General features: G+C 33.1%; 51 protein-coding genes (1 of these 51 running past the window's edge). 20 read left to right on the plus strand and 31 right to left on the minus strand.

All coding sequences use genetic code 11. The annotated features are described in order from the left end of the window. Positions 1-354: 354 nt before the first annotated feature. From Q0893_RS10360 to Q0893_RS10375, 4 genes are all read right to left on the minus strand, one after another. The gene (locus Q0893_RS10360) at positions 355-2,334 is read right to left on the minus strand and encodes a putative porin (RefSeq protein WP_299275197.1); all 1,980 of its coding nucleotides are present in this window, start codon (positions 2,332-2,334) and stop codon (positions 355-357) included. Between the two features lie 112 nt (positions 2,335-2,446). After that, positions 2,447-3,214 (minus strand): hypothetical protein, encoded by a 768-nt coding sequence (locus Q0893_RS10365; protein ID WP_298902722.1) that lies wholly within the window; start codon positions 3,212-3,214, stop codon positions 2,447-2,449. Positions 3,215-3,232: 18 nt separating this feature from the next. Beyond that, positions 3,233-4,726 (minus strand): RagB/SusD family nutrient uptake outer membrane protein, encoded by a 1,494-nt coding sequence (locus Q0893_RS10370; RefSeq protein ID WP_298902721.1) that lies wholly within the window; start codon positions 4,724-4,726, stop codon positions 3,233-3,235. A 12-nt stretch (positions 4,727-4,738) separates the two neighbouring features. After that, complete coding sequence (locus Q0893_RS10375) at positions 4,739-7,780, minus strand: SusC/RagA family TonB-linked outer membrane protein (protein WP_298902720.1); 3,042 nt, start codon at positions 7,778-7,780, stop codon at positions 4,739-4,741. 203 nt (positions 7,781-7,983) lie between these two features. Here Q0893_RS10375 and Q0893_RS10380 point away from each other — a divergent pair, with 203 nt between their 5' ends. From Q0893_RS10380 to Q0893_RS10400, 5 genes are all read left to right on the plus strand, one after another. Beyond that, positions 7,984-8,586 (plus strand): ribonuclease HII, encoded by a 603-nt coding sequence (locus Q0893_RS10380; protein ID WP_298902719.1) that lies wholly within the window; start codon positions 7,984-7,986, stop codon positions 8,584-8,586. A 27-nt stretch (positions 8,587-8,613) separates the two neighbouring features. Beyond that, positions 8,614-11,052 (plus strand): ribonuclease HII, encoded by a 2,439-nt coding sequence (locus tag Q0893_RS10385; protein WP_299275203.1) that lies wholly within the window; start codon positions 8,614-8,616, stop codon positions 11,050-11,052. A gap of 125 nt (positions 11,053-11,177) precedes the next feature. Further along, entirely contained in the window at positions 11,178-12,737 is a 1,560-nt protein-coding gene (locus Q0893_RS10390; protein ID WP_299275206.1) for an OmpA family protein, read from the plus strand. Positions 12,738-12,858: 121 nt separating this feature from the next. Continuing rightward, on the plus strand, positions 12,859-13,908 hold the full coding sequence (locus Q0893_RS10395; protein ID WP_299275209.1) for a nucleoid-associated protein: 1,050 nt from the start codon (positions 12,859-12,861) through the stop codon (positions 13,906-13,908). Between the two features lie 27 nt (positions 13,909-13,935). Continuing rightward, entirely contained in the window at positions 13,936-14,406 is a 471-nt protein-coding gene (locus Q0893_RS10400; RefSeq protein WP_299275213.1) for a DUF1572 domain-containing protein, read from the plus strand. Positions 14,407-14,413: 7 nt separating this feature from the next. Here the strand turns inward: Q0893_RS10400 and Q0893_RS10405 are convergent, their stop codons facing one another. Both Q0893_RS10405 and Q0893_RS10410 read right to left on the minus strand, forming a co-directional pair. Continuing rightward, positions 14,414-15,394, minus strand: a complete 981-nt coding sequence (locus Q0893_RS10405) for a PLP-dependent cysteine synthase family protein (protein ID WP_298902711.1) — start codon at positions 15,392-15,394, stop codon at positions 14,414-14,416. A gap of 271 nt (positions 15,395-15,665) precedes the next feature. Continuing rightward, positions 15,666-16,904: an FtsX-like permease family protein gene (locus tag Q0893_RS10410; protein WP_298902710.1), complete on the minus strand. Its 1,239-nt coding sequence runs from the start codon at positions 16,902-16,904 to the stop codon at positions 15,666-15,668. 54 nt (positions 16,905-16,958) lie between these two features. Here Q0893_RS10410 and Q0893_RS10415 point away from each other — a divergent pair, with 54 nt between their 5' ends. Next, entirely contained in the window at positions 16,959-18,206 is a 1,248-nt protein-coding gene (locus tag Q0893_RS10415; RefSeq protein WP_298902709.1) for a DUF1343 domain-containing protein, read from the plus strand. Between the two features lie 12 nt (positions 18,207-18,218). Here Q0893_RS10415 and Q0893_RS10420 read toward each other — a convergent pair whose 3' ends face one another. The 4 genes from Q0893_RS10420 to Q0893_RS10435 form a co-directional block, all read right to left on the minus strand. Then, positions 18,219-18,617: a hypothetical protein gene (locus Q0893_RS10420; RefSeq protein ID WP_299275218.1), complete on the minus strand. Its 399-nt coding sequence runs from the start codon at positions 18,615-18,617 to the stop codon at positions 18,219-18,221. A gap of 178 nt (positions 18,618-18,795) precedes the next feature. After that, entirely contained in the window at positions 18,796-19,635 is an 840-nt protein-coding gene (locus Q0893_RS10425) for a sterol desaturase family protein (protein ID WP_298902705.1), read from the minus strand. Positions 19,636-19,640: 5 nt separating this feature from the next. Further along, complete coding sequence (locus Q0893_RS10430; protein WP_299275223.1) at positions 19,641-20,540, minus strand: hypothetical protein; 900 nt, start codon at positions 20,538-20,540, stop codon at positions 19,641-19,643. A gap of 6 nt (positions 20,541-20,546) precedes the next feature. Next, positions 20,547-21,041: a YkgJ family cysteine cluster protein gene (locus tag Q0893_RS10435; RefSeq protein ID WP_299275226.1), complete on the minus strand. Its 495-nt coding sequence runs from the start codon at positions 21,039-21,041 to the stop codon at positions 20,547-20,549. 20 nt (positions 21,042-21,061) lie between these two features. On the opposite strand from Q0893_RS10435, the gene Q0893_RS10440 reads away from it, so the two are divergent. Beyond that, positions 21,062-21,757 carry a methyltransferase domain-containing protein gene (locus tag Q0893_RS10440; protein ID WP_298902701.1) on the plus strand — a complete coding sequence of 232 codons (696 nt, stop codon included), beginning with the start codon at positions 21,062-21,064 and terminating at the stop codon, positions 21,755-21,757. Here Q0893_RS10440 and Q0893_RS10445 read toward each other — a convergent pair. From Q0893_RS10445 to Q0893_RS10460, 4 genes are all read right to left on the minus strand, one after another. Continuing rightward, on the minus strand, positions 21,754-22,476 hold the full coding sequence (locus Q0893_RS10445; protein ID WP_298902700.1) for a hypothetical protein: 723 nt from the start codon (positions 22,474-22,476) through the stop codon (positions 21,754-21,756). The genes Q0893_RS10440 and Q0893_RS10445 overlap by 4 nt on opposite strands. 58 nt (positions 22,477-22,534) lie before the next feature. Next, positions 22,535-24,151: an amidohydrolase gene (locus tag Q0893_RS10450; RefSeq protein ID WP_299275231.1), complete on the minus strand. Its 1,617-nt coding sequence runs from the start codon at positions 24,149-24,151 to the stop codon at positions 22,535-22,537. 125 nt (positions 24,152-24,276) lie between these two features. Next, complete coding sequence (locus Q0893_RS10455) at positions 24,277-25,995, minus strand: TonB-dependent receptor (protein WP_299275234.1); 1,719 nt, start codon at positions 25,993-25,995, stop codon at positions 24,277-24,279. A gap of 4 nt (positions 25,996-25,999) precedes the next feature. Next, positions 26,000-29,023, minus strand: a complete 3,024-nt coding sequence (locus Q0893_RS10460) for a tetratricopeptide repeat protein (protein WP_299275237.1) — start codon at positions 29,021-29,023, stop codon at positions 26,000-26,002. A gap of 219 nt (positions 29,024-29,242) precedes the next feature. Here Q0893_RS10460 and Q0893_RS10465 point away from each other — a divergent pair, with 219 nt between their 5' ends. Next, positions 29,243-29,926, plus strand: coding sequence for a cell division ATP-binding protein FtsE (locus tag Q0893_RS10465; protein WP_298902694.1), 684 nt, complete (start codon positions 29,243-29,245; stop codon positions 29,924-29,926). On the opposite strand, the gene Q0893_RS10470 is transcribed toward Q0893_RS10465, so the two are convergent. Next, positions 29,923-31,602 (minus strand): right-handed parallel beta-helix repeat-containing protein, encoded by a 1,680-nt coding sequence (locus Q0893_RS10470; protein WP_299275241.1) that lies wholly within the window; start codon positions 31,600-31,602, stop codon positions 29,923-29,925. The two genes, Q0893_RS10465 and Q0893_RS10470, sit on opposite strands and share 4 nt — an antisense overlap. 33 nt (positions 31,603-31,635) lie before the next feature. Here Q0893_RS10470 and Q0893_RS10475 point away from each other — a divergent pair, with 33 nt between their 5' ends. Then, on the plus strand, positions 31,636-32,538 hold the full coding sequence (locus Q0893_RS10475) for a glycosyltransferase family 2 protein (protein WP_299275244.1): 903 nt from the start codon (positions 31,636-31,638) through the stop codon (positions 32,536-32,538). A 33-nt stretch (positions 32,539-32,571) separates the two neighbouring features. Here Q0893_RS10475 and Q0893_RS10480 read toward each other — a convergent pair whose 3' ends face one another. Next, positions 32,572-34,428 carry a 3-coathanger stack domain-containing protein gene (locus tag Q0893_RS10480; RefSeq protein WP_299275247.1) on the minus strand — a complete coding sequence of 619 codons (1,857 nt, stop codon included), beginning with the start codon at positions 34,426-34,428 and terminating at the stop codon, positions 32,572-32,574. Between the two features lies 1 nt (position 34,429). Then, the gene (locus tag Q0893_RS10485; protein WP_299275250.1) at positions 34,430-35,236 is read right to left on the minus strand and encodes a hypothetical protein; all 807 of its coding nucleotides are present in this window, start codon (positions 35,234-35,236) and stop codon (positions 34,430-34,432) included. Between the two features lie 206 nt (positions 35,237-35,442). On the opposite strand from Q0893_RS10485, the gene Q0893_RS10490 reads away from it, so the two are divergent. Next, positions 35,443-36,366, plus strand: a complete 924-nt coding sequence (locus Q0893_RS10490; protein WP_299275253.1) for a glycosyltransferase family 2 protein — start codon at positions 35,443-35,445, stop codon at positions 36,364-36,366. Here the strand turns inward: Q0893_RS10490 and Q0893_RS10495 are convergent. Then, complete coding sequence (locus tag Q0893_RS10495; RefSeq protein WP_298902686.1) at positions 36,351-36,746, minus strand: FdtA/QdtA family cupin domain-containing protein; 396 nt, start codon at positions 36,744-36,746, stop codon at positions 36,351-36,353. The genes Q0893_RS10490 and Q0893_RS10495 overlap by 16 nt on opposite strands. Continuing rightward, complete coding sequence (locus Q0893_RS10500) at positions 36,736-37,569, minus strand: glycosyltransferase family A protein (protein ID WP_299275257.1); 834 nt, start codon at positions 37,567-37,569, stop codon at positions 36,736-36,738. The genes Q0893_RS10495 and Q0893_RS10500 overlap by 11 nt, the downstream gene beginning before the upstream one ends. 59 nt (positions 37,570-37,628) lie before the next feature. Between Q0893_RS10500 and Q0893_RS10505 the strand changes: the two genes are divergently transcribed. Continuing rightward, a complete protein-coding gene (locus Q0893_RS10505) occupies positions 37,629-38,768 on the plus strand; it encodes a glycosyltransferase (protein WP_299275261.1) in 1,140 nt (379 codons plus the stop codon). Here the strand turns inward: Q0893_RS10505 and Q0893_RS10510 are convergent. The 5 genes from Q0893_RS10510 to Q0893_RS10530 are packed head-to-tail and all read right to left on the minus strand — an operon-like array spanning position 38,765 to position 44,029. Beyond that, complete coding sequence (locus Q0893_RS10510) at positions 38,765-39,331, minus strand: acyltransferase (protein WP_299275265.1); 567 nt, start codon at positions 39,329-39,331, stop codon at positions 38,765-38,767. The two genes, Q0893_RS10505 and Q0893_RS10510, sit on opposite strands and share 4 nt — an antisense overlap. After that, positions 39,324-40,637, minus strand: a complete 1,314-nt coding sequence (locus Q0893_RS10515) for an O-antigen translocase (protein ID WP_299275268.1) — start codon at positions 40,635-40,637, stop codon at positions 39,324-39,326. Before Q0893_RS10515 ends, Q0893_RS10510 begins: the two co-directional genes overlap by 8 nt. A gap of 40 nt (positions 40,638-40,677) precedes the next feature. Then, positions 40,678-41,979, minus strand: coding sequence for an O-antigen translocase (locus tag Q0893_RS10520; RefSeq protein ID WP_299275272.1), 1,302 nt, complete (start codon positions 41,977-41,979; stop codon positions 40,678-40,680). Then, positions 41,980-43,083 (minus strand): DegT/DnrJ/EryC1/StrS aminotransferase family protein, encoded by a 1,104-nt coding sequence (locus Q0893_RS10525; protein WP_299275275.1) that lies wholly within the window; start codon positions 43,081-43,083, stop codon positions 41,980-41,982. Beyond that, a complete protein-coding gene (locus Q0893_RS10530; protein WP_299275278.1) occupies positions 43,076-44,029 on the minus strand; it encodes a GNAT family N-acetyltransferase in 954 nt (317 codons plus the stop codon). The genes Q0893_RS10525 and Q0893_RS10530 overlap by 8 nt, the downstream gene beginning before the upstream one ends. 172 nt (positions 44,030-44,201) lie before the next feature. On the opposite strand from Q0893_RS10530, the gene Q0893_RS10535 reads away from it, so the two are divergent. Continuing rightward, on the plus strand, positions 44,202-45,515 hold the full coding sequence (locus Q0893_RS10535; RefSeq protein ID WP_298902673.1) for a hypothetical protein: 1,314 nt from the start codon (positions 44,202-44,204) through the stop codon (positions 45,513-45,515). Continuing rightward, entirely contained in the window at positions 45,499-46,659 is a 1,161-nt protein-coding gene (locus Q0893_RS10540; protein WP_298902671.1) for a glycosyltransferase family 2 protein, read from the plus strand. The genes Q0893_RS10535 and Q0893_RS10540 overlap by 17 nt, the downstream gene beginning before the upstream one ends. Before the next feature lie 15 nt (positions 46,660-46,674). On the opposite strand, the gene Q0893_RS10545 is transcribed toward Q0893_RS10540, so the two are convergent. The 5 genes from Q0893_RS10545 to typA form a co-directional block, all read right to left on the minus strand. Continuing rightward, positions 46,675-47,229, minus strand: a complete 555-nt coding sequence (locus Q0893_RS10545; RefSeq protein ID WP_298902670.1) for a methyltransferase domain-containing protein — start codon at positions 47,227-47,229, stop codon at positions 46,675-46,677. Between the two features lie 66 nt (positions 47,230-47,295). After that, positions 47,296-48,603 carry a hypothetical protein gene (locus Q0893_RS10550; RefSeq protein ID WP_299275284.1) on the minus strand — a complete coding sequence of 436 codons (1,308 nt, stop codon included), beginning with the start codon at positions 48,601-48,603 and terminating at the stop codon, positions 47,296-47,298. A gap of 166 nt (positions 48,604-48,769) precedes the next feature. Further along, positions 48,770-50,164, minus strand: coding sequence for a class I SAM-dependent methyltransferase (locus Q0893_RS10555; RefSeq protein ID WP_299275286.1), 1,395 nt, complete (start codon positions 50,162-50,164; stop codon positions 48,770-48,772). Continuing rightward, on the minus strand, positions 50,148-50,372 hold the full coding sequence (locus tag Q0893_RS10560; RefSeq protein ID WP_299275289.1) for a hypothetical protein: 225 nt from the start codon (positions 50,370-50,372) through the stop codon (positions 50,148-50,150). Before Q0893_RS10560 ends, Q0893_RS10555 begins: the two co-directional genes overlap by 17 nt. Positions 50,373-50,442: 70 nt before the next feature. Further along, positions 50,443-52,242: a translational GTPase TypA gene (gene typA / locus Q0893_RS10565; RefSeq protein WP_298902664.1), complete on the minus strand. Its 1,800-nt coding sequence runs from the start codon at positions 52,240-52,242 to the stop codon at positions 50,443-50,445. 324 nt (positions 52,243-52,566) lie between these two features. Between typA and Q0893_RS10570 the strand changes: the two genes are divergently transcribed. Genes Q0893_RS10570 through Q0893_RS10580 form a run of 3 tightly spaced genes read left to right on the plus strand, consistent with a single transcriptional unit; the run spans position 52,567 to position 54,270 of the window. After that, positions 52,567-52,926 carry a hypothetical protein gene (locus tag Q0893_RS10570; RefSeq protein WP_298902663.1) on the plus strand — a complete coding sequence of 120 codons (360 nt, stop codon included), beginning with the start codon at positions 52,567-52,569 and terminating at the stop codon, positions 52,924-52,926. Between the two features lie 48 nt (positions 52,927-52,974). Next, positions 52,975-53,793 (plus strand): 3-deoxy-8-phosphooctulonate synthase, encoded by an 819-nt coding sequence (gene kdsA, locus Q0893_RS10575; protein ID WP_298902662.1) that lies wholly within the window; start codon positions 52,975-52,977, stop codon positions 53,791-53,793. A gap of 3 nt (positions 53,794-53,796) precedes the next feature. After that, a complete protein-coding gene (locus tag Q0893_RS10580) occupies positions 53,797-54,270 on the plus strand; it encodes a GNAT family N-acetyltransferase (RefSeq protein WP_298902661.1) in 474 nt (157 codons plus the stop codon). A 49-nt stretch (positions 54,271-54,319) separates the two neighbouring features. Here Q0893_RS10580 and Q0893_RS10585 read toward each other — a convergent pair whose 3' ends face one another. Further along, on the minus strand, positions 54,320-54,679 hold the full coding sequence (locus tag Q0893_RS10585) for a DUF1801 domain-containing protein (RefSeq protein ID WP_298902660.1): 360 nt from the start codon (positions 54,677-54,679) through the stop codon (positions 54,320-54,322). A gap of 6 nt (positions 54,680-54,685) precedes the next feature. After that, positions 54,686-55,042 carry a hypothetical protein gene (locus Q0893_RS10590; RefSeq protein ID WP_298902659.1) on the minus strand — a complete coding sequence of 119 codons (357 nt, stop codon included), beginning with the start codon at positions 55,040-55,042 and terminating at the stop codon, positions 54,686-54,688. A gap of 49 nt (positions 55,043-55,091) precedes the next feature. Here Q0893_RS10590 and Q0893_RS10595 point away from each other — a divergent pair, with 49 nt between their 5' ends. The 4 genes in view from Q0893_RS10595 to Q0893_RS10610 are tightly spaced (at most 51 nt apart) and all read left to right on the plus strand, a layout consistent with a single transcriptional unit that may run on beyond the window. After that, positions 55,092-56,072 carry a transglutaminase domain-containing protein gene (locus Q0893_RS10595; RefSeq protein WP_298902658.1) on the plus strand — a complete coding sequence of 327 codons (981 nt, stop codon included), beginning with the start codon at positions 55,092-55,094 and terminating at the stop codon, positions 56,070-56,072. 50 nt (positions 56,073-56,122) lie between these two features. Then, entirely contained in the window at positions 56,123-56,752 is a 630-nt protein-coding gene (locus Q0893_RS10600) for a hypothetical protein (RefSeq protein WP_298902657.1), read from the plus strand. A gap of 45 nt (positions 56,753-56,797) precedes the next feature. Further along, the gene (locus tag Q0893_RS10605) at positions 56,798-57,091 is read left to right on the plus strand and encodes a transcriptional regulator (RefSeq protein WP_298902655.1); all 294 of its coding nucleotides are present in this window, start codon (positions 56,798-56,800) and stop codon (positions 57,089-57,091) included. 51 nt (positions 57,092-57,142) lie between these two features. Next, a protein-coding gene (locus Q0893_RS10610) for an oxygenase MpaB family protein (RefSeq protein WP_299275299.1) crosses the window boundary here: on the plus strand, positions 57,143-57,671 show its 5' portion. Its footprint extends 236 nt past the window's final position; the window shows 529 of its 765 coding nt (coding positions 1-529); it begins with the start codon at positions 57,143-57,145; its stop codon lies off the right edge, out of view.

A 57,671-nucleotide genomic window follows, 5' to 3' on the forward strand; every position in this document is an offset into this window, starting at 1 on the left:
CTATTCTTTTGTTCGAAAATTATCGTTTCCAATAACTTCCTTACGCTGTCAATTCAATATGTTAATGAACTTTTTTATTATCTTTTCTTAAGCACTTTATTACCTAAGCGGGTGCAAATATAAAACCCTTTTTTTATTCCCACAATAACTATTTGATTTTTTTTTGAATTATTTTTTCTAACTCCCTATTTAACCAAAATATTACCCCAGAACTTTACTAACTTATCTCGTTAGCGGGTGCAAATATACAACCCCTTTTTTCTTTCCACCAAAACTTTTTCAAGCTTTTTTTAAACTATTTTTTTTCAAACCCCACAACCCCTTATAATGAACGCTTTACAAACCTTTTTTTTTTTATAAAAAGAAATCCCAAACCAGTCCAAATCGAACATTAAAATCACGATAAGGATTGTTTGGTGCAGAAAAATAGTCGTAACCTGTAAAGGAAGCATTGAAATGTTCTAACTTAAAAAAGAACCTAGTTTGCCTTATTTTAGCATTAAGAAAGAAATCTAGTCTTGGAAATCCACCGATCTTACTTTGGGTTTGAGTATAAAATTCTGACAATAGAGGGTCATAACCATCCATGTAGTAATCCGTAAAATAATTAAAGGTTATTCCTGTCTGAAGAAATAATGCATTTTTCTTAAAAAAGTGATTTGAATAATATAAACTATTTCTAACAACAAGTTCTGGCAAGTTAAGCGACTTACTGTCATCTTTCACATTTTGATATAATATAGAGTTGTCTAATGCAAATTTGCCATATCTAAATTCTTTATCAAGTCTAATTTTATATAAATTAATGGATTGGTCTAATTGTTTAGGTTTAATTACATTAGATTCTCCTTCTGTTGAAAAGAAAGATAAATTATCAATTGTAGTAAACTGTGCAGAAACATTGAAAAACTTATCAGAAACAACTTTAACTGAAATATTGTTATTTATTTGATTACTAAAGGTGTTAATATTATTCCAATTATAATTGATATAATCGCTTTGATTAAGTAAAAGATTATAATTTGGAGCATTAGAATTTCTTCCAACCACTCCTTCGAGCTTTATGTCTTTATTCAAATTATATTGTAATTGACCTAAAAAATAACTGCCCTCAAAGTCGCCAATCACATTAAAACCAAAGTCAAAGTTCAATAGGACGTTACCAAACTGATTAGAATAGCTTCCGTTTAGATTAACAATTTGATCTTTTATTCTATTGGGAATTTGTTCATTATTCAGAATAGTCACCTTATCGTAGCCATAATTAATATCGTTATAGCCAATACCAAAATCAATATTACCAAGAACAGGTTGAATATAATTTACTGCCAACTCAGTGTGAAAGTTCTCTAATGTTGCTCTATCTTTGATATTACTCTGATTAAAGGAGTCGCCAAAAAAGTTGACGCTACTAGTTGTTTGGTCATATTGAAAATATTTATCTTCAAAATTTATTATATTCTTTATCGCTAATGTGCTACCTAAAGAATCTTTAGCTCTTATCAGATTATACTGATGATTCAAATAGAATCTCTTTCCAACTAAAATATTTTCGGCATTTTCAAAATTAGGGTCGAAAACTGCCCTATCGATGAAATCCGGATTACCAGATTCGAAATTAGGTAAATCCTCAGTTCTTAATCCTCCGTTTTCTTCATTCATCAAATCTTGAGTCGTGATGTGAGCCTTTGCAGCATATTTACCATTTTTAGTTTTAAAATTCGTGGTAAATCTTAAATTACCAGTGCTAGTAAGGGTGTGTTGGTAGTTTCCAAGAGATCTAAGACCTTTATATGCAATTGAAAAGTTAAACTCTCTTGATGTATTCACCGTAAAAAAAGCATCAAGGAGTTGCCCCTGTTTAAACGCAGTTTTAAAAAATAATTCGGTTAGAGGTGTCGGTACTTCATAATATCTAATGTCTTCAACTTCCATATAATTAAAGTGCCTTGCCCGAGCCCCAAACTCTGGAAGTAATCTATGCCCTTTAAAATCCCTTGTAAGCTGATTATACGTTTGTCCTAGATTAGCAAATGCTATCAATCCAAAATTGTCTTTTCGTAAGTAATTAAATTTATATTCCTTTTGTATGGTTAATGATGTATCAACTAATTCAATATTACCATCAAGGTCATACATTTTATACTGCTCAATTTTAGCAACACTACTATTTACCTTATTGGTTTTACCTCTGGTTCTTACACTATCATTTAAAGTATTTGGTTGCAAGATTTTTTTGTTAGCTTTTACATTCTTATTAGGCTCCAAAGTTTGGGCATAAAATGTGCTTATAGAAAAGAAGATAAAGACATAAACAATATATGATCTAAGCATATTATTAAAATTCAATTAAGGCGCAAATTAATAATTCTAGAATAAGGAAATCATAAAAAAAATAAAAAAGCGACCAATTTGGTCGCTTTTTATATCTATATGTAATATATGATTAGTTTCCTACTGAGAAAGATCTAACAATATTAGCTCCGAAAGCATCAATTTGATCAAATAGCGCAGTGTTTCCATCACAAGCTATAAGGTTACCATTGATAGACCCGTTACCATATGCACAGCAGATACCATCTTGGAACTGATCGAAAACTACGAAATCATAGTTTCCATCAGGAATACATAATGTTACAGAGAATGTCTCTAAATCATCATAGTTTCCAAATCCAGTATCTCCATCGATAAAGTCACCAGAATCAGCATCAAATAATTGCCAAGCAGTTTCTTCAGGATAGTTATCGAAGATAAAGTCAAATTTAACTTCGTTTAATGTACATGCACTCGAGAATGACAATTGAGTTGTTCCTCTAGTATTAATAACACTTCCATCTGCAGCAACTACATCTAAGGCTAACACTCTAGACGATCCTTCTGGGATAGCCGCAAAGTTAACATCTACAACAGTCGTCCCAACAAACTCACCTGCCGGAATTGTTACAGAGTTTGCAACAGTATATTCTGCCGCCATAGCTGTTGTTAACTCAGAATTTACATTGATTGAAATCGTTCTATCTGAGCTAGACCTAGTCGTAGACTCAACAGTTACAGTACCACTTCCAGCACAGAACTCAACAGTTTGAGAAGCTCTTGCAAAAGACAGTCCTGTTTGACCTCCATCTGCATCATAGATTATAAGGTCTTCCTCACAACTAGTGTACGAAAACGCAACTAATAAAGCAAGGGTTAATTTTAATATATTATTTTTCATAATTATAAGAATTTTTGATTAGTAACCAGGATTTTGTTGCGATCCAATTCCAGCATTAGCGTTAATCTCGATAATTGGAATAGGTAAAGTAAATCTAAAATCAGAAGCAGCTAATGTACAAGCACCACTTTGTGTCGTACAATCAGTCTGATCTCTATCAATTCCTCTGTTAGCAGCAACTCCAATACGCTTTAAATCTTTGTAACGGAATCCTTCAAAACAAAGCTCTACTCTTCTTTCATCTAAGATAGCCGCGTAAGCTTCTTGAGCAGAAGCATAAGATGGTAATGGTTGCGCAGAACCTAATCTTGCATCTCTAATTTGCTTAATCAATGTAGCCGCACCAGTTAAATCGTTACTAATTGCAACTCTAGATTCAGCAAGGATTAATAACATTTCAGAAGATCTAAATACTTTTAAATCATTCATTAATGGTCTACCTTCAGAACCTGGGTACTTTTGAATCACTAAGATATCAGTATTTACTGGATCTGGATCTGTAGCATAATCTGGATTGATTACAGATGTAGGAGCGATATTCACATCAAATCTCACATCGTCAGTATCAATTAAATTAAATAAACCTCTGTCCATTTCAAAATAAGGAGAACCTGCTAAAGTTGCATCAACGAATGCAAAACGAGCACCAGCCCATCCTCCAGCTGTAACAGAACCAGTAGTTCCTTGTCCATCATAAGGACCGTTTACAACTCTTTCTAATTTGAAAATAATCTCAGTATTATCATTATCTAAGAACATTGCTTGGTATTGCGCTTGATTAGCCAATGGGTAAGCAGATAATAATTGACTAGATAATGTTTGAGCAGTACCATAATCTTTTCTAGTTAATGCTGCTCTCGCTCTCATTGCGTTAATAGCATCAGTAGAAATAAATGTTGCATTAGACTGTACATTACTTAAACTTAATGCCGTATTTAAATCAGCATTAACATAATCCCACATCTCACCAGTTGTATTTCTTAATGGCTGGTAATCTAAAGGTGCTACAAAATCAACCACAGGAGCAGCTAAAGTTGTGTCATCTGTAGGGTCTGGACTAAAGTAAGTTAATAACTCTAAGTTAGCATATGCTCTAATTGCATATACTTGAGCTAAAATGTTATTGTACTGATCTTGTTCATCAGCTTCAGGAGTAATATTAGCAGCAGCTTCAATAAGAAGCGTTGCTCTGTTATTTACTCTATAGTTACGTACCCAAAAATTTGAAGCCGCAACACTTCCTGCGTTTAATACAAAGTCATATAATGCAAAACCTTGTCCACCACTATCAAATCCGACAGATAACTCATCAGTAAAGTTAGAAGCGAAAGCGATCTCAGGAGTTAAATCCCACTGGTTATATACAGAAAGTAAACCTTGCTGTAAATCATCAACCGAACGGAATGCATTTTGTGCATCAAGTCTACCTGGTTGTCTGATATCAATTGCGTCGTTACAACCCATAACTATAGTTAAGAGTCCGACAAATAATATTTTACTAAATTTTTTCATGTGTGTTTTTTTTTAAAATCCTAATTCAAATCCTACAGAGATTGTTCTTGGAGTTGGATATGATCTTTGTCCACCGTTAGATTCAGCATCAAAACCTCTCCATTCAGACCATGTGATTAAGTTTTCTCCGTTTACATATACTCTTGCATTAGAGATACCTGTGTTCTCTAAAAATTTAGCAGGAACATTGTATCCAAAACTTGCAAAACGTAATCTTAAGTAGTCAGCGCTTCTTAAGAAACGGTCAGATCCAAAAGAGTTTCTGTTTGTTGCAGTTGGAGAAGGAATATCAGTGATATCACCTGGCTGAGTCCACTCTCTTAAGATATCTCTAGAGAAGTTAAACTGTCCAACGTTATCTGCGTTAATAAATCCAGCGTAATCATTGTCAAAACGATCTACACCAAGAACATAGTTAAACTGAGTTTGTAAGAAGAAGTTTTTGTAATCAAAATTAACTTTGAAACTACCATTCCACTCAGGAGTTAAGTTTTTATCTAACCATACACGGTCAGTATCGGCATCAGGACTTTCAGTAACATCACCATTAGCAGTTAAGTAAAGTAAGTTACCATTTGCTGGGTTAACACCTGCATATCGTAAAGAAAAGATTTCAAATAAGATACCTCCATTACGACCTAAACCGATTATTTCACCTTCAGTATTTGGAATATCTTGTAATTCTGTTTGATTGTAGTTACCTACGATTCCAACAGACATTCCGAAACCACCTTCAGTTTTTGGTTTAAATACATCATAGTCAACAGTAAAGTCAATACCTCTGTTATATAATAAACCTGTATTTGCATTTTGTTGAGTTACACCAGTTGTAGCTGATAAAGGTGTACTTTGGAAAAGATCCGAAGTTTCTTTTTCATATACATCTACAGCACCACGTAATCTACTGTTCCATACACCGAAATCAATACCGATGTTTGTTTGTGTAACAGTTTCCCATTCTAATGAACGGTTACCTAACTGAGCTAAACCAATTGAGTTAGCATTTCCGTATCCAGGACCTGTTCCGAAGAAATCTTCAGTTAAATCTGGACCTCCAAAGTATCCTAATCCAACGATATCTTGGTTACCCGCTGTACCGTAAGATGCTCTTAACTTTAAGTTGTCAATTGCTGAATCATCCATAAATGATTCGTTAGAAATATTCCAACGACCAGAAACAGAATAGAAAGTTGCCCATCTATTAGAACCAGCAAAACGGTAAGATGCATCACGACGAACAGTCGCAGAGAAACCATACTTTGTATCGTAATCATAATCTAAAGAAGCGAAGTAAGAGAATAAACCTGCGTTTAAGATGTTTGCATTAGCAAAATCTCCGAATAAACCATTTGCAGGAGTAATAAATCCACTACCATCTCCAGGGAAGAACGTTTTAGGATCTAAACCATTTTGTCTATATCCGAAAGTTCTGAAGTGAGCCTTAAAGTACTCAGTATATAATCCAACGTCAACCGTATGCTTATCAGCAAAGGTTTTGTTAAAGTTTAAAGATGTTACTTGGTTGTAAGCAAACTGTCTTGTTGATTGTTGATCTTGGAAACCAGAAGTTGGGTTTTCAGCTCCACCGAATAAAATCGCGTTAAACGATTCTGGTCCTTCAGCACGAGTTAAGAACTCACTTTGATAATCACCAGATAATACAACCCCAGCAGTTAACCAGTCTGTAATATCATAACTAAAATTAACACTACCAATAGCCTTAACCTCTTCCTCGAAACGAGTATAAGTTAATAATCTATCATATAAGAATAAAGGTGTGTTTGTAAATGATAATGGTGATAATAAATCTGCACCATTAGAGTAATCTGCAGTAGAGATGTAAGGAACAGATTGGTATGCACCTAGTACATAGTTTCTGTTAATCGCTCCACTACCAATACTATTTGGCTCATTTGACTTAGAGTAGTTAATACTCAAGTTAGCGCCATATCTAAATTTGTCATTACTAGATTTTCCAGTAACGTTTGTTCTTAAGTTGAAACGTTTTAAATCTGAATCCTGTAATACCCCTTCAGTATCTTGAAAACCAAAAGAAGTAAATTGAGATGCATTATCACTACCACTTGTTAATGATAAAGTATGACTCTGTGTTACACCTGTACGGAAAAAGAAATCTGTCCAGTCGAAATTAGGAGCCGCTTCAATTTGAGCATCTGTTAAAGGTGAACCAGCACCAGGGTTAAATACACCTGTACTGTTACCAGCACCAGCACCATTTCCTCTCAATCTTTCATAACGAAGTAAATCTTGAGCATCCATGATATTGTAATCATTATCCTGAAGTGTACTGTAAGCTACATATCCATTGTAGTTTACTTTAAGTCCTTCTCCAAAATTACCTTGACGTGTTTTAATGATGATAACACCATTTGCACCTCTGTTACCATAAATTGCAGTTGCACCAGCATCCTTTAAGATGTCGATAGACGCAATATCCTGTGGGTTAAGAGATCTAAAGTTGTCTTCATCAACAGGAGCACCATCTATAATAAATAATGGTTCAGTGTTACCATTAATAGATGCAACACCACGAAGTTGAACTAATGAATTACCACCTGGCTGACCAGAACTAGTTGTAATATTCAAACCTGGAGCTTGACCAGATAATGTTTGAACAAAACTCGCATTCGGTCTGTTTTCAATAGTTTCAGCTGTCACTCTTACTTGAGAAACACTTGACGTCGCTTTACTTTGGGTTCTATACCCTGTAACTACTACTTCGTCCAAAACAGCTGCATCTTCCTGCATTGAAACATTGATAGAAGATCTACTTCCAACAACTTCTTCAACAGTTTTAGTTCCTACATACGTAAAAACTAAAGTTTCATTTGCACTCGCTTTGATAGAATAATTACCATCAAAATCTGTTTGAACTCCACGTGCAGTTCCTTTTACTATTACACTTACACCAGGCAACGGAAATCCGTCTACAGCCGATGTAACTGTTCCTGTGACCGTTTTCTCTTGCGCGAAAGAGAGTTGCATCACAAACGCCATAAATAGCGTCATTAACCATGTTAACTTTAATTTCATAAAACAATTATTTGAGTTAGTCTAGCGCAAACATCTTAATAATATATTAAATAAACAAGTATTTATACTAAAAAAATGTTAACAAGTAATTAAATAGCTTTAATCCATTTTTAGCTTCTAAAACCTTGTTATTACTAGTAATTAGATACATAAACATGAATTAGGTTGCGTTAAAATTTTAACTTTGTCCAAACTTTAACATTTTGAGACTTAAATCATCTTTTTCCAATTTGAATTTAGAATGTGGCACCGACGAAGCTGGAAGGGGTTGTTTGGCTGGGCCAGTCACTGCTGCTGCAGTAATCTTGCCACCAACCTACAACAACGATATATTGAATGACTCCAAACAACTTTCAGAAAAGAATAGAAATATTCTCAAACCAATTATTGAAAGTGACGCCGTTACACATGCCTATGCTCATATTTTCCCAAATACTATTGACGACATCAATATATTGAATGCCTCCATACTTGCCATGCATAAATCTATTGAGCAACTAAACACAACTCCTGAGTTTATTATTGTAGATGGTAATAGATTTAAACCATATGGCTCTATTAAACATGAGACCATCGTTAAAGGCGATAGTAAGTTCTTATCAATTGCAGCCGCTTCGGTATTAGCTAAAACATATAGAGATGAATATATGGAATGCATACATAAAGAATTCCCAATGTATAATTGGAAACAAAACAAAGGCTATCCAACAAAAGAACATCGCGCTGCAATAAAAAAATATGGTATAACGAAGTACCATAGAAAATCTTTTAGATTATTACCAGAACAACTTAAATTAGACCTGTAACTTTTTATATTTGTAAAAATCTATTACATGAAAAAAGTCTGGTTCATCTTTTTTTGCTGTACCATATTATATAACTGCAAAAATTCTAAGTCAAAATCTACAAGTTTATTATCCCTTGTTCCCGAAAATTCGCAAATCATTATAAAGATTAATTCTTCGGAAGGTTTAGAAAATGGATTAAAAAACAACACCTTAATACAAGCAGTGAAGAGCTATACCAGCATCAAAAATTTTGACGCTCAACTTATACCTATATATAATGTAGATAACACCAATAGCTTAATTGCCTTATCCAAGGACAAAAATGACAGTTTGGAAATTAGCTTTATAGCGCCTTTATCAAAAAACGGCATTACTCTCGATTCTATCCCAAATCTCCAAATCGACTCAACATTTTATGACACAAGCTCAAAGGTTAGACAATTAAATTTTAATGGTAAACGTTTTTATAGCACCATTATAGATAGTGTGCTTTTTGTTTCAAATGTTCTGGAAACAACTAAAAATGCTAAACCTAAGAAGCAGGTCAATGCCGAATTAGAAACAATTTTTAAAACCTCCGATTCCAAAAAAATGGTTTCCATTTTTTTTAATCACCAGACAGACCAGTTGCAACCTACCATATTTAATAACGCTGTAACAAACGATTTACAGTTTTCGAATTATACACTCATAGATAGTGACATTTCTCAAAATGAAATTCTATTGAACGGCATTACAAAAGCGTCAGATTCTACTGAGAGCCTAATAAACATTTTCAGGAATACGATTCCTCAAGAAAATCAAATCGCACGTATTTTACCAGTAAACATTTCTGGATTCTCAAGTATCACTTTTGATAACTATGATGTTTTCAAAGAAAATTTAATAGCACACAAATTTCAAGATTCTATACAAGACTATGCAGACGTATATCAGAACATTGTTGAAATTGGATCTGTACATCATGATAATGAGACCAGTGCCATCATTTTAAGATCGATTGATGCAATCTCTACTCTAGACAATTTGAATTCTACAGTCACGACTGAAACCTATAGAGGAATCAATTTATTTCAACTGAACAGTTCTGACATGTTCTTAAATTATGTTTCTCCACTAATAAAAACACCTCAATCAATCACGCACTATATCAATATTGACGACTTCTTTATTTTTTCGGATCAAGTTGATGTTCTAAAATCAATTATCTCGGCCTATCAAAATAATTTAGTTTTATCTGAAAGTTCGTCTTACAAAAACCTAAAACTAAACCTTAGTGACGAAGCATCTTTATTAATTTTTGGAGACTCTTCAGAGCTAAACAACATTTTAAACGCAAATTTTACTGACGATAAAAACTTAGACATATCTCGTTTTAAAACGTCTGCAATACAATATGTTTACGACATAAATTTCGCGCATGTTAATGCCGTTTTTAAAACTCAAAAAAGAAAAGCTAGTTATAACAGCGTAAGTGAAGAATTTAATATTTCCATTGATTCGGACTTAATATCAAAGCCGCAGTTATTAAAAAACCACACCAATAATCAAATGGACATTGTGGTTCAAGATGTACAGAACAACCTCTATCTAATTTCTAATACAGGAAAAGTGTTCTGGAAAAAACAACTTGAAGGCCCAATTCTTGGAGACGTTAATCAAATAGACACTTATAAAAATGGGCGATTACAACTGGTATTCAATACTGCAAAACGACTCTATGTTTTAGATAGAAACGGCAAAGATGTAGGCGCTTTTCCTTTAAAATTTAACGACAACATAACGCAACCTGTATCTGTATTTGATTACGATAAAAGAAAAAATTACAGACTAATGATTACTCAAGGTAAGTCTGTTTTGATGTATGACAAAAAAGGAAAAATTGTTGAAGGATTTAAGTATAAGTCTTCAGAAAACACAATCACCTCTCAACCTAAACATTTCAGAATTGGAAGTAAAGACTATATCGTTTTTGCTCACGGCAACAAAATTGAGATCCTTGATCGTGTTGGCAAAAAGAGAATTACAGCCAAAGAAAACATCAGTTTTTCAGATAATGAAATCTACCTTTACAATAATAAATTTACCACTTCAAACACTAATGGAGAACTTATAGAGATCAATCAATCTGGACATGTAAGCCACAAAAATCTCAATGCTAATACAGACCACAAAATCTCGACAACGAGCAAAACCCTTGTTGTTCTTAACGATAATAAACTGACGATAAAATCCAAAACCATTGAATTAGATTTTGGAGATTATACAGCTCCAAAAATTTTCTATATCAACAATAAAATATATGTTACGCTTACAGATCTTCAATCAAAGAGAGGTTACCTTTTCGATAGTCAAGCCAAACCAATTGGAAATTTCCCTGTGTATGCGAACTCTCAATTAGAATTAAACAATATAGATAGAGATAATGCTTTGGAAGTTATTACAAAAGGTGATAATGACGCTATAATTGTTTACGAATTTTAATAAGAAGCCTAAAACATCCCTTAACCAACTATACATAAAAAGTAACTATTTATACATCGTTCTTTGCTAATTGAATATGATTAATTACCTTTAAACTCGCTATTAATCAATTCGTTATAAACCTCATGGAATATAAATCAATATATTCAAAACCCCTTCTTACCTGTTTCTTATTTCTATTTATTCTTCCCCTATCGCATGCGCAAACCAAAAAAATTAAAAGACCAAAAAGTAGTGTTGGAATCTCTAGCGTTGATAATTTTGTTAGGGAGTCTTTCGATATTTATGATAAAGTATACAAATGTGATGGTTATGCAGCCGCAGGTACACCGTTAGATGATGAAGATATTGATGTTCTAGAAGAGGCATTGGAAGATCTTTCTATTTTAAGTGACAGTGCCCCAGATATTCTATCAGATTTAGATGGTCAAAATGTGCTTAAACAAGGGAAAGCTACATTACAAATTAACAGAGCTAAAAAAGCCTTGAAATATAGCATAAAAACAGCTAAAGAACTCCTGTTAGGAGAGCGAAAACGGAAAGAGGAAAAAGACAACAAAACTGACACTTCTGAAGATTCAGATAACAACTCATCGTCAACTGAAGATTCGGGCAACACCAAAGACACGAACAATAGTGAAGAAGAGGCTAACAGCAATATTTCAGACAATCTAGAAATATTGAGTAAATACGATTTCGTTCCAGGCGACAAACTCTTGTTTTTTGACGACTTTTCTCAAGATTTCATAGGTGATTTCCCATCTAAATGGAATACAAATGGTTCTGGTGAAGTGGTTAAAACGAATAAGGCTGAAGGAAATTGGTTTCAGCTAAAATCTGGTTACGGCATTAAATATCTTCCATTAATTGATGATAAACTACCAGAAGAATATACTATTGAGTTTGATATACTAACTAAAGGCGTTGGCAGCCCAACATCTTCAACCGCACGACTATATATAGTTTTAGACGACAACAATGGGTTTTCCGATGGTCGTACAAACGCTCTTGTAACTATCCCTTTTGGACAATATGGAGCTTTCGGAATTCAAGTGCGAAACACCGATCCCTCAGACAAAAAAATTAATGCAACATTAACGGCAGATATAAGAAAAGCGGTAATCAATAAGCCCCATATTTCTATTGCTGTCAACAAAAAACGATTTAGACTTTGGGTAAACGAGAAAAAGTATGTTGATATTCCCCAATTAATTTATGATCCCGCATCTATTGGTTATCTCAAATTTAATCTTTACGGTTTTAAAGATGGCGAAGAATTTATATTTATTCAAAATTTAAAAATTGCGGAAGGTGGTGTCGACTTAAGGCGCAAATTACTTTCTGAAGGCAAAATCTCTACAAATGGTATATTGTTCGATTCAGGATCATCAAATATTCAAACCCAATCATACGGCATTATTCGTCAAATATCTCAAGTATTAATGCAAGACGAAAGCATAAAATTAAAAATAGTAGGACATACAGATTCTGACGGTGGTGACAACACCAATATGGCGCTTTCAAAAGCGCGTGCAGAGGCTGTTAAACAGGCCCTTGTTAAAGTTTATAAAATTGACAAAAGCAGACTCATATCGGATGGAAAAGGAGAAAGCGAACCTGTAGGAGATAATAGTACAACCGAAGGAAAAGCCCAAAACCGTCGTGTAGAATTTATTAAGCAATAACCGCATTTAAAGCAACCAAATCGATGCCTCAGTCTTTATGAAGGCGCCAAAGAGTTTTCTTTGGCGTTTTTGTATTTATTAACCACAAAATTTAGTAGTATTGTGGCTCAAAATTTTTGTCATGATCAAACGTAATAAAGCATCAATTTCTAAGTGTATTTTACACAAAGTAGGGAACAAATTTAATAGCACTCAAAATGCATTTTCTGAGCAACCTATAGACTTTGAAGAAATAAGTTATGATTTAATCTTACCTTATTTATTGCGTCCTTTCACAAGCCTTGCTGAGTCGTATAGATTTAATCATCATGCTAATATAGATCTCAATGAAATTAACAGCTATGCCTCTCAAATTTTGCAAGACGACACCGACTTTGTAGACATTTCAAAGCATATTGTAATGCATTTGTTTGAGCAATCAAATTCTGCTCAAATAAAGACTGGAGACGTTATAGTTTGTCTTTTTCATGATATCCAATACGAAGATTATCAAACAGATGCTGTTGGTATTTTTAAAATTGAAAACAAATCCCATTTCTTTCAAACCTATTTAGAACAGGGTAGTTATGACATTATTACCCAAAAAGGAATCGCCACTAAAAAAGTAGATAAAGGGGTTTTAATTTTAAATGCAGCAGACACCGAAGGCAAAATAGTTTTAAGTGTAGATAATAATAACTATGATGCGCAGTATTGGATTAAGAGCTTTTTAAACATTAAATATCCCGATGACTCAAACCAACATACAAAGAACTATATCGAAATGTGTCGGGAATTCTCAAAAGATGTGATGCAGCCACAGTTTGGCGGTCAAGAACAAAGTAATTTCTTGGCTAAAACGGTCGATTTCTTTAAGGAACATGAAGTTGTGAATATCGAATCTTTTAAAGAAGACGTTTTTGAAAAAGAAGACGCTATTCAGCTTTTTGAAGATTATAAAAAAACATACGAAAGTGACCACAACGTGCTTATTAGAAACCAATTTGACGTTTCTGAAAAAGTTCTAAAAAAACAAAAGCAGAAGATTAAAACGGAAATCAAGCTCGACACCAACATTCAAATAAAACTGGATGTGGATGCTCCCGATGCTTCAGCAGAGTATTTAGAACGGGGTTACGATGAAGACAAAAAAATGCACTATTACAAGGTCTTTTTCAATGAAGAAGGTTAAGTAACTTTTACTACCTTTAAGCTAAAAATGAACTTAAGTACAGTACTAGCCAAACATTTTAGAGCCATTCATTTTGGTGGAAATTGGACGACATCTAACCTTAGAGATCAGTTAGCCAATGTTAGCTATAAAGATGCTACAACTGAAATATCTGACTGCAATACTATACTAGCTCTTACCTTCCATGTAAGTTATTATGTTACAGGTGTATTAGACGTTTTTAATAATAAACCTCTCGAAATTAGAGACAAGTTTAGTTACGACCATCCAAAAATTACATCGGAAAGTGAATGGCAAAACATGCTAGAACGTGTTTGGACAAACGCTGAAGCCTTAGCAAAACACATCGAAATTTTAACCGAAGATCAATTATGGGAAAATTTTACAGATCCCAAGTATGGTAACTACTATAGCAATATTACAGGTATTATTGAACACACCCATTACCATTTAGGACAAATAGCTTTGCTTAAAAAATTGATTAAAAAAGACATTTAGATAGGGACTAATCTATATATCCCATCTCACGCATCCACTCGTTGTTAAACATTTTACCTACATAACGACTGCCATGATCATGAAATAATACCACAACAACATCGTCTTTAGTAAACTCGTCTTTTAACTGCAATAAACCTTTAATCGCTGCTCCTGCGCTATTTCCCAAGAACATACCTTCTTCTTTAGCTAATAGCTGAGTGTATACAGCGGCATCTTTATCGGTTACTTTTGTAAACCCGTTGATAATCGAAAAATCTACATTTTCGGGTAAAATATCTTCACCGATACCTTCGGTCACATAAGGATAGATTTCTTTCTCATCAAAGACACCTGTCTCATGGTATTTTTTAAACACGCTTCCATAGGTATCAACACCCCAAACTTTCACATCTGGATTTTGTTCTTTTAGATATTTTCCTACGCCAGAAATAGTTCCTCCTGTTCCAACACCTACAACAAAATGGGTCACTTTTCCATCGGTTTGCTTCCAAATCTCTGGACCAGTACTTTCGTAATGTGCTTTGGCGTTGCTTGGATTATCATATTGGTTCACATACCAAGAGTTAGGTGTTTCTTCCCCTAAGCGTTTTGATACCGAATAATAACTTCTTGGATCATCTGGCTCTACATCTGTTGGACATACAACAACCTCTGCTCCTACAGCTCTAAGAATATCCATCTTCTCTTTAGATTGCTTATCGCTAATAACGAAAATACATTTATAACCTTTTACTATGGCTGCCAAGGCTAAACCCATTCCTGTGTTTCCTGAAGTCCCTTCAATAATTGTTCCTCCTGGTTTTAAACGACCATCGGCTTCGGCATCCTCAATCATTTTTAATGCCATACGATCTTTAACCGAGTTCCCTGGGTTAAATGTTTCATATTTTGACAATACCAAACAAGGCAAGTCTGATGTTAATTTATTTAATTTTACTAATGGCGTATTACCAATTGTACCTAATATATTTTCTGCGTAGTCCATTGTCTTTATTTTGCGATGCAAAAATAGACAAAACTCAAGATTTAAATAGGTTTTCTTCGGAAATCTTAGTTCTCATAACATGAGATTAAAAATGAAACGAAAGCCCATATGGTTTTAAGCTAGTCGCGTTAAGGATGGCAGTGGCATCCTTTTTATAGGAATTGAGCGCAGTGAAAATTCAAACAATAAAAAGATATAACGAACAGCCTGACACTTTAGCTCTAAAAAGTGATAAAGTGGAACGCCCAAATAAAAAGAAATAGTTAGTTAGCTATTCAAATCGAATCGCTTTGACAGGCGAAATCTTTGTGATAATTATTGACGGTATCAATAGCATTAAGAAACAGGCAATAAAGGTGCCTATATTTAATAAAATAATATAATCTAATCCTATATGCACTGGGATAATAGATACATAATATTGTTCTGGATCTGGAAATTTAAGCACGCCAAATTTCTGTTGAGCAAAGAGGAGACCAAGACCTATAAGGTTGCCCCAAAACAATCCTAAACATACGAGGTAAGTAGCATTATATAAAAACATTTTCCTTATACTCCAGTTACTACTACCTAAGGCCTTTAAAATCCCAATCATTTGCGTACGTTCCAAAATAAGCACAAGCAAAGCCGTAATCATATTAATTCCTGCCACTATAATCATAATAGCTATAATGCCGTAGGTATTATTGTCAAAGATTTTAATCCATTCAAAAGTGGTGTCAAACTTTTCTTCTATGGTCTGTGTATCTAAAAATGAAGGCGTTTGGTTTCTAATTTGTTGTTCAATTTCGGAAAGCTCAGTAAAATCGTTAAGGTAGACTTCAAAATTTCCAATCTCATTAGATTCCCACTTATTCATACGTTGAATATGACTTATGTCTCCAATCATAAAATTCTTATCGATGTCTTGAAATCCTGAGTTAAAAATTCCAACTATCTTAAAACGTCGTTGAAAAGGAATGTCTTCGATACTCTCCTTTTTAAAAACAACCTGGAAAGTATCATTTAATTTAAATCCTAAACGGTTTGCCAAATAGCTCGAAATGACTACATCATTACTGAGTTTACCTTCATAAACTGGCAACTCACCCTCTACAAGAAAATCTTGGATATAAGTCCAGTCATAATCTGCACCAACACCCTTTAATACTATGCCTTCAAAATCGGTTTCAGTTCTAACAATACCAAATTTTGTTGCCACAGCCTGTATATGTTTGACACCATCTACGTTATTAAATTTAGGATAAAAATTCTGCGTAACAGAAATAGGAACAATAGACTCATTAGACTCATTACTATTAAACTCATTTATAGTGATATGTCCATTAAAGGCTACAACTTTTTCTCTCACCTTTTTCTGCAGCCCCAAACCAGTTGCAATCGCAATAAGCATTACAACAATACCAATAGTAATAGCAGCAATACCAATTTTTATTATTGGCGCCGAAACACTACTTTTATACGATTTACTACCAATAATTCGTTTAGCTATAAAAAACTCGTAATTCAAAATTAAAAAATGCGTTTATCGATGTTCAAAAATAGGGTTTTCCCAATAATTACAATGCTAGTTTTAGTCTTGATTTCCTGTGGGAATAAAACTAATACTGATTCTGCTATAAATAATGAGATGAATCACCAAAGTGAAACCTTCACTAAATTGAGCGATAGTATTATTGTTGGGGCAAATCGAATAGGTGTATATGTACCGTTACTTAAAGGAAAACGCGTTGGAATTGTTGCCAATCAAACGTCTATAATGAGCGTTTTAGAACGCCGAGCTATTGATGCCTCAACGATGGGAAGCGCTACTAAAACTTACCATTTGGTTGATTATTTACACAATTACGATGGGATTACCGTCTCTAAAGTTTTTGCTCCCGAACATGGGTTTAGAGGCAAAGCAGATGCGGGAGAACTATTAAAAGATGGTGTTGACACAAAAACGGGAATTCCAATTGTATCGATTTACGCTAAAAACAAAAAACCTTCTCCAGAGCAATTGGCAAATTTAGATATTGTAATCTTCGATATTCAGGATGTAGGCGCACGTTTTTACACCTATATTTCTAGTTTACATTATGTAATGGAGGCTTGTGCAGAAGCAAATATTCCAATGCTCATTTTTGATAGACCCAACCCTAATGGACGTTATATAGATGGTCCTATTTTAGAGCGAGAGCATGAAAGCTTTGTTGGTATGCATCCTATACCTGTTGTTCATGGTATGACCATAGGTGAATATGCAAAGATGATTAATGGCGAAGGTTGGTTAAAAGATAAGATAACATGCGATATTACAGTGATAGATATGCAAAATTACACGCATGATAAAAATTACAATTTGCCTGTTAAACCATCTCCAAACTTACCAAACGACCAAAGTATTAACCTCTACCCTAGCCTTTGTTTCTTTGAAGGCACAAATGTTAATGCTGGCCGAGGAACTTCTAAGCAATTTCAAATTTATGGAAGCCCATATTTAGATAAAACCATTTATACTTTTAAATATATTCCTTCACCAAATGAAGGTTCTAAATACCCAAAAAATGATGGTGTATTGTGTTATGGTGAGGATTTAAGTAAACATCAAAAAATGAACAAATTAGACTTAGGATACCTCATTAGAGCCTATCAAAATTCGATTGACAAAAAGGTCTTTTTTAATGATTACTTTACAACACTTGCTGGAACAAAATCTTTACAATCACAAATAGAAGCTGGTATTTCTGAAAAAGACATACGTGAAACTTGGATTAAAGGTCTTGAAGCATTTAAAAAGACCAGATCAAAGTATTTGATATACGATTGATGCGTAAGGTCTTTACTTATCATTCTTAGAAGCTAAGCGCTCCTCTTCCATTGCTAACAACCACTCGTTATCTCTAAAAATTTTAACGACAAATACAATACGAATAGGTGATTGTACGGCAACAAACACATGCTTCCCTTTACTTAGTCTATTAAGTGGAATCTTGACATCCTTAGCGTTAACAGCCATGTCAATTTCTCGTTTATAATCTGTACTAACAGAATACACTTTACGAATAAGTGAATCACTTTTAAGAATTAAAGTGTCTTTGGTATGATTTAACTTTTGAATTAAACCTTTGGCCCTTATATTGACATTCTTTTCAAGTTTTGCGAAGTCATTTTGAGCTTGAATTGTATAGCTCGTTAAGGTCATTATACTAAAAAAGATTATAACAAATACTGTTCTCATTTATAAACGTTGGTTAACGTCAACAACATCTAAACTAATAGCATTTTTTATAATCCCGAACCTTAAAACTAATTTCTTTTTTGAATAGAGAACAAAAAACTCCATGAACGGTAAATAAAACCGAAGTAAGGTGTTTTATATGATTTAATATTTATAGCAAGTCCTTTAATCGAAATACTCACTCTAAAGTTTCTGTAATAGTTGGTTTTCGATATTTATGAAACGGCTGTTTTAAAAGTTCTCCTATTTTACCGTTAGCTTCTTCATCTGGAAATGTATCTACGCCATAGACAATAGCATCTCTATCAAGGCTCATAAAAGTTCCAAAAATTCGGTCCCAAATAGAAAAGATATTTCCATAGTTTGAATCTGTATAAGGCAACATATAATGATGATGAACTTTATGCATATCTGGTGACACCAAAACGTAACTAAGGATTTTATCTACTTTTTTAGGAAGTTTAATATTGGCATGACTAAACTGTGTTGCAACCAACGACATTGACTGATATAGCATAACAATAGCTATTGGAGCGCCAATAATAAACACACCAAATAAGGTAAACACAAAACGTATAATGCTCTCTAAGGGATGATGTCTATTTGCCGTAGTCGTATCTACTTTATGATCTGTATGATGCACCAGATGCACCATCCAAAGTGGCTTTACCTTGTGCTCTACATAATGCGCCAAATAAGCTCCAATAAAATCTAATAACAAAACACCTAAAAGTATATAGGCCCAAAGCGGTAAGTTAGGCATCCAGTTTATAATACCAAAATCATGTTTTCCAACCCAGTTTGCCGTACCTACTAATAAAAAAGCCAAACCAAAATTAATGATGATTGTTGTTAACGTAAAAAACAAGTTAGGAATAGCGTGTTTCCATTTTTTGTACTTAAAATTATATAAAGGTAATGTCCCTTCTAATAACCAGAATACTGTTAATCCACCAACTAGAATTAAACTTCTATGATGCGAAGGTATGGTTTCAAAATAATTAAAGAGCGCTTCCAATGGTTCTAAAAATTCTTATTGATGATTTGATTTGCTTTTTTCAAATTTACTAAAGAAAGTTTACTTTTTAAGATACTCGCATTTTTTTCATCCTTAAGTAACTTATAAGACGTATAGTATAGAAAATCTATTAATGAGGTATTGGTTTCTATAATTTCAGATGGGTCTATTCGTTTAAGCTGTCTTAGTACGCGTCTCGGTTTATTTAAAATTAGGCTTTGCTTTATCTTAAGTAATTCTATATGCTGCAAAAGACCTTCTTTATTATCTATTGCGTCGGTAACAAGTGCTGAAGCCTCATTTAAATATATAGAAGACACTTTTATGATTTCTTCCCGTACATCTTTATTGACGTAAATTCCAAAATCTATATATTTTGATGCCAGACGTAAGGTTGTATAAAAATCCTTTTGCCTCGAATAATTAGTCAACTCTCCTTTTAAGATTGATGTATTCAAGGCATATTTCTTGACGAAATTCGTCATGTTCAAATAGAATCCGTCGTAAATAACAATCTTATTTATTATAGTTCCATTTACATCTAATATCTTAATAGAATCATCGTTGAACTTATCAATATATTTCTGAGTACGCTTTCCTTTAATTTCATTATATAGATCGGCATGTTCAGATTCGTTCACAACCACTGGAATAAAATTATCCCAAATTAAATTGCTTATAAATTCGTTTTCAAACATATTTTCAATCACTACACTTTGACCATTATCGTTACTAATTATAACAGGTTCTGGATATACAGTTGTTTCTGCCCATACCATCAAAATGAGTTTGTTTTGAATGAGTGCTAATCGCTTTGCGGCGTCAAGAGACGTATACCATTCTTTTTGCTGAGACATCGCAAACAAGGGACAAATAAGTAATAACATTAGGGCAATTTTTTTCATATCATATCACATTTTAATTCGACGCTTCATGTCTTCTACAATATTGAATGCAGCAGGGCAAATTGCTACATTTTTTAAGGTAAGATTAGATATTTGCTGGAACTTCTTTCGATCTGTATGCGGAAATTCACGGCAAGCCTTTGGTCTTACACCATAAATAGAACAATAGTTATCTGCACCCAAAAATGTACATGGTACAGATTGCAAAACATAATCGTTCTCTTCATCCAATCGTAAGTAAACATCTATAAACTGTTGTTGTTTCATTTTAAAGTGTTTTGCAATGCGATCAATATCCTTTGGCGTAAATAACGGCCCAGTTGTTTTACAACAATTCGCGCATTCTAGACAATCTGTACGCTCAAACTCAGTATCGTGCAATTCTTGCATTAAATAGTCGAGCCGTTTTGGAGGGCGTTTTTTTAGCTTCGTAAAGAAGGTTTTATTTTCCTTATGCTTATCTTTGGCGAGCTTTGGAAGATGATTAATAAAGTCTTGCATAATACAAAAATACTACTTTTATGAAAGACCTTTTTGGGAAAGCCTTACAAGATTATTACACCAATAATTATACCGAAGACCTCATCACATCAACTAATATTTCTGGTGAAGATGAACTTCCTCTTCCTTATTTGTTTAGACGTTTTTCTGAAATGCCAAAGCTAGAACAAAAGGCTTTACAATTAGCTAAAGGATCGGTTCTAGATGTTGGATGCGGAGCAGGAAGCCATAGTTTATATATTCAAAATAAAGGCCTTAAAGTAAAAGCCATTGACATTTCAAAAGGTGCTGTTAAGGTCTGTAAGGAGCGAGGTGTTGTTCATGTAGAATTAAAAGATGTACTCTCTGAAACTGAAACGTTTGATACCATTTTACTATTAATGAATGGTACTGGTATTTTTCAGGAACTATCTCAGGTTCCAAAATACCTTAAACACTTAAAATCACTTTTAAATCCGAAAGGTCAAATTTTAATCGATTCCTCCGACATTAAATACATGTATGAGGATGACGATGGCGGGCTCTGGATAGACACTAATGCTAACTACTACGGCGAGTTAGACTATTTTTTAAGCTATAAAGGCGAAAATGAAACTCCTATGAAATGGCTATATTTAGATTTCGAACGTTTGCAATTAGCTTGCAAAACTGTAGGTTTACAATGTGAAAAAATCATGAATGGAGATCATCATGATTTTTTAGTAAAACTATTTTAACCTATAGGTATACTAATAGATTCTCCAGTTCTTACGACCTCACTAAAATGACTTCCAGGCTTCCACTTAGGCATTTCCTGTAATTTTTTAAGAATGGATTCTGCATCATCGCCCTTGTATGGTTTACTTTGCCAAAAACTGGTTAACTTAATATTACTTATCGACCCATCTTTTTCTACAACAAACGATGCTCGAATATATGTATCGTAGTTTGTTGGGTCTCCCTTACCAAAGTTTTTTAAAATAAAGTCGTCAAGACCTTCCTTTCCCTTCTCAAACTTCGGTGGTTGGTGTACAATAAAAAACACCTTGTTTGCATCCATTCTCTCCTTTATTTTTTCATACTTTAGTGTTTGTTTAAAGGCCAAACCTGCTTCCTTTCTAGCAATTTCAAACATATTCTTACCATACTTTTGGTATAACAATTCTTCCATTTTGATAGTGTAACACTCTTCGTCTTTCACTATAACACATCCTTGATGAATAAATAGAACACCATATTTTTTAAATACATAGTCTTTATAATATTCGCCAAAACCGTAATCTTCAATTTTACCTAGAAGTCCAAATGAGTATACTTTATATATACCTTTATCGAAATCCTTAGTGGCCATATCTTCACCACTTTCACACGTAATTTCGCTTTCAATAATTCTCACCTGCTGAGCGTTCACAACTAGCGATAAAAAAATAAATGATAATGCTAATAATTGTTTCATATCTATAATGTTATATATCTAAACGTTTACAAGAAGCGTTCCAAAGCACTTACATTGATTACTGCTTCTCTCCATTAACAAATGTTTGCTCTACTCTAATATTAGGAATTTCATTTTGATTTACAGTCATAATATCCTTATCCAATATAATAAAATCGGCAAGTTTGCCTGCCTCTATACTTCCTTTTTCATGCTCTTCAAAATTAGAATAAGCTGCCCAAATGGTCATTCCTTTTAACGTTTCCTCTCTAGTTAAACCATTTTCTTTTTGAAATCCTCCATCAGGAAATTGCTCCAAATCTTGTCGCGCAACAGCCGCATAAAAGGTTAAAAACGGACTTACCTGCTCTACAGGGAAATCGGTTCCTAATGCTACTTTTCCGTAGGCGTTTAACAGTTGCTTATAAGCATAAGCTCCTTTTACACGCTCACTACCTAAACGGTCCTCTGCCCAATACATATCGCTAGTGGCGTGTGTTGGTTGAATTGAAGGCAATACATTTTTATAGAGATCAAAATCTTCTTGAGATACAACCTGAGCATGTTCTACACGCCAACGTCTATTTGGTTTACCTTGTAATACTTTATTGTACGTTTCTAAAACGGCATGATTTGCTGAATCTCCAATGGCATGTGTATTCATTTGATACTCTGAATTGGCAATTTTTTGAGCCGAAGCATTAAATGTTTCCAAGTCGGTTACCAATAATCCAAAATGATTAGGTTTATCGCTATAAGGAGCCCTTAACATCGCACCACGCGACCCTAAAGCACCATCGGCATAAAACTTAAACGAACGTACATTTAACCTATCGGTTTTAATGATTCCTTTTTTAGTATAGTAATCCACGTTATCTTTTGAAAACGACACCATTGCATACACACGCATTTTTAAGTCGCCTGTTTGTTGCAAGCTATCTATGATTTCAATAGAAGACTTACTTAATCCGGCGTCATCAACCGTCGTTAAACCCAAATCAAAGCAAATATCCTGTGCTGCCATTAAGGCCTTTACAATATCATCTCTCGTTGGTTTAGGCCAGTAACCCATAACTAAGTTTTCGGCATTATCAACCAAAACACCTGTGAGTTCTCCGTTTTCTATTACGACTTCTCCTCCATCAACCTTGCTCTCTTTTGTAACGTTTCCTAAATTTAAAGCCGCCTGATTACACAATATTGCATGGCCATCTACACGGGTTAAAGCAACTGGTGTCTCTGGAAACAACTTATTTAAAAGTGTATTATTAGGAAACGTCTTGTCCTCCCAATCATTTTGGTCCCATCCTCTTCCCGTTATAAACGACACGTTATTTTTATTCTGAAAATCCAATACGCGTTTTACAACGTCTTCAAAACTCTTGGTTCCAACTAAATTAACTGCTTGCTGATTAAATCCTAAACCTAAAAAGTGACAATGTGCATCAATCAATCCTGGTACAATTGTTTTTCCTTGAGCATCAATAAGTCGTTCTGAAATGTACTTTTCTTGAATGTCCTTAGAGCTGCCTATTTCTACAAACTTCCCGTCCTTAACAGCAAAGGCTTCGGCTTTAGAAAAATCATCGTTAACTGTATAAACATTAGCATTAATAACAATTGTATCTACATTTTGGAGTTCATTTGAACAAGAATAAGCCCCTATTAAAAGTATAAGAATGATTAGTTTTTTCATTGTTGGTATTTTTAGACGTATAAAAATACAAAAAGCATTCAATCTCTAGGTTTAGGTATTGAATGCTTTTTAATATGTTTTATCTTATAAGGTTGCTAAGCAACCCTTAAAAACCCGTCAATGTTTTAAAAATCAAATTGATACGTTGCTCCTGCCAAAAATTGGATGCCTTGTACTGGATAATTAAGCCAACGGTTATAATCTTGATTGGCAATATTATTAGCCTTAGCAAATGCAGACAACTGATCGTTAATTCTATAACCTAAGTGGGCATTAACATCAAAATAGCTATCCAATGTGATCGTTTCTGCTATTGGCAATGTTAATGTGCCAACACCTGTAATAAATTCGTCCTTACGCTCTCCAATAAAGAATAAATTAGCACCTGCAAACCAATGCCTATTAATTTGATAATCTAAAAAGGCAGATGCCTTAATATCTGGTAAATTCCATGGTTCTGCTTCGTTGTCTGTATCGTAAGCGAAATACTCGGCTTTTAAACCTAATTTAAAGTTTCTATTGACATCAATATTAAGTGCTCCAGCCACAGAAAATGTAGTCACATCGTCATAGGCTATTCCAAAAGAATTCCCATACTGATAGGCTTGTCGGTCTAATCCTGCATCTGGATTAGATTTAAACAATGCGCGATTATTATCGGCTAAGTAATGGCCGCTAATATCATAACTCACGCTATTGGACAATTTACCTTTAAGTCCTAAAGACACATTATAAGCCTGATCTGTAGGTACAATAAACAAAGTAGGTGACACAAACGGGTTTTCCTGAGCAAAATCGAAATATGAATTTTGAATTAAGCCACCTTCTATTCCTCCATAAGCAATCAAAAGTTCATCTACCAGACGATAACTTGCTGTAACGTTTGGATAAATAAAGAACTTCCCATCACTAGCTTCGGTATCATTAAGATATACGAGATTTACACCAAGACTTACTGTTAAATCATCTTGTTTCATTTGATAACTTGGAGCTAATCCAAAGTTAATATTACTGTAGTTTAACTCGTCTGTATTGAAATAAGCCCTATCAAAAGAACCGCCGAGATAATCAATTGTAACTTCGGTATTGATAAGCTCATCATTGATTGGAACATCAAATTCTGATTTTAAAACAAATCTGTTTTCCCCAGAATCTTGATTATCACCAAAACGTCTATACAGCACACTTCCTTTATTAATTATAGCATCTTCAAAATTGATTTGTCCTCCAAAATTAGCTGCATAAAACGAATGATCTACGTCAAAAGTTGGAATACTTTGATCGGGAACGCCATACCAATTGAACGTTTGTAACTGGAAACCACCTTCAACTTTCCATGAATAGTCATTAAGTTTCTGACTATAATGTGCATTGAGTCCTGTTTCAGAAAAATTATTATCAAAATTTACGCCATCAATTTCACCTGCCGACGAATGATGACTGAAATATCCTCCTACTCTTTCAGTACTATTAAGAGCATGATTAAGATAAACTTCACCTAAAATCGTAGTATACGTACCAACGCCTAGCGAAGCATAATTGTCAAATAACTTCACAGGCTTTTCTTTATCAACATTAGCCGCTTTACCTTTAGCAGGCGTAAATGTAGACGCCACTGGAATTGAAAAGATATTGTACTTGATTTCTTTTTTCTTCGCCGTAACAGAATCATTTAGAGATGGTGTTTCTTTAATTTTAAAGGCATCAGAAATTGTTGGTGAATATGGTTTTACCACATTTACCACGTCGGTATCAATAGTGTCTTTTTCTCGCTCCTGAGCAATGGTTATTGTAACGTTAAACGTTAAAATGACTAAGACGATATATTTAAGTTTATTTTGCATAATTCTAATTTTGTTCAGATTCGACAGAGGCGTTTGTCTTGGCTTCTTCGGCTTTTATTCGATTCAATTCTTCTTGAGCTTCACTAACAACATCATCAAATTCTGCAAAATTCGTGATGACACTTTCTAAAATATAAGTAGCCTGAAAAGCATCGCCTAAGGCGTCATAGTTTTTGGCCATAACAACCAAACCTTTAGCACTATAATATTTATAGCTACTATAATCTCTTGCTAATTTCTGAACGGTTGTATTTGATGATTGGAATTTCCCTTCTTTGTGTTTGAAATAGGCATTATAGTATAATGCTTCGGCGGCTAATGCACCTGTAGCTATCTTTTCGACTCTAGCATAAGCCTCTTTGGCCTTGGCTTCATTTCCTGTTTTAATAGCCGAACGTGCAATAATCACTTGAGCATCGCTCTTTACATTATTATCAATTTTCGAATTTTGAAGCACCTTTTCAGCATAATTAACGGCTTCTGAATAATTCTCTTTTTGATAGTATGCATTCATCAAATTAGATTGCGCATAGGTTACATTTTGAGGATAATCGGCATCTGTCTCTAAACGTTTTAGCAAAGGAATTGCTTTATCCCAATCTGATGCATTTAAATAAATCTCAGATAACCTAACCATGGCTTGTTCTGTAAATTCGCCTCTTTGCTTACTCACGACATACTCATAATGAGGACGCGCATTATCTGGTAATTCTTTTTTAGAATACAGTTGAGCCACATAGAAATGTGATTTAAGTGCATGAATGCCATTAGGAAATTCGTTCAAGTATTTATTAAACTGGCGAATTGCTCCATCTGTATTATTATCTAAATACTGTTTCTCGGCCGCTAAATATGCCGTATTATCGAGCTCTGCATCGGTAACATCAACATAATCCAAAGTTTTTACCCACGCCGCATATTCATCAACTCGACCTAAATCGATATAAATTAAACGCGCTGTAGAAACCGCTTGGTTCGCTTCTTCTGTAGATGGATAATTATTAGCCACTAATTTGAGCTTTCGCAAGGCGCGTTCGTTATCATTACTATTGTAATAAGACAAGCCTTGTCGCAATAAAACTTTTGATATAAAAACGCTTGTTCTATATTCTGAAATAAGCCTTTCATACGTGGCCATAGCTTTTTCAGTTTCGTTAGATTTCACATAAGAATTTGCCAATTCGTACATGGCATCATCGCGTAGAGACGATCTAGGAAAATCATCAATAAATGATATTAGTCCTTGTATTTTTTTTGCCCCTTGACCTATATACCCATAACTCATGGTCTTTTGAAAAGATGCATAATCGCCTTCAATTTCATTTATTGCAATGGCCTCATCATAAGCTGCGATTGCTTTATTGTAATTAGTAGACACAAAATAGCCATCACCTAGCCTCAAATACGCGTCATTCAAGCGTAGTTTATCATCCTTATGACTCGTAATGAATTTTTGGAAATTTGCAGTAGCTTGGTTGTAGTCTTTAAGTTTAAAATAGGTATAGGCAATATTATAATCGATGTTATTGATTTCATTCACATTAGCCGACTCACTCTGTTGCATAAATTGTTTAAACCCAATGAGTGCTTCATCAAAATTATTTAAGTGATAATCGGTTTCAGCTTTCCAGAATGTGGCTCTTGTGGTGAACAGAGCATCTTTTGCTTCATCAATAGACTTATTAAACAACGCTTTAGCTTGGTTATAATCTCCTTCATTATACACTTCAATTCCTCTATAAAAAGCAACTTTCTGATAGGCAACACGGTTTTCAAAACTCTTCTTGTTTTCGAGTAACTTTATGGCTTCTTTATAGTTTCTAGATGTGATATAAGAATCTATTAATAAGGTTTCTATTTCCTCTTTATAACTCGTTTCTGGGTATTTATTAAGATAACTTGTTAAGACTTGCGGAACCGATTGATAAGGGTTACCAATATCGTAGCTTATCTTAGCATAATTTAACCATGCATCTTCTTGAATTTTTAAATCATAATCCATTTGAGACGCATTTCTAAAAGCATTCAAAGCCTCTTGCTTTTTGTCAAGATTAATATAGCTTTCCCCTAAATGGTAGTAAGCATTTTGGGCAACACTGTTATCTCCATCAACAATTTTATTGAATTCTGAAATAGCACTTTCAAAGTCGTTTTGTTTATAATAAGCATAGCCTAGTTGATAATAATCAACATTATTCCACTTACCTCGCCTTCCTTTATAGTTTTTCAAGTAAGGAATGGCATCAGCATATTGTTCTAAATTGAAATAACTCTCACCAATAATTTTTGAAAGTTCCGACTTTTCTTGAGGATTGCTATTATCTATTTGTTCTTTAGCCAGTGTTATCGCTTTTTCGAACTTACCTAACTTAAAGTTAAGATCGGCTTGATAATACGATAGCTTCTCTTTGTATTTTTCTTGGTCACTTACCTGATCAAAATACTCATTGGCCTTATCATAATCATCGCCTTCATAGGCCATAAAACCAATATAATACTTAGCCTGAGATCCATATTTTTTTGAGGTGATTACCCTATTTAAGTATTTGTTAGCTCCTGTTTCATCGCCTGTAGAGTATAACGTATAACCATAGTTAAAATTGAATTTATCACGTTCTGAACGAGAAATGCTATTTTCATCAACTTTATCATACCATTTTCTAGCATAGGCATATTTTCCGTTGGTAAAATAATAATCGGCTACATCAAGAAACGCAGTATTTCTCTTCGTACTTGTTGGATAATTATCTACAAAATCTTGAATAAGATCATCGGCATTTCTCTGATTTAAACGCACAGCGCAATTGGCAATATAATAGGCACAATCAGATTCTAAGGTCTCATTGGGCGCATCATTTTTTATAGCTTCAAATAAAGACTGAGCAGCTTGATATTGCTTGTTATTATATAATGTGAGTGCTTTTTGGTAGTCTACTAGGTCACTAGTATAGGCAGCAGTTTGTTGGGCTTGTAAATAAGAAGCCAGTAACAAAAAGCTAAGTACAAAACTTATTTTTCTGAAAGTCATTAAGTTCGATTTTTAATTGATGTCAAAGATAATTTATCTCTTTCCTATAACGCAAGAATCGTGCTATAATTATACACGAACTTATTAAACAGACTCTTTACACAAGATTATGTTACAGTTTACGTTTCATCTAAAGCAATCTAGAATTTAGTTTTTGGCTATTGGTAGTTGCTAGTTTTTATAATACATTTACATTTCATTTAAATGCGTATTTAAATTATGTCTGAAACTATTTTACAACTTAAAAATGCGTCTATCTATCAAGGGGATAGCATGGTCTTATCCGATGTGAATTTTGAAATGAACAAAGGCGACTTTGTCTACCTCATCGGTAAAACTGGAAGTGGTAAAAGTAGTTTTATGAAAACACTTTATGGTGATCTAGAATTAACAGAAGGCGAAGGTCATGTTGTGGATTACGATTTAAGAACCATGAAGGAGAAGGATATCCCTTTTTTAAGACGAAAATTGGGTATTGTCTTCCAAGATTTTAAATTACTCCCAGATAGAACCATAAACGGTAATCTTGAATTTGTTTTAAAAGCTACTGGATGGAAAGACAAGACTAAAATTAGCGAACGTATTGAAACCGTTTTAGATAAAGTGGCTATGAAAACTAAAGGTTTCAAATTCCCACATGAGTTATCTGGAGGTGAACAACAGCGTATTGCTATTGCCAGAGCTTTATTGAACGACCCTGAGCTTATTCTAGCCGATGAGCCTACAGGAAATTTAGATCCGCAAACGAGTATCGAAGTCATGGAGGTATTGCTTGATATTAATAAAAATGGCAACACTATTTTAATGGCTACACATGATTATGCGCTTTTACTGAAATATCCTAGTAAGACCTTAAAATGTGATGAAAACAAGGTGTTTGAAGTGGTACAACGTAAGGGTTAAAAACCTAACCATTTAAAAAATCGTTTAAATGCGTTATCCTTTTTTTTGACTGGAACTTCTGTCGTTGCCTCTGTATTAAACTCTATAATAAACACACCAAAATTAGATAATGTTTTACGTGCTTTTGTATTATGAAGCGGCTTAATAAATTCCTTTTGTTGCATAGGAAATGTAATGACAAAATCGTCAGAAAGTGTACCCGACTTTAAAACTGTATCTAAATTTTCAACATCATAAATAGAATAGGTCATTCCTGGTTTCAAACCAAGGCCTGAGAACTTTGTAAGCACAGGATCTCCATTTTCATCGAGTGCCGTTACTTTATAGGTGCGATCTCTAGACTTATATTTAGTAAGCCTTGCAACAGGTTCAAAATCATAAGTATTGGTCTGTTTCCATGTACTATTTTGATCTAGTCCAAAATCAGATCGCCATCGTTCAAGGCTATAGTCTTTGTCCTTTAAAACTCTAAAGCTCGATTGCTTCTTGGTGTAGTAGGTGTTATCTTTAAAATTCCAATTTTTGATATGTTCCAAAACCGAAGATTCTAAATGCAGATAACCACAGTACGCCATATTATTCTCAAATATCAATGATTTGGCATGTAAAATCCGAAGGGCATTATTTCTACCAATAACAATGTTGTATCGTGCAATAACATCTTCAATTGGCGCATTTTTATGAAACCCTAGAGTTAATGAAGCGCCATCTCCACTCACTTGTCCGTCAGACACCTTAGTATTATGATATAACACATTATTAAAGATTCTAATATGTTTAGGGTTATTGACACCATTTCTGTCTCCAGATCCAACAATCACATTATCTTTAAAAGTGCCTGCCGGAGATCCATTATTAAAAATGGCATTATTTTTTAATTCAACGTTTTTCACAAAGGACTCCTTTGCCTTTTTATTTGCGGACCATATTTGTACGCCTTTATAGAAATTATTGAAGATGATATTATTTTCAATAATTCTCATTTCATCTGAGGCATTTTGAACATAAATACCAACACCACCACCTTTTCCTTTTTTAGTAATGTATCCGTTGTTATATATTATACAATCTAAGATTTCTGATCCTCCAGCACGTTTCCATGAGCCTATTCCAGAACCTGGATTATTATGAATTTTAAGATTTACAAACTTGCAATCGACACCACTATTATGGGAAATTCCGGATACACTTTTAAAGCCTTCGACTGTCGCATTTCTCCAAAAGTTACCCAAAAACGTAATCTCAAAATCTTTAAAAATAATTTGCTGGCCTCTCACCTCTAAAACAGATGTTTTTGACGACGGCACATTTCCGTTTAAAACTACTTTATCGTCTTTAAAAGCTGCAACCGTTATAAATGATTTAGGGGTAAGACTTTGGAGTGTACTTATAAATCGGCCATTATAGATACCTTCGTGCAGCCAAATAGTATCGCCAGAGGCAATCTTTGTTTTTTGCTGTAATGCCGTTTGAAGATCCCAAGGACTATCTATAAACCCTGTACCATTTTGAGTTCCAGGTGAGCTTTTGTGATCTATTGGAAACACATGAAATTCTTGTTGGGCACTAGCATATAGTCCAACAAAGCAACATAAAATATAGAGTAAACGTTGTATCATAAATTTGTAATTCCAATTACTATACCAAAAATAAGTATTCGAAATAGTTAATACCATAAAAAGTGTATTTTTGAATAATAACGTATGTCTATGCTTTCTGTACTCATTCCTGTTTACAATTACGATATAAGACTGCTAGTGAACAGCCTTCATGAGCAGTTGATTTCTGCGGATATCGTCTTTGAAATCATCTGTATGGACGATGGTTCTCAAGACGATATTGGTAGGACCAACTCTAACGTAGCAAGCCTAAGTCATACTACATATCACGTAGCATCAAATAATGTGGGAAGAGTGGCAGTGAGGCAACGTTTAGCAGAACAGGCCTCATTTGATTGGCTTTTATTTTTAGATGCAGATGTCGTCCCAAAATCGGAGACATTCATTAAAGATTATTTGGTGTTTATAAATGCTGAATACGATGCCGTTTATGGTGGTTTTGCTTATAAAAAGGAACGACCTGATGACGATCTTGTGTTGCGTTGGACCTACGGAAAATCTAAGGAGCAAGTTGATGCGGCAATTCGAAATAAAAAACCATATAAAATTACGATTTCGGCAAATTTCCTAATTAAGAAGACATTGTTTAAACAGATAAATTCTGAAATCACTTATAAAGGCTATGGTTACGATAATTACTTTGGATCGCTTTTAAAAACCAAAAAAGTACTTATCGTTCATATTAATAATGAAGTTTTTCATTTAGGATTAGAACCTAATGCTTCTTATCTCAAAAAAGTAGAGCAATCTGTAGACACTTTATTAGCACTAGATAACAAAGGGTTGATTAACTCCACTGAGAACAGCTTAATTGTAGTGTATAGAACGCTAAAGCAGTGGAAACTGAATCTTCTTTTGTCTTGGATCTTTAAACGATTTAAAAACCGGTTTCACACGAATTTATTGGGTAAAACACCAAGCATGTTTGGTTTGCAGTTATATAAACTGAGTTACTTGAGTTATCATGAAATAAAAGAAAAAGGCCGTAATTAATTACGACCTTTTAGTATTCTTATAAAATAAAATTTACTTTTTTATTATTTTTTGAGTGTGTAATACATTTCCATTAGTTGCCGATATTTTTACCACATAAAAGCCCTTTGATAAATGACTCAAATCTAAGTTAGCTTTTCTTTCTTTTATACCATTTAGCTTAAATACCTCCGTTCCTATAAGGTTGTAAACCTTGATAGATGACATCTCAACACCTTCAATACTTTTATTCTCGACATTGACAATATCTTCAATTGCTGTTGGAGAAATTAGTATAGCAATCCCACTGACATCATTATTAGAAATAGGATCTACTCCAATTCTACTAGCTCCGTTATTACATGCTTCTATTCTAGCTTCAAATTCTGAGTTCTCTTCTACCTCAAACCCTGGAATAAGCTCAATAGCCGCTTCAGCAGTATATAAGGCTTCAGAATTGTTTAGTATTAGATTATCTGCAACTATATTTGTTGCTTTATAAAAAGCTGAGTAATCAACACTCCCTAAATCTTCAATTCTATGAAAAATATAAAGATCGTCTTGTTCACATGAATTACTTTCATTAAAACAAGTCATATTATTTAATATATTGTTTCTAATTGTGTTACCACGAGCTACACCAAATCCTCTTCTAAAATCTTTGTCAACATCGAAACAACTTCCTCCTCCGGATAACATGATGTTGTAATAAGGTGTAGAAGAACAAAAAGTATGAACAGCACCTAACAAATGGCCTATTTCATGCGGAAAAATATTTAATCGATGAAAATAATCAGGAAGTGGGTGGTCATCTAACAAGGCATTAGGAGCTAATCCTACTCCCATTCTTGATGTTTTAGGTGCATTACAAAATGCGCCAATAGTAGCAGCCCTGCCTGAAGCGCGGCAGCTGCTTCCCACATACATATAGGCATAATCACCAACATATGAATTGCCCAAGATATCCTGAAATTGCTGAAGATAATGCGTAGTTCCACTTGGAGGGCAATTTCCTCCACTAAAAGTCATACCTGGTCCGTAAAAATCTGTAGATGCATTTACACCAAATAAACAAACTTCTTGACCTGTACCATTTGGAACTGAATCTTCTAGTACAATTTCAGAAATTTTTATGGACACCTCTTCATTAGCAAATATTAATGAATAGAGATTAAAATGACTTAATATGTAGTCTATGGAATGTGTTATCGACCCATTTCCCATAAAAGGGTTATTAATAACACAGTTATTGGCATTCATGGAAATTTCCAATGGATAATCTAATGCACTTTGAGAGACATTACTATTTTCTAATTGAAAAGCGTTACTGTCTTTCTTAGGAAAACCATTTGTATCCGTGGCACATTCAAAATCGTTAACTTCTTCTTTGTATTTATAAAAAGCATAATTATCAGATTTTTCATTGAGTTTATGTAAACTGTAATTTCCATATTGTGAAGACAAAAAGCCATATACTTGATCCTTATAAAATGAGAACGCTATAATGGCTCCACTATATTTATCATCTTCTACATGACCCCAAAAATGGGCTCCTCTTCCCATTAACTTTGTTTCAAATTTACTGTGCATGGTTTTTCCTTTGGCGCCATCAACAATAAAATTAGATCTTTTCAAATTCAATTCAATTATTCGATCTTGAACTGGTACTTTTAAAACGATTGAATTCAAATCACTATTTATTAATTCTAATAATTTTTGTTGATTTAAGCTCAATATTTCACCATCAATATCATCAGTAATGTATTTATCTCTTAAGCTAGAATTTTTATCTACTTCAAACAGATCTATCACTGTTTTCTTATTAATTCTATCTTGTGCCCACATTGAAAAACTAAATATCAATGAAATAACTAAGACACCTATAGTTTTTATTTTACGATTTAATTTCATTTTACTTTTTAGCTTTTAATTCGTCTATCTCCTTTTTAAGCTCAATAGTGTAAAGTGTTAATTCTTCGATTTTTTGAAGTAGAAGTTTGTTCATTTCACCTAATTCTACCCCATTGTTTTCAACCTCTTTAGCGCTAGGAATATCTTTTAAATGACCATGTGTTTTTATATGGTTTTCCACCTCTTCTAAAGTCGGTAAATTGTAATCTTCTTCAAAGACATAATCTGCCCAATCAGTATAGACTTTCACCGAATGCGCCCTTACCTTACCATTAACTGTTAGGTTATACAATTCACCATTATCGTTAAAAGAATTAGTTCCTATAGTAACATAAGAGTTCTCTTTTGGCATTTGTACATAAACATTATCACTGTTTTCATATAAGGAATATACAGACTCCTGACTTTTATTGTAAATTTTATAATTAGTTGCACCATTAGCTTGGGCTATAAATCGTAATCTCGCAGCATCATTTCTATCTTCTAAATGAAACCAAATTGTAGCTTTAGCATCAATATTAGATTGAGGGAAATCGAAAAAAGCCATTAAAGGTTGACCATTAGAGTCAGTCCCTGCCCCAAGCAATTGTGTTTGTGCACCTCTGTCTGCAGCATCTATAAAAATTGTCCCATCGGGGAGAGAATTATTAAAAAAAGCAAATTTAGCTTTAACAGTCCCTACAACTTCCAAAGCTTCGGATGGCGTTAATGTGCCTATACCTACATTTCCAGTAGGCACAGGAAAGGTATTTTGAGCGTTTGTTGTTAAAAATCCGGCAAATACTGCCATACATAATAATTTTTTCATAATATAATAGATTTAAGGTTAAAGACATGAAGGTAAAAACTTACAATTAAAATATCATAAATTTAGTGTTAAATTATTGACAATCAATTACTAGTTACGATTTTTCTGCAATTATTTGTAAGAGATTTCTTTCTTTGTAAATTATTGAAATAGGTTGGCATAATATTTACTATTTTTGGATGATTATGTCGTGAAGATTTTCAACTATGACTCCCTTTTTTTCAGTTATCATTTCGGTTTACAATAAGGAAAAGTATATTGGCGCTACCATAAATTCGGTACTTGACCAGACTTTTGACGATTTTGAAATTATTGTCGTAAATGATGGTTCTACAGATCGGAGTTTACAGGTATTAAACGAATTTGAAGATTCAAGGCTAAACATCATTATTCAGGACAACCTCGGCGCTTCACATGCACGTAATAAAGGTATTGATATTGCAAAAGGTAAGTTTATTGCGCTTTTAGATGGTGACGATATTTGGGACAAGCAATTTTTAGAACATATTGAACATGCTATAAAAACGCATCCTAATCACGCAGTATTTTCGTGTGCCATAGCTCATCAATATGATAGCAAACACATTCCTGTTTCTTATAGTTTCAGTTTAACCGAAGATCTCTTGGTTTTAGATTTTTTTGAAGCTAGCAAAAAGCATGCGATACTCTCTGGTTCTAGTGTTGTTTTTAAAACCTCTATTATTGCTACTACTGGACCTTTTAATACGAACTACACCTCTGGAGAAGACACTGATTTTTGGATTAGAGTAGGCCTACATTATCCTATTGTGTTTAGTCCTAAAACTTTGGTTTATTATGTTTACAATCGTGATAGTTTATCCAATAATATTAAGGGTGTAGCTGGCAAACCCAAATATGATAGTTATCATGAAGAAGAGAAAAAAAACCTACATCTAAAAACGTATTTAGACCGTAACCGTTATACTTTGGCTATATTTAGTAAGTTATATGATGACAAAACATCCTTTAAATTTTATAAAAATGCTATTAATCCCAAGAATCTTACTTGGAAGCAAAATTTATTATTGATGGTTCCAAAATGGGTCATCAATTCGCTTTTAAAAATCAAAAGTTTAAACGGTAAGAAAGTATACTATAAACCTTTATAAGTCTTAAAGTCTTTATAATTCCTGATATAATCAGATTCATCAAAACTATCAGAGGCTAAAACCAGACAAATAGCTCCTGATGAAAAGTTTTCAAGTTCTCTCCAAACTCCTGTAGGAATCAACAAGCCTTTATCGGGTTTATTTAGCATCACTTTTTTCTTAACTGTCCCATCATCTAAGACGACTTCAAAACTTCCACTTAAAGCAATTAAAAGTTCAATTTGATCTTTATGTGCATGCCCTCCTCTGTAGGCATCGCTAGGTACGTCATATAAATAGTAAACTCTCTTTATTGCATAAGGAATATTATCTTTTTCAATGACGGCTAGGTTACCTCTTGGATCAGTGATTTTTGGTATGTTTATGATTTCAATATTCATGGAGTTCATCTATTTTACCTTGAGATTTCAACATCTTATACATTTTAATGCCTTTAATTCCTACGGAAAATTTATAAATAATCTCTTTAAAAGCAATAAAACGGTGTCTTACAAGAAAAAAGATATACTTGACGAGCCAAAGATAACTCAAATTACCATAAAACCTTTGATGCATTGCTGCTCTGGCATATATGGCATTATCACCACCCATTCTCCTCCCCGAACTTTCATTGGGATGCATCACTATGGTCTCTGCCGCATGATGCATTAGCAAGCCCTTATCATAAGCATTTCTTAAAAAAACGTACTCTGTAACACCTTTAAAAACAGATCCAACTCCAAAATAGTGATTAAAGTAAATCTGTTCTTCTTTAAAAACTGATCTTCTAAATGTAATGACCCAAGTGTAAATTCTCTTTAGCGTTTCTTTAGTATGCTCTCCTTCGGGGTAATAGTTTGTATATAATTGTCCATCTTCATCAATAGCTTCAAAAGAAATCATAGAGGCTTCTGGGCAATTCGCATATGCCATCTCTATTGTTTTCAATAAATTGGATTGATACACAATATCATCATCAGACATCAAGCAAATATCCTTTGTAGCATTTTGTATCGCCAAATTTCGACTCGCTGGTGAACCACGTTCCAAAGAATTAATAACTTTAATTTTGGAGTTCTCAGAGGTCAAAAATTTGTCTTCGGTAGTTTGATTAACAATAATAATATCAAAGTCGTTAATATCATTATGTTGAAACATTGGCTCTAAGAAACTTAGATCCTCTTTAAACATTGTAGATATTAAAATTTCGATGTGTAATGACATTAGCTAAACAATTGCTATGTTAAGGGAATTCTTATTTTTGCTTAAAAGTAATATTTTTTATGCGAATATTGTTGGTTGGAGAATATAGTAGGCTACATAATTCTTTAAAAGAAGGTCTTACTAAATTAGGTCATGATGTGGTTATCGTTGGAAATGGTGATGGGTTTAAAAACTATCCTGTTGATATTTTCGTAGACCATTCGTTTCATAAACCTCTACTCAAAAAATTAAAAGTCGCTTTTTATAAACTTACATCGATTGATTTAGGTTCTATTGAAGTTTATTTAAAAGCACTTTATCATTTCAAAAAGATGAAGGGATTTGATGTGGTTCAGCTAATTAATGAGTCACCATTAGTAATTCAAGCCAAGTATGAGAAACGGTTTATCAAACGTTTACTTAAGCATAATAAGAAGTTGTTTTTGCTATCGTGCGGTATTGACCACCAATGTATGACATTTATGATGGATGGGAAATTTAGATACAGTATCATGAGTCCTTATTTAGCAGATGAATCTCTTCATAAACTTTATAAATTTCAGCTTCAATATTTAAACCCAGAATTTACCAATTTACATCATTTCATTTACAAACATGCTAATGGAATCATTGCTACAGACATGGATTATCATTTGCCTTTATTAGGACATTCTAAATATTTGGGCTTAATCCCTAATGCCATAAACACTGAAAAAATAAAATGTATTCCATTTTCTATTGATGGGAAAATTAAAATTTTCCATGGTGTGAATAAAAGTGCTGTTGTCAAAAAAGGAAACAAATACTTCGAAGAGGCATTAAAAATTATTGAACAAAAATATCCCGACAAAGTAGAGATCAAAACAACATATAGTATACCCTATGAGCAATACATTAAACTTTACGATGAATGTCATATCTTACTTGATCAAGCCTACGGATACGATCAAGGTTATAATGCTTTAGAAGCCATGGCCAAGGGCAAAGTTGTATTTACTGGTGCAGAAAAAGAATGGCTTGACTATTATGGATTGGAAAAAAACAAAGTAGCCATAAATGCAAAACCTGAGGTAGACAGCTTAGTTAAAAATTTAGAATGGCTCATCACTAACCCAGAGCAAATTATTAGTATTTCTAATAATGCCAGAGCGTTTATAGAAAAAGAACATAACTATATAAATATAGCAGGCAAATATGTTGATATCTGGAACAAAAATTAGTCTAGAGCATTAATGACAGATGCTGGGCAGCCCCCAATGATGACATTAGAAGGGAATGATTTTGTAACAATAGAACCAGCAGCAATTACAGTATTCTCTCCGATTGTAACTCCTTTTAAGATGGTAACATTATTACCAATAAATACATTATTTTCGATAGTGACTCTCTCAGGTTTCGGATCAGTTTCCAAACGTTTTTCTGGATGTAAATCATGAAAATTGCTATCACTAATTTGGCAATTGTAACCAATTAACACGTCATCTTTTATAATAATTGATTTCTCTGCAGTAATACTTATCGAGTTATTGCAGTTAACATTTTTTCCAATTTTTATTACAGCATTTTCATGTCGCGCCTCCAAATAAGCATACGTGTTATAGAAAAATGGAGAATTGGTTACTCCAAATTTAACATTTTCATCAAGGCAAATTTTACCTTTACCTCTAATGACAACAGGCTGCAAAGCAATATAAGTTCCTTCTACATCAGTATTGTTAGAAAAACTAGAATAGATTAGTTTTCTTAGTCTCATATATAAATTAGCAGCTATGCGTTTAATCATGGTTTTCTTTTAGTGTATTGAATTTACCAAAGAGTGACTTTCTAAATATAAACAACAATATAGCAAAATGAATAAGATAAGACACAAAATGTGCTTTAACTACTCCTATCAAACCGTAATAGTCAATACATATTATACTTGTTACTAATATTGTAGCAATAGCCAAAGTTTCAACAATAATATAGTGCCAAACCATTTTTTTAGCAATAAACTGGTAGGATATCACTAAAGAAAGTACTTTTATAAAATCACCTAAAAGCTGCCATAAAAACAAGTCTGTAACTGGCTGAAAGTCTTTATCAAAAACGAGGTTAATAATAAAACTTCTCAAAAAGTATATAATAACGAGACCTACAAAAAACAGAGGCACTATCGTTTTATAAAAAGAAAACACTTCTTTTCTAAACCCCATACTCGTATTAATTTGCGAAAAGCGTGGTAGGATATATAAGGTAATTAGCGACGTCACAAACATTAGATAATAATTAGAAATCCTTTGCATCGCAACCCAGAATCCTGCTTGGCTTTCACCATAATCATCTATAATATAATTTCTAATAAATACACTCACAAGAGGTAAAACAGTAGCTGAAAACAAAGCCATTATTGTAAATGCACCTAAATTTTTAATATGTACTACAGCTATTTTCTTTAATGAAATTAATCTAAAATATTTCCAGAGATCAGACGCACTAACTAAAGTTATCAAGAACAATACGATCTCAACAATTAAGATAGACAACAACGCACCTTTAAGCTGAAACTTCCATATAAGTAGGACATTGAGGAGTAATCCTATAATTTGAGCTACGATTGTTATGTGTAATATTTGCTTGAACCTCGATAAGCCATTTAAAATTGAAAACATGACTGTTTTAAATGCATAGAGAGGTAAAACAACACCCAGAAATCTAATAATGTAGGCATAATCATTATCTGATGTAAAAATAATGTCATTAAGAGTTTGAGCATTAAAATAAACAAAAAAAGATATGATTATTAAAGCCCCTAGAATACAGTAAAACACTGTAGACACTATTTTACCTAACTCTATGATGTTATCTCTAAACTCGGCAACATACTTTACAATACCGTTACCAAGTCCTAAGGTTGAAAATGCTTTTCCTGAGTTTATAACATCGTGTAAGTTTCCAATGTAAGCTAATCCATTTGGTCCAATAAAAATAGCCAAAAGTTTAGAAGTTATAAGTCCTGAAAAAATCCTTAACGCAACAGAAACAGAGTTTATCGATGCTATTTTAAGAAGTAAATTATTATTTATAAGATGCTTTAGTCTCTGTTTCATTATAAAGTAACTCTCTATAAAAATACACTATTTATGTATATCATTTATCTTCTTGCGGAATAATTCCAAATAAGGACGATCCAAAAATAAGCAAGACAATACCAAAGTGCATTAAGTAACTTAAGAAATGTGCTATGACCGCACCTTCAACTCCAAAAACATCAATGAGGTAAATACTAGAAATATATAGCATTATCACCAAGAACACTTCAATTATAATAAAGTGCGTAAACATTTTCTTTGCCAAAAATTGATAGGCAATAACAATTGATAATACTTTGACAAAATCTCCTAGGAGTTGCCATAAAAACAAATCTTCTACAGGTTTAAATTCGTCGGAAAAGATAAGCGGTACAATGAGTGGTTTTAAAAAGTAGAGCAGTATAAGACCAGCTCCAAAAATAGGCATCACCGATTTATAAAAGCCAAAAACCTCTTTTCTAAATTCTTTTTTACTATCAATTTCGCTAAACCTTGGAACAATATATAAGGTAATAACAGAGGTAATAAACATCAAATAATAGTTTGATATTCTATTCATAGCCTCCCAATAACCAGCCTCCTTTATACCTACTTCAGAAATAATATAATTACGTATAAATATGGAAATCACAGGCAATGCAATTGCAGTAACCAGTGCCATTGCCGCATAAGGCCCAAACGATTTCAGAATATCAAAACTGATATGATCTGTTTTAATATAAGTCATTAAATTTCGCCTATTAATAATACCTACTAAGGTGATTAAAAATATAAGAGAAGGTGCAATTACAGCTGCTATTAATGCGCCGTCAATATGGTTTTGATAAATTAAAAGTAATGTAATGAGTAAGCCTAAAATTTGACCAATGATGTTAATAATGAGTAGCATCTTGTAATTTGAAAACCCATTCATTATTGAAAAACTCATCATATTCAATGCATAAAACGGCAGAGCTAAAGCCATTATTTTTATGATATAGGCAAAATTATAGTTTGAAGAAAACAAAAAATCGTTTACAAACTGCGCATTATAATAACATAGAAACGATACGATTAGAGTAGAAAAAAAACACAGATAATAAGCCGTAGATAAGGTTTGGCTTAGTTTTATACTATCGTCTTTAAATTTTGCGATGGTTTTAACAACGCCATTGTAGGACCCTAAAATAGACACCGATTGTGACGCACTTAAAAAATTCCTCAGATTTCCAATAAGCGCCATACCTTCCACACCAATAAATATAGCAATAGCCTTTGATGTTAAAATGCCAGCTATGATTTTGGTGACAATCGTTGCCGAATTAAGGTGTGCAACTTTAAACAATACATTAGTGTTAATGTATTTTATTAAGTTTTTCAATTAATAAAGGTTTAGGGCATTAATAATTGTTTCAATCTCATCATTAGTCATTACAGGACTCATTGGAATACTTACAACGGTCTCATGTATCGCTTCTGTGATTGGCAAATATAAAGATTTATATTGCAATAGTGCCTTTTGTTTATGTGGAGCAATAGGATAGTGAATAAGATAACCTATCTGAGCTTTTTCTAAATAATTGGTAAAATCTTCTCTGTTTTGCACACGTACTACGAACACATGAAACACGTGGTTAGACGATAAATCATAATACGGCAGCTCTATTTTAGGGTTATTAATTCCTTCTAAATAGCATTTCGCTATGTCCTGGCGCCTTTTATTATCGTCATCTAGGTCATCAAGTTTAACATTTAAGAATAGAGCTTGTAACTCATCTAATCTACTATTAACACCTATAATCTCATTGATATACTTTTTAGAACTTCCATAGTTATGTAATAATGAGATACAGTTGGCAAGTTGTTCGTCATTAGTTGTCACAGCCCCAGCATCACCCAAAGCCCCAAGGTTTTTTGTAGGATAGAAGCTAAACCCAGCTGCATCAGATAGATTTCCTGCTTTTTGTTCTTCGGAAATAGACACAGCCCCATGAGCTTGGGCAGCGTCTTCGATAACTAATAACTTATTAACCTTAGCGATTTTATTTATAGCTGTCATATCTGCCAATTGACCATATAAATGAACGGCAAGGATTGCTTTGGTTTTAGTCGAAATATGCTTTTCAATCTCTGTTGGAGATATATTGTAGGTCTTTTCATCAGGTTCAACAAAAACTGGCTCCAATCCAGAATTTATAACCGCTAATAACGACGCGATGTACGTATTAGCAGGAACAATAACTTGATCTCCCTGAGTTAATTTACCAAGTTCTATATAGGCTTTAAATATTAAAGTAAGTGCATCCAAACCATTGCCAACACCAATACAATATTTGGTATTACAGTACTCGGCAAAGTTCTTTTCAAAAGATTTTACACTAGAGCCTTTTATATAGTATCCAGAATTTAAGAACGTTTTGAACTTTGAAGTAAACGCCTCTTCATATCTCGAATTAATCTTGTTTAAGTCTAAAAATTTAATCATTTATCGTCACTTTCATTATCTCCTGAAAACAGGTATCACAACCAAATTCTTGTTTTTGCTTTAACATGCCAGAGCTATAACCTAACTGAGAATCATTACTAACAGTACCCATAGAAAAGTATTGCTTCCCTTCATCTCTATATTTATAAATTAAATATACAAAAAGCATATCCAAAGCATTGAGTCGCTCTCCTTCGGCAGTAGCAATGCCATATTGAGACTTCACAACGTTTCCTTTATTGAAAATGGTTATTCCAGCAAGAACTTCATCATCTCTATAAACATTATATTGCAAAATTTCCTTCTTAAATTGCTCCCGCAAGTATTTTATTTCAGATAAGCTATGTACAGGTTTCGAGTTGTGCTTTTCTTTTAATCGAGGCACCAAAATAGTATTCCAAAATACATCAAACTCTGCTTCACCTTCTCTTATGGTCAAGCCATTACTATTTAGCTTTTTATATCTCTTAATCTTTGTTTTATGAATTTTAAAATCTGAATTATAATCTATTGCCAAAACCATATGACTGGCAATAAGCTCTACATTTTCAAAACCTTCAACTTGATTTAGAACCTCAGACTGATATATTTTGGGCATTGTTTTTATGGTCATAAGTGTTATGCCTTCTTTAGACAAATAATCGACTAGCGCTTTATTTATTTTTTTTACACTATTAATATCCAAATCACTTAAATATACAAGCCCTCCATAGGTTAAACCTTGATGAGAATATAACAGATGATCTTTATGATTAGCTGGAAAAACCGCTACGAGATCATCCGTGTCATATATCATCAAGGAAAAATCATCAAAGCGATCTTGATGGTAATCCATGAAATTTCTTTTAAATAAAAACGTGGCGTTCTCCGACAGGTTTAAGAACTCATCCCAATCAGATTTGTATGTGCTATCATAGCGCTTTATGGTAATATCAGTTATCGTCATAACTCATTTCAAATATAGCAACAGGCTTTATATATTTTAAAATTGTAAACCACATTCAATGTTAAACATGTAAGTTAAGTTCTATATTTTGGCTCAAATTACGATATTTTTAAATCTTAAAATCACTTTTTGGTTCGATTATTTTATATTTGATCAATTGTAAAACTGAATTTTGAGTTATAAGCGGGTACTTGATAAAAACCTATATCTGTGGGTTATTTATTTGATTGTTTTTTTATTTGTTGTCACCAATGACGCCATTTATTCTCCTGATACAAGAAGCTACATCAATGCTTTACCTTATAGACATTTAGGTTACGTTATCTTTTTAAAGGTTTTTAAATTTATCTTTAGTGGCTTTTTTGATCTAAGTGTCCTTATCTTTCAAGCGGCATTTACCTTAACTGCTGTACATCTGTTTTTAAAAAAAATATCTCAGATACTTAAAATTAATAGTATTGCACGAATTGCCCTGCTCATTATTTTGTTGTTTCCATTCTTCAAACCTTTATCGGTTGCCAATAATATATGTCCTGAAGGTATTAGTTATGGGTTATACTTGTTGTTCGTAGTTTATGGGTTAGAGATATTGTTTAATGAAAACCGTAAAAAATGGATTGCCTTTATCATAATATACTTGGCACTTACTCTTACTAGAGGGCAATTTATTTTAATGCCCTTCATCATTGCATTTGTATATATTTTTAATAATAAAAGCAAACGTCCAAGGCGATCAATCATTTTAAAATCTGCACTAATCATTAGTCTTCCTTTTTTTCTATCCTTAATAGATTCTACTTACCACAAGCTGAAAGATGGTATTTTTATGACGACCCCCTTTGGTTTTGTAGCGGCATCTGGCTCAGCATTTTATGTGTCTGAAAGTTCCGATATAGATAGTATAGAAAGCGTAAATGATAAAACAGTTTTCAAATTGTGCTACGCCAAACTATCGCAAGAAAAATTGCTACTTTCCCAGCAAGACAATGCTCAGTCTGACGCTTTAAATTACAATTATTTTCATAACAAGGTTCCAGAAATATGTAACCAAACCGTTCATTATTTAGGCAAAGATTTTTATTACCAAAAGGAAATACTAAATGAAAACAACACAAAATTAGCGCATGCTAAGGCGTATTATAATATTGAAAAAACATGCAGAAATATTACGTTAACTCTCATTAATAGTAATTTTAAAAAATGGATGCGTATTTATTATGCTAATATTTCACATGGTTTTTATTCTAGCGTCTTTTTTTTGTTAGTTCTTGGTGTTTTTCTTTTTAGTCTTATTAAATTTTTGTTTCATCCAGACAACAAACTCATACTCTTGTTATTTGTTTTATCTGCTTTTACTTTATCCAACGCTATGTTGATTGCTTTTGCTAGTCATTCAATTATAAGGTATCTCTTTTACAATTACGTTTTAATATTTATCTCAGTCATAATTTTAATTAAACTTTTAAAGCATGGAATCAAAAATTGAACTATCTATTGTAATGCCATGTTTAAATGAAGAGGAAACATTGGCTATCTGTATTTCTAAGGCCAAGAACTTTTTGCAAACTAATAACGTGGTTGGTGAAATTATAATTGCAGATAATGGCAGTACCGACAATTCTATAGCTATTGCAACGCGTCATAATGTTAGAATCATTAACGTAGAAGAAAAAGGCTATGGAAATGCTCTTAAAGGAGGGATAAAGGCCGCCGATGGTGCTTACATCATAATGGCTGATGCAGATGACAGTTATGATTTTGAAAAGTTAATGCCTTTTGTAGAAAAGCTAAGAGAAGGCTATGATTTGGTTATGGGTAATCGTTTTAAAGGAGGCATAAAAAAGGGAGCAATGCCTTTTTTACATAAATACTTAGGAAACCCAGTTTTATCCTTCATTGGTAGGCTTTTTTTTAAAATAAAAATAGGTGATTTCCATTGCGGATTAAGAGGGTTTTCGAAAACAGCATTTTCGAAAATGAACTTAAAAACAACAGGGATGGAGTTTGCGTCAGAAATGATTGTTAAATCAAAACTAAATAATCTTTCTATTACTGAGGTTCCAACAATTCTGCATAAAGACGGAAGAACTAGAGCCCCACATCTTAATACCTGGAGTGATGGCTGGAGACACTTGCGATTTTTATTGCTTTATAGTCCTAAATGGTTATTTCTTTACCCTAGTTTAATTTTATTCACCTTTGGTTTAATATCTTCTATTGCTCTTATTATAAAACCTATCGCTTACGAAAACATCATGTTTGATGTGCATACTTTGCTCTATACAGCGAGTATGACTCTTATAGGATTTCAATTTTTCGTTTTTTATGCATTGACCAAAATTTTTGCAGTTGAAAATGGTCTCTTACCTAAGAGTAAACGATACAATAATCTGTTTAAATATTTGAACTTAGAAAAAGGGCTTATAACAGGCGTGCTTTTATTCCTTTTTGGTATTATCTTAAGTATTAAAGGCCTCTTTTTTTGGGAATCTGTAAACTTTGGAAGCCTGGACCCTTCATATACTTTTCGAATAATTATACCTGCCGTGTTTACAATCCTATTTGGGATTCAAATTATTTTATTTAGTTTATTTTTTAGTATTCTTAGTTTAAAAAGTAAACCTGAATAATATAACAACGTCATGTTAGTTAATCTTTTCAAAAACAAATAAATTATTTAGACCCAACTGAAATTTTTTGTGAGTTAATAATTTAAATTGTCTAGAGTCTAACATGGTGTAAACTTCACTCGTCTTAAAACCATAATGTTCATCTAATGACATGCCATCAATCAACCTCATTTTTTTCAAAACCCATAAAATCTGATCTACAAAAGGTGAAGGAACTGTTATAATAATACGACCTGAAGTGTTCAAAAACCGAAAAAACTCAGCATTAAACAATTGCTGTTGCTCTCTTGGAATATGCTCTAATACGGCTAGCATAATTATACAATCAAAAGTTTCATTCTTTGGAATGTCATTTGGAAAAAAACCAGAAAACAAAAGGTGTTCATCTTTCTTTGTAGTCTCTTGTAATAAAGGATCTACGCCAATACTTGGCTGGATTTTCTTGTCTTTTAAAGCACTGAATAAATAACCATCAAAACACCCAATATCAAGTATTCTATCATTAGTTCTAACAAACTGACTTGCAACTTTTATTCTCCAATTTCGTAAAACTCTATCGACGTATTTCATTACTGATTTTGATGTTTGCTTTTGCTAAGATCTCTTAGGTTAAAATAATACAATTATAAGAGCTCATTATTTATGTTTTTCAAACGAAATATTACCTTCATTATCAATCACTTCATAAACACCAAAAGGTGTTTTCTCTTCTATGATCAAATAACTTTTATCATCCTGCAAATGATCTAAATAGGCTTCATTATCACTTAAATACGAAAATAATACTCTAAATAAATTTACTGAAGTCTTTATCTTATTATCATATTTCGGGATGTCTCCATTTGGCCATTTCACGGCTAAGGCAGAACCAAAAACAGAATATAATAAATCTCGGTCCAGAGTCTTTGCCCTAGATTGCGTTTGATAATCAAAGCCTACATAACCGCCATGATCTGCAACTATAATAACCAAACTATTAGCATCACCTTCATGAATTGAAGATACAACTTCTGTTAACCATGTATTGACTTCCTTTAAACGTTCTAAATACAAATATCGTTCTTCCTTTTTTCCTTTTGAGTATGATTTACTACTCGCTACATGCCAAGGCTTAATTTTCTCAATAAAATAGAAATTATTACTTGCATCATTTGCGTTAATAAGTGTCATTAGGTCAGATTTAATATCCTTATTCATATCAAATCCATTAGAAAAATATGATACGTCTTCATTCATAATATTACTGTAATCAAAGCCTAAATTTGACTTACCTAAAACAAAGTAAGGTTCTTGAATAAGTAAATGAGTTTTGTAATTATTATTCTTTAAAATAGTTAATACAGGGTTACTTTCTATAATTACTTTCCCGAAATCGTAAGTTTCGTTTTCTGCATTAGAACTAACCTTATAATAATGGTGTTTCATGGCTAATAAAGAACTATTCGAATATAGCGTTGATTCGTAATTACTCCTATAATCTCCATACAACTTAAATTCCTGGCTTCTCAAAAAAGAATTAAACGTACTATTATCGAAATTATAATAACCTTTATTAATCTCATTAAAACTTGGATAACCATCGACCTGAATTAAGTAAATATTTGGGGTTTTCTTAAATATTACAGACTCTATTTTATCAGGCTGTTCGACCCATTTATAAGAGGAAGTATTCCTTTCAATACACTTTGACACTAAAATAGAAAAAGAAATGATAGCCAATATATATTGAATAACAACAACTTTTTTTAAACTCTTATACATGAGAATTGCTAGTAACGCTGCAATAACAAAAACTAATAAGAGTAATTTTTTTTTAATCCCAACAGTAATTAGTACAATAAGAATTGTGAATAAACCAAAACTAATTAAAGGCAATACAAATTTATGGTAAGCACTAAATACAGATGTTTTTCTTATGATTTGATTAATGGCATAAAAAACCATTGTAGGAAGAATTAAAAATATTCCAGTAAAAAAAAGCAAGTGTTTAAAAGAACTAACTATATAAAAATGAGTATTGAAATAATGTAATAAGGGAAACAAACATGCGGCAATAAAAGTTAGAATGGGGTATTCCTTTTTATTATCTATAAACTCTAAAATATATTTTCTAGGATTTTTCAATAGTGTTCGCTTTAAAAAAATACATAACTCTTTGTGAATCCTTAATAATCTTTTTTTCTATTAAAGTGAAGTATTTAAGATAACAATCTTCAAAATGCTCAATAGTATAAAAATCAAAATGATCTTTAAATGCTCCTTTCGTAGCTAACAAGCGCTGCACCCAAGAATCTTTACGCTTCGGAAATTCTATAATAAGATATTTAGAAAAGCTAGCGAAAAACTCTGCCGACATCTCAAAAGGGATATTACCGCTTAAACTCATATGATGAATCACGGCTAAAGCCATGGTCACATCTGGAGCTAGGCTTTTAATACGTTTTAAGAATGAATCTCTTTCTTTATTATTAAAACCAATATTCGCTGAGGGGTTCAAAACATCAAACATAAATGGCAACATTGAGGCATCATTGTTCTTTTTCGTATATCGAAAATTGGCATCAACAGCATTATTATCAACGTCACAAACTAAAGTGAGTTCTAGATTTTGATTTATCTTTCTAACAAATGTCCCATCATTGCCTCCTATATCAATTAAAGTCTTGACATTAAGTTGTTGTACCCAATAATCTATAATCTCAGACTTTTGATCAAATGCCTTGGAAGCATAGTTGGTCTTATCATAGTAATTTCCCCATTCACTAGATTCTTTTAAAGACAGCTTTTTAATGTAGTCATAAAGGCTTCTTATAATATTTAACTGTGCTTTTTTTGATAGTTGCCCAACCTTATGCTTACCTTTATAGTCTTCATTATGCTTATCCTCATATTTCGCTAATAAGTGAATATTAGTGTACAAAAAAGGGTTCAATTTTGTTTTATATGGCAACATTGAAGATAGCATTTTCACAGGTATACCTTCCATAAAGGTATTCATAAATTTTAGTGATTCGGCTCCACAATATTTAGCCAATACCAATGGTCCAAAAAAATGAGATACAAACTGTTTATATGCTCTCCAAGGTGTGTTTTCTTGATAAAAATCGAATGACAACGTATCTATAAAAACCATCCGTCCTTGGTGAAATGTCACATTAAAAGACGAGGCATCTTTTAAAGAAAACCCATGTTCTAAAGCGAACTTTTGAATTTTCAAAGTGAGTAATGCCGCTTCTTTGTACATATCGAAACTCCATTCAAACGGATATGTAAAAAATGGTATTTGCTCAGGTTCAATAATTATTTCAGTATTGGAGCTAGACAGTTCTTTGTGATGAATTAATAGGCCCGCATCCTGTAATTTTTTAAAAAAATGAGAATCTTTAAGTGCTCTATACTGATCAAAATAGAGCGGTGAAATAGAGCGTTTTATTACGCCATGGTCATCAAAAATAAAACCAGAAGGATCTCTAAATGAAGATGAATGTCTATTGTTTATTGTCACTATGAGGTTTGCTTTCTATATCAGAATCTTTAATATCAATGTCGTCAAACACATCATTTTCTGGCTTAGCAATTCCTAAAAACGACTTTATTTTAAACATTAAATTTTTAGAAAACAACACAACTCCAGCAATTGCAGCAACAATGGCCTGAATAATCATCGCCCCCAACCCTGGATCAAAATATAAAACATGTATCATTTCTAACATAACGTAAATATAGAAAACTCAAAAACAAAAAAGGAATCTAAAATTAGATTCCTTGTAATAGTAAGAATTATTAAATACTCTTGTTACGCTTACGCTCTACTTCTTTTAAGAATATTTTACGCAGTCTTATGTGATTTGGTGTCACCTCAACATACTCATCTTTTTGAATATACTCTAAGGCTTCTTCTAAAGAGAATTTAATTGCCGGAACAATCTTCGCTTTATCATCTGCACCTGCACTACGTACGTTACTTAATTTTTTAGTTTTTGTAACATTAACAGTCATATCATCACCTCGAGAATTTTCTCCAATAACCTGACCTTCATAGATATCTTCACCTGGATCGATAAAAAACTTCCCTCTATCTTGTAACTTATCAATTGAATAAGGAATCGCTTGTCCATTTTCCATTGAGACTAAACTTCCGTTTTGACGTTCTGGAATCCCTCCTTTTAAGGGTTGATATTCTTTAAAACGGTGTGCCATAATAGCCTCACCTGCTGTTGCCGTTAGTAACTGATTACGTAAACCAATAATCCCACGAGAAGGCACTATAAATTCGCAAATCATACGTTCTCCTTTAGCTTCCATGCTTAGCATTTCACCTTTTCTCATCGTAACCATTTCAATAGCTTTACCAGAAACTGTTTCTGGCAAATCAATGGTCATTTCCTCCACAGGCTCGCATTTAACACCATCAACCTCTTTAATAATTACTTGTGGCTGTCCAATTTGTAATTCATAACCTTCACGACGCATTGTTTCTATTAAAACTGATAAGTGTAAAACACCACGACCAAACACCATAAATTTATCTGCACTATCTGTGTCTTCAACACGTAATGCTAAGTTCTTTTCAAGCTCTTTGGTTAAACGCTCTTTAATGTGTCTTGAGGTTACATATTTACCATCTTTACCAAAGAAAGGCGAATCATTAATTGTAAATAACATACTCATGGTAGGCTCATCAATTGCGATGGTTTTAAGACCTTCTGGTGTTTCCCAATCAGCAACAGTATCACCAATTTCAAAACCTTCCAAGCCTACAATAGCACAAATATCACCAGCCTGAACTTGATCTACTTTTTTACGTCCTAAACCTTCAAAAGTATGTAACTCTTTTATTCTTGATTTCACAATGCTTCCGTCACGTTTTACCAACGAAATATTTTGGCCAACCTTAAGTTCACCACGAGTTAATCTCCCAATCGCAATACGACCAGTAAATGAAGAGAAATCTAAAGATGTAATTAACATTTGTGTTGTTCCTTCTTCAATTTTAGGTTCTGGAATGTGTTCAATAACCATATCCAAAAGTGGCTCGATATTTTCAGTTTCATTCTGCCAGTCATCACTCATCCAGTTGTTCTTTGCAGAACCATATACCGTTGGAAAATCTAACTGCCATTCTTCTGCACCTAATTCAAACATTAAATCAAATACCTTTTCATGAACTTCGTCTGGCGTACAATTTTCTTTATCAACCTTATTAATAACCACGCATGGTTTTAATCCTAAATCGATAGCTTTTTGCAATACAAAACGTGTTTGTGGCATTGGACCTTCAAAAGCATCAACCAATAACAAAACACCATCAGCCATATTTAATACACGCTCTACCTCTCCTCCAAAATCGGCGTGACCAGGCGTATCAATAATATTGATTTTTGTGTCCTTATATATTACAGATACATTTTTAGATGTAATAGTAATCCCTCGCTCTCGCTCTAAATCGTTATTATCTAAAATTAAATCTCCAGTATTTTCGTTCTCACGAAATAACTGGCAATGATACATGATTTTATCAACCAATGTTGTTTTTCCGTGATCGACGTGTGCAATAATTGCAATATTTTTAATTGTAGCCATAATGATGCCTTATTTTAAGCGTGCAAAGGTACGTTAAATTCCGCTTAAATACTCAATCTTAAGGAATAATTCGAAATCCACTATTTTTATTATTGACAGAAGTCGATAGAAGCACCTTAAATTTAGCTAAAACACTGATAATTAATACTATTGAATTTAGGCGTTTGTGTTGTTAAAATTTTCGAAACTTTAGTTAATTAAATGTTATTCTGATAAAAGAATATAATTTCAGTACGTATCTTACGTTATCAAATTGATTAATAGTAAATAGCCTCCCAAACCAACCAAAATATTGGGCGATTTACATCTGAAAAACTCTAACAGATGCAAACGATTAGCAAATATTCAAAATTTGTGCCTTACCTCTATTTTTTAGCGGTAATTGCCTATTGGTTCACCAACGTTAACAAAAGCGAAGGTCTTACAGCGTATCCTATTCTTTTATTTGGAATTCCATTTCTTTGGCAGTTAATTAAACCTAACAAAAGATTAAATTTCACCCTAGGAATTACATTTGTGTGCTTATCATCGTATTTAATTTTGGCTTACTTATCTGATATGTTCAATATTGTAAATGTGTCGAATCTTGCTAAACAATTTATGGTATATGGTGGGATATTTGTGATTGCTAACTTCATTATGGCCTTATGGATGATAAGAAATAGTCTTAATAGAAGCTTTTAAACCATTCGTGATTTGTATCTTTGCGCTGAAATTTGAAATTTTAAGCAGATGCAATTATCAGACGTTCCAAAACTGAAACACACTAATTCTAACAACTTTTTTTTACTTTGTGGTCCTTGTGCCATTGAAGGTGAAGACATGGCCTTACGCATTGCCGAAAAAGTGGTTACAATAACCGATAAATTAGAAATTCCTTATGTGTTTAAAGGAAGTTTCAAAAAGGCTAATAGAAGTAGGATAGATAGTTTTACAGGTATTGGAGACGACAAAGCACTTAAAATTCTTCAAAAAGTTTCTCAAACATTTGACATTCCAACAGTAACCGATATTCATGAAGCTTCAGATGCAGCTAAAGCAGCAGAATTTGTTGATGTGCTTCAAATTCCTGCGTTTTTAGTACGTCAAACAGATTTAGTAGTTGCAGCCGCTAAAACGGGCAAAGTAGTAAATCTTAAAAAAGGACAGTTTATGAGTCCTGAAGCTATGAAACATGCCGTTCAAAAAGTAAAAGATTCAGGGAGTAACAAAGCATGGATAACAGATCGCGGAACCATGTTTGGCTACCAGGATATGATTGTAGATTTTAGAGGTATTCCAACCATGAAAGCTATTGCTCCAACTGTTTTAGATGTTACACATTCATTACAACAGCCTAACCAAAGTGTTGGTGTAACAGGAGGTCGTCCAGATATGATAGAAACTATTGCCAGAGCTGGTGTTGTAAATGGCGTAGATGGTTTATTTATTGAAACCCATTTTGATCCAGCTAACGCTAAGAGTGATGGGGCTAACATGTTACATTTGGATAATTTAGAGCAACTATTAGCTAATCTTGTTGCCATTAGAAAAACGGTTAATCAATTATAGACCATGATAGACGATATTGAAATTAGAGAAGCAACTCTAGATGATATCCCAGAAATTACTGCAATTTTCAGAGACACTGTAAGAGCTGTTAACAGCAGAGATTACAATGAGAAACAAATTGAAGTTTGGTCGTCTGGCGCAGATGATATTGAAAAATGGGAAGAGCGTATTAAAAAATTCTACTTTCTCGTTGCCGAAGTTGGAACAACCATTGTTGGTTTCTCATATTTAACTAAAGGCTATTATTTAGATGGTCTATTTGTTCATAAAGACTTCCAAAGGCGTACCATTGCATCAAAACTACTGCGCATAATGGAATCTCGTGTGTCGTTAAATGGTTACGATACCATCAAATCTGATGTCAGTATAACGGCTCTTGAGTTTTTTGACTCTCACTTTTATGAAGTTGAAAAAAAGCAAAAGAAATCTCATAAAGGGCAAGTATTTGAAAATTATATCATCTACAAAGACCTATAGGACAATTCCAGTTACTAATTTAAGATTGTTTAAATAAAACCCTATAAAATCACTTCAAAAACGACTTGTTTTTATGGGTCTCAACCTCTTTTAAAATTCCAATAAAAATTATATCGTCAATGTCATCTAAAGTTTTATAACGCATAGATTTTACAACTTTACGATTTTCAGACACCATATATTCGGTGTATTTGGTTAAGTGCGCCGAATGCCAAAACCCAACATCCACATAGTCTTTACTTTGATTGAGATAGCAAATAGGACGTGTTCCAAGGTAATAACACGGAATACGCCATTTATATTTCATTTCAGCATTTGGAAACGTATGCTCAATGAGTATCTGCACATGCAAAAGAATCGATTTGTATGGCTCGGGTTGTTTAAGGATATACGCTTCGGCAGGATTCACATCAATTTAAAAAATTCGAAGAATTCCAACCACTAAAAGTCCAATACCAATAATGGCTTTAAATGGCATTAATTTATCAGACAATTTCTTCAAACTATCACCAAAGGCTGGTGCCTTACCAATAACATGTGTTAAGAGTAAAAACCCACCAACGATGCCAACAGTATTATAGATAGGAGCACTCCAAAACTTTAAAATAGCCAATACTATTAATCCACCTCCAATAACCGTTTGAAAAGGTGCTAAAACACCAGCAATTTTGTTAAAGAAGTTACTCTCCCCATCCCATTTATCTAAAGTTGCAAGCCCTAATAATAGTCCTCCAGAAATAAAGGCAATAGTCAATAAAAATCCAGTCATCATTTAAAAATATTAATTGTTATCCCATAAATATAATTATTATCTTTAGTTTATGAGATACATTTTTTTAACATTATCGTTGTTGATGACCACTTTTGTCTATTCGCAAAACTATGAATGGATAGATAACAAAGTAAAACAATACCCTAATTATGGTACTCTTGAAGTATTGGTTGACAGGGTTTCCAAAGACTTCAACACTGAAGAAGAAAAGGTAAGAGCCTATTATACTTGGATAGCACATAATATTACTTATGATCTTAATCGATACTATAGTTTTAATCCACCTGAAATGCGAATCACTTTTGACTCTGAGCGGCTCAATAGAAGTATTCAAAAGCAGCGCAACGCGAAATTGGTAAAAAGAATATTAACGTATAAAAAAGCAATGTGTATAGAATTTAGTACGTTGTTTAACGAACTCTGTTTACGCTCTGGAATTCAATCCCAAATTATAAAAGGCATTACTAAATTGTCTACGAACGAAATTAACACAACTCGAAACATAAAGAATCATGCTTGGAATGCTGTAAAAATCAACAATAAATGGCAACTTATAGACGTCACATGGTCTACAGGTTATGAAAATATGAAAACAAAATCTTGGATTCAACGCTTTAATGATTTTTACTTTTTCACAGATCCGTATGAATTTTTAAGTTCTCACCTTCCCCAATATCAACATTTACAATTTGTATCGCATCCCATAAGTATAAAGTCATTCTTTGAAACACCAGTATTTTACTCTAAATATTTTGAAAGTGGCGTTAGAATCGCTAATAATCAAAAAGGCCTTATCGAATTGAAAGAGAAAAACAATACCATTACAATTGTGTTTAAAGAAAAAGCCAAGGCTTCAAAAATTTATTACAAATTTGAAAACAAAAAACACTCTAAAGAGCTGCACTTCAAAAAAAACAAACACAATCTTTATGTGGCTTCGCTAAATTACAAATCAAACACCTCCTCTTCAGATGTGCTGAGTCTTTATTTTGAAAACGAGAAGATTCTAGATTTTAAAATAGAAAAATAGTTGCGTATTTCGCTTTATTTTTTTTACTTTGTATTTCAAAGTACTTTATTATGGAATCAAAAGATTATCTTAAAGATATAAGTGATATTAAAACTATGATGAGCAAATCATCTCGTTTTTTATCCATTAGTGGTCTCTCTGGAATACTCGCAGGCATCTATGCATTGATAGGGGCTTACATAGGCTATGGCATCATTTACGCAGACAACATGGTAACTGTTGACGGATACAGAACCTTACTCATAACTGAGGAAAGCACGATGTACATTTTTCTGGTCGCTATCACTGTGGTTGTCATGTCTATACTTACAGGTATTGTTCTAAGCTATGCAAAAGCCAAGAAGCAAAACGAAAGTATGTGGGATTCAACATCAAAACGGCTGATTATTAATTTTTTAATCCCGTTGATTACTGGAGGCATCTTTATCATGTTGCTATTAGAAAAAAATGTATACGCCCTTGTTGCTCCTCTAACGATGATTTTTTACGGCTTAGCTTGCGTTAATGCCAGCAAGTATACTTTAGGATATATTAGATATTTAGGAATCACAATGATTATTATTGGATTAATCTCTACTTACTTTTTAGGCTATGGCTTGTTTTTTTGGGCCTTAGGATTTGGAGTTTGTCATATTTTCTATGGAACTATTATGCATTTTAAGTACGATAGAATGAAATAAGTTTTGCTTTGCATAACTTTGAATTATGAATCTGAAACCAGAAGCGTGAGTATAATTAACAACATAAACAAAGCATTTGACCATCGCATTAGATTAGGCATTATGTCTATTTTAATGGTTAATGAATATGCAGATTTCAATATGCTAAAAAACCTACTAGGCGCAACAGATGGAAACCTTGCAAGTCACACAAAAGCTTTAGAAAAAGCAGATTATATAAAAGTGGAAAAACAATTTATTGGTAGAAAACCAAATACGCGCTACTCTGCCACTAAATTAGGTAAGGCCGAATTTAAAAAACACATAGAAGCGCTCGAAAAATTAATTAATAAACAATAAAAAAATTTATAAATCTACTTTGAATTTCAAAGTAAAAAAAACACAAACGAAATGGCATACTTTGTAGATAAAAACTCAATAGTTAGAGAAATTTGGGGCAAAAGCGACACCATACTCTTGGTTTTTGCAGGTGCTTCTGCCGAGTTTGCCCTCAATAAAGCCGTAGATTGGCTCTATTTTACTGGACAACTTCCCAAAGATCCCTTAGGACGTCTATTTTCTACGGTTTCTTACGCTCGAAAAATTGTTTTTTCTGAAAAAGAAAAGGCGCACAAAGCTATTGATACCATAACTAACATACATCATGCTATAGAACAACAACGCGGGCAAGCCATTCCAAATTGGGCTTATAAAGATGTATTGTTCATGCTCATAGACTATTCGATTCGATCTTTCGAAATTTTAGAACGACCACTTGATATTCTAGAAAAGGAAGAGGTTTATAAGGTCTTTTATAAGGTAGGAAAGCGCATGAACATACAAGAACTACCCAAAGATTATGTGCATTTTAAACACATGCGCTCATTACATATTGCGGAGAATTTGCATAATAGCAGCTATACGAAAGATCTCTATAAAC

Origin of the sequence: uncultured Psychroserpens sp., assembly GCF_947494225.1 — a bacterium.
Classification (GTDB): Bacteria; Bacteroidota; Bacteroidia; order Flavobacteriales; family Flavobacteriaceae; genus Psychroserpens.

Coding starts and splice junctions, on each gene's coding strand:
- Q0893_RS10390 (WP_299275206.1), top strand. CDS start 11,178: ATGGAATATAAATCAATATATTCAAAACCCCTTCTTACCTGTTTCTTA.
- Q0893_RS10475 (WP_299275244.1), top strand. CDS start 31,636: ATGCTTTCTGTACTCATTCCTGTTTACAATTACGATATAAGACTGCTA.
- Q0893_RS10580 (WP_298902661.1), top strand. CDS start 53,797: ATGATAGACGATATTGAAATTAGAGAAGCAACTCTAGATGATATCCCA.
- Q0893_RS10560 (WP_299275289.1), bottom strand. CDS start 50,372: ATGTTAGAAATGATACATGTTTTATATTTTGATCCAGGGTTGGGGGCG.
- Q0893_RS10430 (WP_299275223.1), bottom strand. CDS start 20,540: ATGAAAAAAATTGCCCTAATGTTATTACTTATTTGTCCCTTGTTTGCG.
- Q0893_RS10360 (WP_299275197.1), bottom strand. CDS start 2,334: ATGCTTAGATCATATATTGTTTATGTCTTTATCTTCTTTTCTATAAGC.
- Q0893_RS10595 (WP_298902658.1), top strand. CDS start 55,092: ATGAGATACATTTTTTTAACATTATCGTTGTTGATGACCACTTTTGTC.
- Q0893_RS10435 (WP_299275226.1), bottom strand. CDS start 21,041: ATGCAAGACTTTATTAATCATCTTCCAAAGCTCGCCAAAGATAAGCAT.
- Q0893_RS10505 (WP_299275261.1), top strand. CDS start 37,629: ATGCGAATATTGTTGGTTGGAGAATATAGTAGGCTACATAATTCTTTA.
- Q0893_RS10510 (WP_299275265.1), bottom strand. CDS start 39,331: ATGATTAAACGCATAGCTGCTAATTTATATATGAGACTAAGAAAACTA.
- Q0893_RS10395 (WP_299275209.1), top strand. CDS start 12,859: ATGATCAAACGTAATAAAGCATCAATTTCTAAGTGTATTTTACACAAA.
- typA (WP_298902664.1), bottom strand. CDS start 52,242: ATGGCTACAATTAAAAATATTGCAATTATTGCACACGTCGATCACGGA.
- Q0893_RS10465 (WP_298902694.1), top strand. CDS start 29,243: ATGTCTGAAACTATTTTACAACTTAAAAATGCGTCTATCTATCAAGGG.
- Q0893_RS10540 (WP_298902671.1), top strand. CDS start 45,499: ATGGAATCAAAAATTGAACTATCTATTGTAATGCCATGTTTAAATGAA.
- Q0893_RS10455 (WP_299275234.1), bottom strand. CDS start 25,995: ATGCAAAATAAACTTAAATATATCGTCTTAGTCATTTTAACGTTTAAC.
- Q0893_RS10370 (WP_298902721.1), bottom strand. CDS start 4,726: ATGAAAAAATTTAGTAAAATATTATTTGTCGGACTCTTAACTATAGTT.
- Q0893_RS10515 (WP_299275268.1), bottom strand. CDS start 40,637: ATGAAACAGAGACTAAAGCATCTTATAAATAATAATTTACTTCTTAAA.
- Q0893_RS10385 (WP_299275203.1), top strand. CDS start 8,614: ATGAAAAAAGTCTGGTTCATCTTTTTTTGCTGTACCATATTATATAAC.
- Q0893_RS10600 (WP_298902657.1), top strand. CDS start 56,123: ATGGAATCAAAAGATTATCTTAAAGATATAAGTGATATTAAAACTATG.
- Q0893_RS10400 (WP_299275213.1), top strand. CDS start 13,936: ATGAACTTAAGTACAGTACTAGCCAAACATTTTAGAGCCATTCATTTT.
- Q0893_RS10530 (WP_299275278.1), bottom strand. CDS start 44,029: ATGACGATAACTGATATTACCATAAAGCGCTATGATAGCACATACAAA.
- Q0893_RS10495 (WP_298902686.1), bottom strand. CDS start 36,746: ATGAATATTGAAATCATAAACATACCAAAAATCACTGATCCAAGAGGT.
- Q0893_RS10485 (WP_299275250.1), bottom strand. CDS start 35,236: ATGAAAAAATTATTATGTATGGCAGTATTTGCCGGATTTTTAACAACA.
- Q0893_RS10525 (WP_299275275.1), bottom strand. CDS start 43,083: ATGATTAAATTTTTAGACTTAAACAAGATTAATTCGAGATATGAAGAG.
- Q0893_RS10490 (WP_299275253.1), top strand. CDS start 35,443: ATGACTCCCTTTTTTTCAGTTATCATTTCGGTTTACAATAAGGAAAAG.
- Q0893_RS10590 (WP_298902659.1), bottom strand. CDS start 55,042: ATGATGACTGGATTTTTATTGACTATTGCCTTTATTTCTGGAGGACTA.
- Q0893_RS10420 (WP_299275218.1), bottom strand. CDS start 18,617: ATGAGAACAGTATTTGTTATAATCTTTTTTAGTATAATGACCTTAACG.
- Q0893_RS10545 (WP_298902670.1), bottom strand. CDS start 47,229: ATGAAATACGTCGATAGAGTTTTACGAAATTGGAGAATAAAAGTTGCA.
- Q0893_RS10365 (WP_298902722.1), bottom strand. CDS start 3,214: ATGAAAAATAATATATTAAAATTAACCCTTGCTTTATTAGTTGCGTTT.
- Q0893_RS10480 (WP_299275247.1), bottom strand. CDS start 34,428: ATGAAATTAAATCGTAAAATAAAAACTATAGGTGTCTTAGTTATTTCA.
- kdsA (WP_298902662.1), top strand. CDS start 52,975: ATGCAATTATCAGACGTTCCAAAACTGAAACACACTAATTCTAACAAC.
- Q0893_RS10550 (WP_299275284.1), bottom strand. CDS start 48,603: ATGGTTTTTTATGCCATTAATCAAATCATAAGAAAAACATCTGTATTT.
- Q0893_RS10470 (WP_299275241.1), bottom strand. CDS start 31,602: ATGGTATTAACTATTTCGAATACTTATTTTTGGTATAGTAATTGGAAT.
- Q0893_RS10375 (WP_298902720.1), bottom strand. CDS start 7,780: ATGAAATTAAAGTTAACATGGTTAATGACGCTATTTATGGCGTTTGTG.
- Q0893_RS10440 (WP_298902701.1), top strand. CDS start 21,062: ATGAAAGACCTTTTTGGGAAAGCCTTACAAGATTATTACACCAATAAT.
- Q0893_RS10570 (WP_298902663.1), top strand. CDS start 52,567: ATGCAAACGATTAGCAAATATTCAAAATTTGTGCCTTACCTCTATTTT.
- Q0893_RS10450 (WP_299275231.1), bottom strand. CDS start 24,151: ATGAAAAAACTAATCATTCTTATACTTTTAATAGGGGCTTATTCTTGT.
- Q0893_RS10500 (WP_299275257.1), bottom strand. CDS start 37,569: ATGTCATTACACATCGAAATTTTAATATCTACAATGTTTAAAGAGGAT.
- Q0893_RS10405 (WP_298902711.1), bottom strand. CDS start 15,394: ATGGACTACGCAGAAAATATATTAGGTACAATTGGTAATACGCCATTA.
- Q0893_RS10445 (WP_298902700.1), bottom strand. CDS start 22,476: ATGAAACAATTATTAGCATTATCATTTATTTTTTTATCGCTAGTTGTG.
- Q0893_RS10460 (WP_299275237.1), bottom strand. CDS start 29,023: ATGACTTTCAGAAAAATAAGTTTTGTACTTAGCTTTTTGTTACTGGCT.
- Q0893_RS10415 (WP_298902709.1), top strand. CDS start 16,959: ATGCTAGTTTTAGTCTTGATTTCCTGTGGGAATAAAACTAATACTGAT.